At 52.6% G+C, this 57,671-nt stretch carries 46 protein-coding genes (1 of these 46 running past the window's edge); 24 read left to right on the plus strand and 22 right to left on the minus strand.

All coding sequences use genetic code 11. The features are described from left to right. Positions 1 to 380 precede the first annotated feature (380 nt). The 6 genes from PMI41_RS11205 to PMI41_RS11230 all read right to left on the minus strand — a co-directional run bounded on the left by PMI41_RS11205 (position 381) and on the right by PMI41_RS11230 (position 7,544). The gene (locus PMI41_RS11205) at positions 381 to 2,537 is read right to left on the minus strand and encodes a TonB-dependent siderophore receptor (RefSeq protein WP_008124779.1); all 2,157 of its coding nucleotides are present in this window, start codon (positions 2,535 to 2,537) and stop codon (positions 381 to 383) included. A gap of 313 nt (positions 2,538 to 2,850) precedes the next feature. After that, entirely contained in the window at positions 2,851 to 3,774 is a 924-nt protein-coding gene (locus PMI41_RS11210) for a MurR/RpiR family transcriptional regulator (RefSeq protein ID WP_008124780.1), read from the minus strand. Positions 3,775 to 3,806: 32 nt separating this feature from the next. Next, positions 3,807 to 4,628 (minus strand): ABC transporter ATP-binding protein, encoded by an 822-nt coding sequence (locus PMI41_RS11215; protein ID WP_008124781.1) that lies wholly within the window; start codon positions 4,626 to 4,628, stop codon positions 3,807 to 3,809. Then, complete coding sequence (locus PMI41_RS11220) at positions 4,621 to 5,640, minus strand: iron chelate uptake ABC transporter family permease subunit (protein ID WP_008124782.1); 1,020 nt, start codon at positions 5,638 to 5,640, stop codon at positions 4,621 to 4,623. Before PMI41_RS11220 ends, PMI41_RS11215 begins: the two co-directional genes overlap by 8 nt. Next, positions 5,637 to 6,572 (minus strand): iron ABC transporter permease, encoded by a 936-nt coding sequence (locus tag PMI41_RS11225; RefSeq protein WP_244423931.1) that lies wholly within the window; start codon positions 6,570 to 6,572, stop codon positions 5,637 to 5,639. The genes PMI41_RS11220 and PMI41_RS11225 overlap by 4 nt, the downstream gene beginning before the upstream one ends. Before the next feature lie 93 nt (positions 6,573 to 6,665). Beyond that, the gene (locus tag PMI41_RS11230; protein WP_157179374.1) at positions 6,666 to 7,544 is read right to left on the minus strand and encodes an ABC transporter substrate-binding protein; all 879 of its coding nucleotides are present in this window, start codon (positions 7,542 to 7,544) and stop codon (positions 6,666 to 6,668) included. A gap of 777 nt (positions 7,545 to 8,321) precedes the next feature. On the opposite strand from PMI41_RS11230, the gene PMI41_RS24235 reads away from it, so the two are divergent. From PMI41_RS24235 to PMI41_RS11265, 7 genes are all read left to right on the plus strand, one after another. Continuing rightward, positions 8,322 to 14,171, plus strand: coding sequence for a putative Ig domain-containing protein (locus tag PMI41_RS24235; RefSeq protein WP_162130120.1), 5,850 nt, complete (start codon positions 8,322 to 8,324; stop codon positions 14,169 to 14,171). Positions 14,172 to 14,479: 308 nt separating this feature from the next. Continuing rightward, positions 14,480 to 15,454, plus strand: coding sequence for a TRAP transporter substrate-binding protein (locus tag PMI41_RS11240; protein ID WP_008124788.1), 975 nt, complete (start codon positions 14,480 to 14,482; stop codon positions 15,452 to 15,454). Between the two features lie 75 nt (positions 15,455 to 15,529). Beyond that, positions 15,530 to 16,120, plus strand: coding sequence for a TRAP transporter small permease (locus tag PMI41_RS11245; RefSeq protein WP_008124790.1), 591 nt, complete (start codon positions 15,530 to 15,532; stop codon positions 16,118 to 16,120). 2 nt (positions 16,121 to 16,122) lie between these two features. Then, a complete protein-coding gene (locus PMI41_RS11250) occupies positions 16,123 to 17,403 on the plus strand; it encodes a TRAP transporter large permease (protein ID WP_008124792.1) in 1,281 nt (426 codons plus the stop codon). Between the two features lie 13 nt (positions 17,404 to 17,416). Further along, on the plus strand, positions 17,417 to 18,181 hold the full coding sequence (locus PMI41_RS11255; protein ID WP_008124794.1) for a FadR/GntR family transcriptional regulator: 765 nt from the start codon (positions 17,417 to 17,419) through the stop codon (positions 18,179 to 18,181). 27 nt (positions 18,182 to 18,208) lie between these two features. Continuing rightward, positions 18,209 to 19,060, plus strand: coding sequence for a 5-dehydro-4-deoxy-D-glucuronate isomerase (gene kduI / locus PMI41_RS11260; protein WP_008124798.1), 852 nt, complete (start codon positions 18,209 to 18,211; stop codon positions 19,058 to 19,060). Beyond that, positions 19,057 to 19,404 (plus strand): cupin domain-containing protein, encoded by a 348-nt coding sequence (locus tag PMI41_RS11265; RefSeq protein ID WP_008124800.1) that lies wholly within the window; start codon positions 19,057 to 19,059, stop codon positions 19,402 to 19,404. The genes kduI and PMI41_RS11265 overlap by 4 nt, the downstream gene beginning before the upstream one ends. 1 nt (position 19,405) lies before the next feature. On the opposite strand, the gene PMI41_RS11270 is transcribed toward PMI41_RS11265, so the two are convergent. The 6 genes from PMI41_RS11270 to PMI41_RS11295 form a co-directional block, all read right to left on the minus strand. Then, on the minus strand, positions 19,406 to 20,776 hold the full coding sequence (locus tag PMI41_RS11270; RefSeq protein ID WP_008124801.1) for an FAD-binding oxidoreductase: 1,371 nt from the start codon (positions 20,774 to 20,776) through the stop codon (positions 19,406 to 19,408). Continuing rightward, entirely contained in the window at positions 20,773 to 21,585 is an 813-nt protein-coding gene (locus PMI41_RS11275) for an ABC transporter permease (protein WP_008124803.1), read from the minus strand. Before PMI41_RS11275 ends, PMI41_RS11270 begins: the two co-directional genes overlap by 4 nt. A 4-nt stretch (positions 21,586 to 21,589) precedes the next feature. After that, the gene (locus tag PMI41_RS11280) at positions 21,590 to 22,420 is read right to left on the minus strand and encodes an ABC transporter permease (RefSeq protein ID WP_008124806.1); all 831 of its coding nucleotides are present in this window, start codon (positions 22,418 to 22,420) and stop codon (positions 21,590 to 21,592) included. Between the two features lie 64 nt (positions 22,421 to 22,484). Continuing rightward, a complete protein-coding gene (locus PMI41_RS11285; protein ID WP_008124809.1) occupies positions 22,485 to 23,600 on the minus strand; it encodes an ABC transporter substrate-binding protein in 1,116 nt (371 codons plus the stop codon). 45 nt (positions 23,601 to 23,645) lie between these two features. Then, positions 23,646 to 24,752, minus strand: coding sequence for an ABC transporter ATP-binding protein (locus PMI41_RS11290; RefSeq protein WP_008124811.1), 1,107 nt, complete (start codon positions 24,750 to 24,752; stop codon positions 23,646 to 23,648). A 129-nt stretch (positions 24,753 to 24,881) separates the two neighbouring features. After that, a complete protein-coding gene (locus PMI41_RS11295) occupies positions 24,882 to 25,772 on the minus strand; it encodes a LysR substrate-binding domain-containing protein (protein WP_008124812.1) in 891 nt (296 codons plus the stop codon). A gap of 106 nt (positions 25,773 to 25,878) precedes the next feature. On the opposite strand from PMI41_RS11295, the gene PMI41_RS11300 reads away from it, so the two are divergent. Together PMI41_RS11300 and PMI41_RS11305 are read left to right on the plus strand one after the other, a co-directional pair. Then, a complete protein-coding gene (locus PMI41_RS11300) occupies positions 25,879 to 27,465 on the plus strand; it encodes a hypothetical protein (protein ID WP_008124813.1) in 1,587 nt (528 codons plus the stop codon). Positions 27,466 to 27,478: 13 nt separating this feature from the next. Then, positions 27,479 to 28,414 carry a dimethylarginine dimethylaminohydrolase family protein gene (locus PMI41_RS11305; protein ID WP_008124814.1) on the plus strand — a complete coding sequence of 312 codons (936 nt, stop codon included), beginning with the start codon at positions 27,479 to 27,481 and terminating at the stop codon, positions 28,412 to 28,414. A gap of 2 nt (positions 28,415 to 28,416) precedes the next feature. Here the strand turns inward: PMI41_RS11305 and PMI41_RS11310 are convergent, their stop codons facing one another. Then, positions 28,417 to 29,166 carry a helix-turn-helix transcriptional regulator gene (locus PMI41_RS11310; RefSeq protein ID WP_008124815.1) on the minus strand — a complete coding sequence of 250 codons (750 nt, stop codon included), beginning with the start codon at positions 29,164 to 29,166 and terminating at the stop codon, positions 28,417 to 28,419. A 99-nt stretch (positions 29,167 to 29,265) separates the two neighbouring features. Here PMI41_RS11310 and PMI41_RS11315 point away from each other — a divergent pair, with 99 nt between their 5' ends. The 3 genes from PMI41_RS11315 to PMI41_RS11325 all read left to right on the plus strand — a co-directional run bounded on the left by PMI41_RS11315 (position 29,266) and on the right by PMI41_RS11325 (position 33,257). Further along, positions 29,266 to 29,676 (plus strand): nuclear transport factor 2 family protein, encoded by a 411-nt coding sequence (locus PMI41_RS11315; protein ID WP_008124816.1) that lies wholly within the window; start codon positions 29,266 to 29,268, stop codon positions 29,674 to 29,676. A gap of 121 nt (positions 29,677 to 29,797) precedes the next feature. Next, positions 29,798 to 31,519: a cation:proton antiporter gene (locus PMI41_RS11320; RefSeq protein WP_008124817.1), complete on the plus strand. Its 1,722-nt coding sequence runs from the start codon at positions 29,798 to 29,800 to the stop codon at positions 31,517 to 31,519. A gap of 145 nt (positions 31,520 to 31,664) precedes the next feature. Beyond that, positions 31,665 to 33,257, plus strand: coding sequence for an ABC-F family ATP-binding cassette domain-containing protein (locus tag PMI41_RS11325; protein WP_008124819.1), 1,593 nt, complete (start codon positions 31,665 to 31,667; stop codon positions 33,255 to 33,257). A gap of 5 nt (positions 33,258 to 33,262) precedes the next feature. On the opposite strand, the gene PMI41_RS11330 is transcribed toward PMI41_RS11325, so the two are convergent. From PMI41_RS11330 to PMI41_RS11340, 3 genes are read right to left on the minus strand one after another with little or no spacing between them, the layout of a single operon-like run. Beyond that, a complete protein-coding gene (locus tag PMI41_RS11330) occupies positions 33,263 to 34,483 on the minus strand; it encodes a TIGR03862 family flavoprotein (protein ID WP_086003521.1) in 1,221 nt (406 codons plus the stop codon). A 27-nt stretch (positions 34,484 to 34,510) separates the two neighbouring features. Continuing rightward, a complete protein-coding gene (locus tag PMI41_RS11335) occupies positions 34,511 to 36,118 on the minus strand; it encodes an acyl-CoA synthetase (protein ID WP_008124822.1) in 1,608 nt (535 codons plus the stop codon). Next, on the minus strand, positions 36,118 to 36,981 hold the full coding sequence (locus PMI41_RS11340; protein WP_008124825.1) for an IclR family transcriptional regulator: 864 nt from the start codon (positions 36,979 to 36,981) through the stop codon (positions 36,118 to 36,120). The genes PMI41_RS11335 and PMI41_RS11340 overlap by 1 nt, the downstream gene beginning before the upstream one ends. Positions 36,982 to 37,198: 217 nt before the next feature. Here PMI41_RS11340 and PMI41_RS11345 point away from each other — a divergent pair, with 217 nt between their 5' ends. The 4 genes from PMI41_RS11345 to PMI41_RS11360 are packed head-to-tail and all read left to right on the plus strand — an operon-like array spanning position 37,199 to position 41,789. Next, positions 37,199 to 38,215 (plus strand): TRAP transporter substrate-binding protein, encoded by a 1,017-nt coding sequence (locus tag PMI41_RS11345; RefSeq protein ID WP_008124826.1) that lies wholly within the window; start codon positions 37,199 to 37,201, stop codon positions 38,213 to 38,215. Between the two features lie 16 nt (positions 38,216 to 38,231). Next, on the plus strand, positions 38,232 to 40,133 hold the full coding sequence (locus PMI41_RS11350) for a TRAP transporter large permease subunit (protein WP_008124828.1): 1,902 nt from the start codon (positions 38,232 to 38,234) through the stop codon (positions 40,131 to 40,133). Next, entirely contained in the window at positions 40,133 to 40,936 is an 804-nt protein-coding gene (locus tag PMI41_RS11355) for an SDR family oxidoreductase (RefSeq protein WP_008124829.1), read from the plus strand. Before PMI41_RS11350 ends, PMI41_RS11355 begins: the two co-directional genes overlap by 1 nt. Continuing rightward, positions 40,929 to 41,789 carry a DUF296 domain-containing protein gene (locus PMI41_RS11360; protein ID WP_040854636.1) on the plus strand — a complete coding sequence of 287 codons (861 nt, stop codon included), beginning with the start codon at positions 40,929 to 40,931 and terminating at the stop codon, positions 41,787 to 41,789. The genes PMI41_RS11355 and PMI41_RS11360 overlap by 8 nt, the downstream gene beginning before the upstream one ends. A 2-nt stretch (positions 41,790 to 41,791) precedes the next feature. On the opposite strand, the gene kdgD is transcribed toward PMI41_RS11360, so the two are convergent. Continuing rightward, complete coding sequence (gene kdgD, locus PMI41_RS11365; RefSeq protein ID WP_008124833.1) at positions 41,792 to 42,706, minus strand: 5-dehydro-4-deoxyglucarate dehydratase; 915 nt, start codon at positions 42,704 to 42,706, stop codon at positions 41,792 to 41,794. A 101-nt stretch (positions 42,707 to 42,807) separates the two neighbouring features. Next, entirely contained in the window at positions 42,808 to 43,533 is a 726-nt protein-coding gene (locus tag PMI41_RS11370; protein WP_008124834.1) for a FadR/GntR family transcriptional regulator, read from the minus strand. A 298-nt stretch (positions 43,534 to 43,831) separates the two neighbouring features. On the opposite strand from PMI41_RS11370, the gene PMI41_RS11375 reads away from it, so the two are divergent. From PMI41_RS11375 to PMI41_RS11405, 7 genes are read left to right on the plus strand one after another with little or no spacing between them, the layout of a single operon-like run. Beyond that, entirely contained in the window at positions 43,832 to 45,436 is a 1,605-nt protein-coding gene (locus PMI41_RS11375; protein WP_008124836.1) for an ABC transporter substrate-binding protein, read from the plus strand. A gap of 29 nt (positions 45,437 to 45,465) precedes the next feature. Further along, on the plus strand, positions 45,466 to 46,515 hold the full coding sequence (locus PMI41_RS11380) for an ABC transporter permease (RefSeq protein WP_040854637.1): 1,050 nt from the start codon (positions 45,466 to 45,468) through the stop codon (positions 46,513 to 46,515). Then, on the plus strand, positions 46,512 to 47,420 hold the full coding sequence (locus tag PMI41_RS11385; protein WP_008124840.1) for an ABC transporter permease: 909 nt from the start codon (positions 46,512 to 46,514) through the stop codon (positions 47,418 to 47,420). Before PMI41_RS11380 ends, PMI41_RS11385 begins: the two co-directional genes overlap by 4 nt. A gap of 4 nt (positions 47,421 to 47,424) precedes the next feature. Then, on the plus strand, positions 47,425 to 48,255 hold the full coding sequence (locus PMI41_RS11390; protein WP_008124841.1) for an ABC transporter ATP-binding protein: 831 nt from the start codon (positions 47,425 to 47,427) through the stop codon (positions 48,253 to 48,255). 4 nt (positions 48,256 to 48,259) lie between these two features. Then, positions 48,260 to 49,048, plus strand: coding sequence for an ABC transporter ATP-binding protein (locus PMI41_RS11395; protein WP_008124844.1), 789 nt, complete (start codon positions 48,260 to 48,262; stop codon positions 49,046 to 49,048). A 12-nt stretch (positions 49,049 to 49,060) separates the two neighbouring features. Next, a complete protein-coding gene (locus PMI41_RS11400; RefSeq protein ID WP_008124846.1) occupies positions 49,061 to 50,038 on the plus strand; it encodes a mannonate dehydratase in 978 nt (325 codons plus the stop codon). Positions 50,039 to 50,042: 4 nt separating this feature from the next. Further along, the gene (locus PMI41_RS11405) at positions 50,043 to 50,876 is read left to right on the plus strand and encodes a 5-deoxy-glucuronate isomerase (RefSeq protein WP_008124848.1); all 834 of its coding nucleotides are present in this window, start codon (positions 50,043 to 50,045) and stop codon (positions 50,874 to 50,876) included. A gap of 6 nt (positions 50,877 to 50,882) precedes the next feature. On the opposite strand, the gene PMI41_RS11410 is transcribed toward PMI41_RS11405, so the two are convergent. From PMI41_RS11410 to PMI41_RS11425, 4 genes are read right to left on the minus strand one after another with little or no spacing between them, the layout of a single operon-like run. Further along, positions 50,883 to 53,003: an HlyD family efflux transporter periplasmic adaptor subunit gene (locus PMI41_RS11410; RefSeq protein ID WP_008124850.1), complete on the minus strand. Its 2,121-nt coding sequence runs from the start codon at positions 53,001 to 53,003 to the stop codon at positions 50,883 to 50,885. Further along, positions 53,000 to 54,388, minus strand: a complete 1,389-nt coding sequence (locus PMI41_RS11415) for an HlyD family efflux transporter periplasmic adaptor subunit (protein WP_008124852.1) — start codon at positions 54,386 to 54,388, stop codon at positions 53,000 to 53,002. Before PMI41_RS11415 ends, PMI41_RS11410 begins: the two co-directional genes overlap by 4 nt. Beyond that, entirely contained in the window at positions 54,381 to 55,208 is an 828-nt protein-coding gene (locus PMI41_RS11420) for an efflux RND transporter periplasmic adaptor subunit (RefSeq protein WP_008124855.1), read from the minus strand. The genes PMI41_RS11415 and PMI41_RS11420 overlap by 8 nt, the downstream gene beginning before the upstream one ends. Beyond that, complete coding sequence (locus PMI41_RS11425) at positions 55,208 to 56,671, minus strand: TolC family protein (protein ID WP_157179375.1); 1,464 nt, start codon at positions 56,669 to 56,671, stop codon at positions 55,208 to 55,210. The genes PMI41_RS11420 and PMI41_RS11425 overlap by 1 nt, the downstream gene beginning before the upstream one ends. A gap of 334 nt (positions 56,672 to 57,005) precedes the next feature. Between PMI41_RS11425 and PMI41_RS25045 the strand changes: the two genes are divergently transcribed. Next, positions 57,006 to 57,671 carry the 5' portion of an Ig-like domain-containing protein gene (locus PMI41_RS25045; protein WP_008124858.1) on the plus strand. The gene runs 15,888 nt beyond the window's last position, so the window shows 666 of its 16,554 coding nt (coding positions 1-666); it begins with the start codon at positions 57,006 to 57,008; its stop codon lies beyond the right edge, outside the window.

The raw sequence follows: 57,671 nt of genomic DNA on the forward strand, positions 1-57,671 counted from the left end.
TGAACAGCCATGCTATTTCTCCCAAACTAGTTGCAATATAGCGCACCAGATAAAGACAATAATGACACCCTTATCTGGCTGTCAGGAAGTCTAGAGCAATATTTTGCCGTGAGACAACTCGCCAAGGGCAATAATTTCGGATGGCAAAGTATGTTCTTCCGCTAGCGAAGCATGGATGTTGCAGCGTGAATGCTCGACAAGTAGACGGCTAATCTGAATACTTCGCGTTCGTTGGCCGATCAAGATTTGCTTAACTGTGTGTTATTGGGTGCCAGTTGACGGGACAACTTCTGTTGCAACAAGGCGATCCTGGGTGTTCTCACAACACGGTAAATGATCAGGGAAAGAGTTGCGGGAGAACTGCTCTCCCGCTTTCGAAGCTAGAATGCCAGCGAAGCCTGCAAGTAGAACGTCCGTGGCTGACCGACAAATTTGCCGCCATTATTGTCTGTCGAACGCGTAAAGTATTGTTTATCGAACAGATTCTTTACGCCGAATGCAAACTTGAAGTTGTTCTTGTCTTTTTCTGCATCATAGCCGAGACGAAGATTGACCGTGGCATATCCGGGAATGTCGCCGAGGCGGCCGGTGGCGTCTTCGTCTGTAACATACTTGGCTCCCTCGTCAGGCGACCCGGGAGAACGCTGCTTTGATTGCGCGAAAACGTCGGCATTGAATACCCAGTTCTCATATTGATAGCGCGCGCCAATCGAACCGACATGCCGGGAGTAGAAGGGGAGATCCCTGCCAGTGAAAGCTCCTGCCTGAAAGGTGGCTTCCGTATAGGCATAAGTTGCGGAGACAGAGAGGCCATCCAAAGCCGGTGTAAGTCCACCTAGATCATAACGTGCTGCTGCTTCAACACCCCGATGACGGGTCGCTCCCAGATCGGTCCAGATGCCCTCTCCCACGATTGATCGTGTTAGAAGCAGTTCCTTGTCGAAGTCGATGTTGAACAATGTAAGTTCACCGCTCCAGTCGTCTCCTTTGAAATGCGTGCCTATTTCATAGGTTTTTGCCGTCTCGGGATGTAGTCCCTTGGTGGTTGACGCAAGCTGGCTATATTGTTGCGGACCAAATGAAACGCCAGCATTTGCAAACACAGACCACTGATCGTTGAGGCGATAAAGAACAGAGAGTGTCGGCAAAAGCTCCTTGGCGTCTACTTCAGGGTTAAGTGTGCTGGTCACCGCGCCTGCACTGAGATTGGTAATATCATTATGCGTGGTGATGAATTCGTAACGCACGCCCGGAGTTACGGTCCAATTTCCATAATCGATCTTGTCATCAATATAGAGGGCATGAGCGACGGTGCCGCCCTCACTTGTCTGATAAATGTTGGAAGGCGCTTCCTCGGGATCAAAGTCTGAGTTCGGATCGTAATAGCGTGTACGAGAGGCAGTTTCGGAACTCGTCTCTTTCAGGTACCGGTAACCAATACTTACCTCCTGAACGACTGATCCGCTATCAAACAGGCGTGAGTAACGCGGCTCAATCGCAAACGTAGTATAGCTGCGCGGGGCTGCTGTCAGCCGGCGCAAACCGGCATTGGCTCCGGACCCTTCCTGTTCTATATGGCTGCCGCGAAACGAGTCCGTGTAATAGGTCAGCAGTTCAAAATTGTTGACGCCATCATTGTGGGTGTATTTGAGAGAGATATCGCTGCGCCTGCCGGTAAACTCGTCGTAAGAGCGGGTGGATTGAAACGGGTCATCATTATACTGCTCGGCAGTCAAACCGCCGGGCATGCGTCCCGATCCCTCAAAATGATGGAGTGAAAGTGCCAATTCATCCGTATCGGAAATTGCATATTTTCCCTTGAACATGATGTCGTCAATGTCGGTTTTGTCATTGCTTGAGCGGTAACCATCGCCGTGGGTTCCTGAATAAAGCAATGCCCCTCCAAACCCGTCAGCATTGGTTCCTCCGATGAAGACATTCGGAGTGGATTTCACATTGCTTCCATGACTGGAAATCTGGCTGCCCACGGACGCTTCAGCCGTGAACTCATCCGGAATATCGCGGGTTACGAAATTGATGATACCGCCGACATTCTGCGGTCCGTAGCGCACCGAACCTGCACCACGCACGACATCGACGCTCTGAATGTTTCCCAGCGATAGCGGTGCAAGCGAAAGCTGCGGTTGACCATAGGGGGCATAAGCAAGAGGAATTCCATCCATCAGGATTGTGGAACGCGGAGACAGTCGGGCAGTCAGTCCCCGGACGCCGACATTGAGTGAAACGTCACTGCCGCCTGTGCCATTACTGTCCTGTACTTGCACACCGGGAATTTGCCGCAGCACTTCACGGATATCGCTCGCCCCTTTTTCTTCAAACTGTTTACGTTCGACAATGCTGCGCGCACCCGGATGCTCAAGTACCTTCTCATCGCTTGGCTTTGATAACCAGTTGCCAGTGATCGTAATGGGGTCAAGAACTATCGAAGTGCCGGTGTCAGTCGCCTCCTGTGCAATGGAAGGGGAGCCGAGCAGGACAATGGCGAGAGTTGCGGCTGAGCGATAATAGGGAAGCATGGGAATCTCCGGGACATGAAAAGAGCGCACATGCCGATGCAAAGGGCATGGCCCAAGCTTCGGACGCGGCTTGAAATAAAGCTGGAAAAGGGGAGGGTTTGGCTATCTACCCGGTGCTGAAGATCAGACCTGTTAAACTTCCGGCTAATAAAGTGAAGCGCAGGTCATCCGGTTTTATGAATTGTGCTTGAGCGCGAGCCATGCATGAAACCTTCGACAGAACTGATAATGCAATGCCGCCGACCCCCGGCAGCAAACTGTCGTGTTCATTACATTATTGTTGTGCTTATTTCAACAAATATAACTATTGAACTCATGTTTTGTTTGGACGCACCAGATTGCCGCGCAATCGCGCCAGTTTTTCCCGACTTACGAGCGCACGTTGCTGATGCTGCACGGCAATACAATAGGCGAGTATGTCGCCAATGACGATTGCGCCAAGACTCCAGCTCGCGAGCCCGGAGGCCGCACCAATGCTTGCAAGGACGGCAGAAACGTCGGCCTTGTGAATTTCGCAAAGCCTCATGCCACATACTAGAATGATATGGCTTCCGGTCTCGCGCGCATGTTTGATCAAGGCGCCCAGTTCTGGCAGATCGGATGCCGCATGGAACACGATGACCACATCTGTGGCACGTAAATCTATCAGCTCGTTGGCCAACGCAAATCCCGTTGTGCGAGAACATCTGGTGCGCAGGCCAACTCTGCTTAATGAGATTGCGCAGTGCTTTGCTTCCACTTCGGAGGTTCCGAAACCAAAGCACCAAACCTGGTCGGCATTCTCAAGAATCGTGACTGATTTTTCCAGCTCAACCGCGTCCAGCTTCTCTTGTGTAGAACTCAGGATTTCGTGGGCTGTCGTAAATATCTGCCCCGTGACCTTCTTGAATTCCGACCCGGTGGCCTTGAAACGGTGAGCCAGCCGTTCGGTCGTTGGGGCGGCCGTGGCCATCGCGCGGCTGCAAAGCCGCTTCAGTTCCGGGAGGCCTGTGAAGCCCAGGCGGCGTGCCGTGCGGATAACCGTTGCATCGCTGGTTCCCGTTTCAAATGCGATCTGTTCGGCGCTGCGAAAAATCAGCTCATCCAGCGGGAGCGCGATAAAATAGTCGGCGATTACCAATTCTGATCGGCTCAGCTGGGTTCTATATGTGTCGTAGCGCTCCTGTAGAAGGGCTGAACTCCGGGCCGTGTTTTCCAAGGTCTGCTGTATACTGTTGGTGTGTCGTTTCTCAGCCATCGCCAAAGTCTACCTGCGCTATCAGTTTGGGTTCAGGCGGTCATGGACACCCATGTTCGCTCTACCTTGAGTGGCAGACATAATGGGGTTCCGTCAACCGGATGGCGAATGACGGCGGCTTCTATACCGAAGACATCTTTGATCAGCCCCGGTGTCAGCAAATCAGCGGGAGAGCCAACGGCGTAAATACCGCCATTGGATACCGCGATGATCTCATGGGCAAATTGGGCCGCCTGATTGAGATCATGGACGACCATGACGATGGTTCTTTTCTCGTTGCGGTTCAACTCGCTGAGCAGATTGAGAATATCTATCTGGTGCGCAATATCGAGGTAGGTTGTCGGTTCGTCCAGCAATAGAATCGGTGTTTCCTGAACAAGCGCCATCGCAATCCAGGCGCGTTGCCGCTGTCCCCCGGATAACAGATGCAGGGGCCGTTCGGAAAGCTCTAAAAGATGGGTCGCAGCAAGCGCGCGATCGACAATATCGTCATCTTTTGTTTGCGAGAAACTCAATATGCTCCTGTGGGGATGTCTGCCAAAGCGGCATAGTTCCCGGACAGTCAGTCCGTCCGGTGAGATCGGGTTTTGCGGGAGAAGCGCCATTATTTTTGCGGTCAGGCGTCTTGGGTTGCTGGCAATGGATTTGCCGTCAAGAATAACAGAGCCGCTGATCGGGTCTGCTATTCGTCCCAAAGTCCGTAACAAGGTGGATTTGCCGCTGCCATTTGAGCCGATCAACGCTGTAATCTTCCCGTCCGGTATGGTCAGGTTTACCTGTGAGAGAACAGACTTGGCTTCGTAGCCTACAGAGAGATTATCGGTTGAAAGCCGATGGGTTTCGGTTTTATCCATTCGAACGAGCCTCACGATATAACAGATAAAGCAGATAAGGCCCGCCAACTACGGCCGATACTATGCCGGCAGGGATTTCATTTGGCAGTGCAATCAGCCTACCGACAAGATCAGCCAGAGAAAGCAGCAATGCACCCACGAGTGCCGATGTTGGCAACAGGTATCGTGCGCGCTGGCTGACAAATGCTTTGGCGATCTGGGGGGCAATAAGGCCGAGAAACCCCACGCTTCCAACACTGGCAACGGCCCCCGCCACCAAAGCGACGGCCACTATGACAAGACATGCTCGTGCCCAGCGTGGATTGATCCCCAGACTTGAAAGATTGTCATCGCCAAAACCCGTCAGATCCAGCAGATTGCTTATGAGCACAACGATTGGAAGGCATACCAAAAGCCAAAGAGCCAACCATAATACGTCATGACCGGAAGTGCCGAAAACGGTCCCGGCAAGCCATAGCATGGCTTGATCGGATTTCGCAGGATAGCTCACCATCAGGAAGTGAGTAATGGCTTGCGCGAGTGCGCCCAGTGCCACACCGACCAAAGCTATGGTTGTAACACTTCCCCCCAATCTTTGTCCGATTGCCAAAAGCAGAAAAAGAGCAAGTGTGCTGCCAATAGCAATGCCAGCGGGAATTGCCCAGATCGACCATGCAGGTGGCAGGAGTATAACTGCAGCAAGTGCTCCGAGGCCAGCACCTTTGGTGATGCCAATGACATCTGGAGATGCAATGGGATTGCGCAGCGCATTTTGCAGGAGTGCTCCGGACAGGGCAAAGGCTGCACCGGCCATTATTGAAACAAGCACGCGAGGTGCACGGTATTCCAGAACTATGAATGCGTTTTTTCCGCCGCCAAGTGCTGTCATAACTTCGCTTATGGAAAGCGGTACTGCACCAAGGGTCATTCCCAGCAAAGACAGAAACAGCAAAGCCGAAAGCAGCGCTGCCCATACGACAAATACATTCTTTCGTGTGGCTGGTTCAGTAATTTTATGGGGCAAGCTGGTCATCGAACACGCTTTCGTGCGGCAATGATCAGAAATGCCGGGGCACCGAGTAAAGCGGTTAATATTCCAACAGGGAGTTCCGCCGGGTAAGCGAAGACGCGCCCGGCCAGATCAGCGCTGCAGAGCAAAAGCGCGCCGCCCAAAGCGCTCAGAATGAGCAATGCTCGCTGATCTTCGCCAGCAAAAAACCGCACAATATGCGGTACGATCAAACCGACGAATCCGATTGGCCCGGCTACGGCCACTGCAGGGCAAGCCAGAATTAAAATCAGCGCGCAGGTAAGTGCAGCAACGTTCTTGGGATACTGGCCGAGCGACTGGCTTGTAATCCGGTCCAGCGCCAGAACGCCGATGTAGCGCGCGGCAAGAATTGCTCCGATACCGCCAATGACCGTGAAAGGCAGGATGATGAAAACCTTGGGCCATTGTGCAGTGCTGACTGAACCAACAAGCCAGAAAATGATATCCTGTGTGGAATTATCTGCGATCAGTACACCCTGAATGAGAGCCGATAGAACCAATTGGATCGTGATGCCTGAAAGCGCAATTTTCATATTGTTCGCTTTACCATCGAGCGATAGAGCCCACATGATAAAGCCAACAATTGATGCTCCAATGAAAGCAGGGATGACATTGCCGAGCGCCCCGAACGGCGGGAAAACCATGGCGAGAAAGACAATTCCTACCGAAGCTCCCGCATTGATGCCAAAAGTCTGAGGTGAGGCGAGGGGATTTCGGGTGAGCGTCTGTATAAGCACACCGGCCATTGCGAGATTTACCCCTACAAGCGCAGCCAAAGAGGCACGTGGCATTCGCACGTTGAAGATCAACGCTTCGTCGACCGAGCCGTCCCGGTTGAACAGCAGGGAGAGCGCGCGTCCGATAGACATGCCTGTAGACCCGGCTGCCAGACTTGCCAGAAATGCAAGAGCCAAGAGACCAGCCAAAATCAACAGGAGAATTATCCGTCTCCAGCGGAATGGCCGGGCTATTGCTGAATTCGCCGCTTGGTGGTCTCGCAGCATCGGCTACTTTGCGTATAGATTATCAACAACGTCGCGGGCAATAATCATTGCGGTACGCAATCCCCGAAAGCGCGTATACTGGTTACGATCTACCTCAAATACCTTGCCATTGCGCACCGCAGATATATTCAACCAGACCGGGTTTGTACGCCATTGATCGAGCAGGGTGCCTTCGGCATCAGTGGCGATGAACAGCACATCCGGATTGATTGAAGCCAGGCGTTCCAGACCAACGCCTCCTTCGAGGGGTTTGCTGGAAATCAGGGCTGGTTTCAACCCCATGGCGGTGAAGACCGAACCGCTGAAGGATGATGATGTATGGAGGGTCAGTACATCGGGTGTAACGACCGCCAGCAGGAAGCTACGCTTTTCGTCGACAGGAACCTTTTTTGCAAGTTCTGCAATAGCGGCTTCATGGTCTTTGATTACTTTCTCACCGGTCGCTTTGATGCCGAGAGCATCGGCGATCGTGATCAGAGAGTTCTTTATATCGCTATACCCGCCCTCCCAACTGTTCAAGACGACGGTTGGAGCAATGGATCCAAGCTGATCATATATGTTCGAATGCCTCAACTCATCAGCGACAATCAGATCAGGTGCGATACTGCTGACGAGTTCGAGGTTGGGCTCAAGCCGCGTGCCGACAGATTTGTATTCGATTTTCTTGCCAAGCAATTGGTTGATACGTTTTGGTTGATTGTCATCCGCGATGCCGGCGGGCACCACACCAAGAGCATCCAGTGCTTCAACAAAAGAATATTCCAGCGCGATGATATTCTTGGGGTTACCCGTAATTGTCGTGGAACCCAGTTGATGAACGATGGCTCGCTGATCGGGGGAAGTGTCCTGTGCATATGCACTGCTGCCAGCGGATATCATCATGCATATAAGAAGTTTGGTGTTCAGTTTTCGAGCTGTAACTAAGCCAAGCCGCAATATGCTGGGTGTTCTGTTTCGAAAGACGTCAGAAAAAATGAACTTTTGAAAACAACGCATGTGCTAATCCACTGGTGCTGCCATAACTGACTGGCACGTTGAGGCGATGTTGTGGTCATTACAAGAATGTTGTTGTTATTTCAATTAATATAACTGAAAAAATCATATTATCTCCAGATCCATTGCCAGCCCTTGAGGTCTTGTGATCCAGCGGCGGGAATCGCTTGGAACGACATTGACGGGCACTAAGTGCTTTTGAGTCAGTATAGAGAATATCTTGGTAGCTGTGGATAAATGTACATGTTTATAAAAAATAATTTGCATAGCTATTTTAATATGTATTTGTACAATTTGTTTATTTAATAATTATACAAATATAAATCAAAATAAACAGAAAAAATATTAATTATATAGATGCCAATGGTTCAATGTAGGCGTATTGAGGTGGTAAATGTCGTACTGTGTACAAACTATCAGTTAAAATTACTATGTTTTATCTAGATCGCGTTTAGGGTTTAAACTGTTGTTCACGCTTGATTGCAACTAGTAATAGAAAATACTTGAGTATTTTGGAATGTAAAGTAAGGATAAGTGCTCTACCGAACAGGTAGATATACGATTCTGGGTGGGGATCGTTTGAGGCGGGGCATGGGGACTATGAAGAAACTGTCAGCTTTATGCGGCCGGAACAGCTATGTTCCGACCAATTTTTTTGTATTTTGCTTGAGCCTTGTTTTGCTGGCTTTTGCTGGTCTGCTGACTGCAAATCCTGCATCAGCGCAGAACTGTGGTCCTCACAATATTTCAGTGGTGCATGGCGGCTCTGTACAGTTGAATGCCGGTGGTTGCGACCCGTTTGGATTGAACAATCCTTCCGTTACCACGCCCCCTGCCCATGGAACAGTCGTAGTCCTGAATATCGACTCTGGTCTGATAGAGTATTCGCATAATGGTGGTTCGGACGTAGCGACATCTGATAGCTTTGTGCTTGCGGGAGCTTCCGGTCAGTCCATTCCGGTGAATGTAACAATCGGCCCTGCTTCCACTATGACCATTTCACCCGGCGCGCTGGGTTCCATGCGAATTGCGGTTTCATATAGTCAGAATCTCTCGGCAAGCGGTGGTGTCGCGCCTTACACCTTTGCCGTGGTGTCGGGAAATATTCCCGGATTGTCACTTACCCCGTCGGGCACGATATCAGGTACTCCAACAGCACGTGGTCCGCACACGTTGGTTGTGGGAGTTACAGACAATACGGGAGCGACGGCGCAGAAGTCATACGGCGTCACTGTTGATAATCCTATCATGACGACATCCCCGCTCAATCCAACCTTGGCTGTCGGAGTGGCAAGCACTGCATCCTTTACGACAACCGGCGGTATAGCGCCCTACACATATAACGTTAATACCGGTACCTTGCCGCCCGGTATAACACTTGCCGCTAATGGCAGCTTGACCGGCACGCCGACTTCGGCTGGGACATATGTTTTTGATATTGTCGCCCGAGAAAGCAGCACGAGCTCAATTTGTAATTGTCCGTACTTCAAAGTGGATACGGTCACGGTCACGGTAGCCGCAGCACCAACGATCATTGTAAGCCCGACCACATTGCCAAGTCCCATGGTTGGAGTAGCCTATAACCGAACGATAACAGCTACTGGTGGCACCGCTCCCTATTCTTTTTCTGTTTCTGCCGGAGCTCTGCCTGCCGGTTTGGTCATCAGTTCTGCTGGTATACTAAGTGGCACTCCTACTGCCGGCGGTGGCCATAATTTCACAATTCAAGCGAGGGATGCAAATAACTTCACTGGTACGCGCGCCTACAGCTCTATTGTGGACGCACCAGTAATTCGCATTAACCCGGATACTTTGTCGGATGCGCAAGTGGGTCTCGCTTACAATGAGCAACTTGATGCAGTGGGAGGTACAGCACCGAGAACTCTTGCCGTTACAGCAGGGAATTTGCCGACAGGAATGACACTCTCTCCTGGTGGACTACTATCTGGAACACCGACATCAGCTGGTAATTTTAACTTCACTCTTACTGCAACGGATAGCAGCACTGGTGGGGGGCCATATCGTTATAATCAGAGTTTCTCACTCGTGGTGATTCCTGCGCCGTTAACGCTGCCTGCAACGAGTCTTGCAACGGGAGCAGTGGGAAGTGCTTACTCAGCTTCGATCAATCCTGCGACTGGTGGTGTCAGCCCTTATACATATGTGTTGACTGCGGGAGCATTGCCCGCTGGTATAACATTGAGTGCAACGGGCGGTATAAGCGGTACGCCAACCGCAACGGGTGCCTTCAATTTCACGGTGACCGCGACCGATAGTGCATCTGTAACAGCCACTCAGAATTACACCTTGAATATCAGCGCCCCTACACTGTCGATGACACCGCCTGCCGGAACCTTGTCAATGACCTACGGGCAAGCGTTTGCGCAGAACTTCGTCGCAAGTGGCGGTACTGCTCCTTACACTTATGCTGTGTCCGCAGGTGCCTTGCCCGCGGGTGTGGCTCTCAATGCTTCCACAGGGGCCTTGTCAGGAACGCCAACAGTCACCGGCCTGTTTACCATGTCTATCAGGGCAACGGACAGTTCAACGGGAGCGGGTGCGCCGTTTGCGAGAACCCAAAACTACGTTATCCAAGTGGCGTCTCCAACCATTACAATCGCTCCTGCTACTGTAACTGGCGGACAGGTTGGTGTCGCCTACACCGGTACATTGACAGCTGCTGGAGGTATCGGGGCTTACAGCTTTTCCGTGACTGCTGGCACTTTGCCGGCCGGTATAGCATTGGCTGCCTCCGGCCAGTTGTCGGGCACTCCAACATCTTCCGGTACATTCAACTTTACAGCGAGTGCCACAGACTCCAATGGCCAAACCGGCTCGCGTGCTTATGCATTAGTCGTTGGTGCACCGACCATCACCGTGGCGCCTGCGTCCTTGCCGGATGGAACCGTCGCATCGGCCTATAGCCAGACGGTATCTGCAACGGGCGGCATTGCGCCTTATTCCTTTGCGGTTTCTGCAGGAGCACTTCCTGCCGGGATAACTTTGAATACCTCAACAGGCGTGCTCAGCGGGACACCAACGGGCGAAGTCAACGCGAACTTCAGCATTTCTGCCACAGACAGCAGCGGCGGTGGCGGACCCTTTACCGGAACCCGGTCTTACACTCTGGCAATCAATGCGCCGACAATAAACCTGCCTGCAACGACACTTTCCAATGGCACGGTTGCAACCGCCTACACTGCAACGTTGAATGCCGCGAGCGGAGGCACCGCACCCTATACTTATGCGGTGACAGCTGGTGCACTACCGGCAGGATTGACACTGGCATCGGATGGTACGATTAGCGGTACGCCCACAACGCAGGTAAATGCCAATTTTGCAGTGACAGTAACAGACAACAGTCCTGGACCAGGCCCATATACTGCTGTTCGTGGTTATTCGCTGATCATCGATGCTCCAACGCTTTCACTGCCTGCAACGACACTTTCCAATGGCACGGTTGCAACCGCCTACACTGCAACGTTGAATCCCGCGACTGGAGGAACTGCACCATATACTTATGCCGTCACCGGCGGAGCTTTGCCTGCAGGACTGGTTCTTGCTTCAGATGGTACGATCAGCGGCACACCGACGACGCAGGTAAATGCCAATTTCATTGTAACCGCGACGGATAACAGTCCGACGCCCGGACCCTATACCGCAAGCCGTGCATACACACTCATCATTGATGCGCCGACAATAACACTGCCAGCAACAGTGCTTGCCAATGGCACGGTTACAACCGCCTACACAGCAACTCTCAACGGTGCGACTGGCGGCACAGGCCCATATACCTATGCGGTGACTGCTGGTGCACTACCGGCAGGGCTGGCATTGGCATCGGATGGCACGATCAGCGGCACGCCTACGACGCAGGTAAATGCCAACTTCACAGTCACGGCTACGGATAACAGTCCGACGCCGGGGCCGTATACGGCAAGTCGCGCCTACGCACTTGTCATAGATGCTCCTACACTTGTTTTGCCGGCCACCGTTTTCGCTTCGGGTACCGTCGGGACAGCCTATTCGGCATCGTTGAATCCGGCCAGTGGTGGTACTGCGCCTTACAGCTATGCCATTACGGCAGGAGCCCTGCCGGCGGGACTAACGCTTTCGGCAGCAGGCGCAGTCACTGGTACCCCAACTGCCGTTGAGAGCACAAACTTTACAGTTACTGCAACGGATGCGAGCCCCACACCCGGTCCCTACACGATCAGCCGGGCCTATAGCATCACCACAGTGGATACTGTGCCTGTGGCAAACCCTGCTACCGCTACGGTGGGCTATCAAAGTGGTCCAACTCCGATAGGTCTTAACATAACGGGAGGGACAGCGACTTCCGTCGCAATCTCTACAGCGCCGACATCGGGAACAGCAGTCGCTAGCGGGACGACGATCACATATCAGCCGGCGGCCGGGTTCACCGGGGTTGCAACCTTTGCCTATACGGCTTCAAACGCATCAGGCACTTCCGCTCCGGCAACTGTGACAGTTACGGTGACGGCTGCTCCACCTGTCGCGCAGCCATTGGCGGTCTCCGTTCAATTCAACCAGCCCAGGAGTTTCACGCTCACGGCGACAGGCGCTGGACCTTTGACCTTCGAGCTTCAAACAGCTCCAGCCAATGGTACAATGGTTGTGGGAACAACCGGCAGTTCAACTTATACGCCGAACACCGGTTTCAGCGGTGCTGACAGCGCAACCTACAAGGTTACCGGCGTTGGGGGTGTTGCTACCGCCAATGTGACTTTCACAGTGGCAGGACCAGCCATTATTGCCGAACTTACAGGTCTTTCTCCAAGTACCGGAACGCTTCAGCCTGCATTCTCGCCAGCGGTGGGAAGCTACCGTTTGAAACTGCCCAACACTCAAGAGACAATCTCGCTTGTTCCAACATCGCGGGACATCAACTCCGCGATAACCGTGCAGGGGCGTAGCGTAACGTCAGGTTCGTCAAGCCAAGCCATCAAACTGGCTGTTGGGGAGACGCGTATTGCCGTCATTGTCACCGCGCAGGACGGCTCCACATCCAAGACCTATGAGGTTGTTGCTGAACGGCTTCCTCCTGCTCCGGTCGCTGCATCAAGATCGGTAGAGGTTATCGCCGGTCAGACGGCTCGTGTCGATTTGACAGAGGGCTCAACCGGCGGCCCATTCTCCGCTGCCCGGCTTGTCAGCCTGTCGGACCCTGAAGCGGGAAGTGTGACCATCGAAAAGAACGGAAATCGTTATGAGATGGTATACGCTTCCAAGGTCGCATTTGGCGGTTCGCTGGAAGCAAAATACACGCTGGCAAATGCTTATGGCACATCCAGCCCGGCAACGATAACTTTCGTTGTCATAGCCCGCCCCGATCCGTCGAAAGATCCCGAGGTAATCGGATTGCTCACGGCGCAGGCAGACAGCGCCAAGCGGTTTGCGACCAACCAGATCAGGAACTTCAATTCCAGGCTTGAGCAACTGCACGATGAGGGAGATCGCCGCAGCAACAGCATGGCAGTCCGGCTTGGATTTACCGAGCAGGATGAACCTGACAACATTGACGAGCCATTCGACAATGTTCTCCGCAACGATCCAAACTCGAAATATATGGATCAATCATCCAATGGTGTGCCAGACTTTGCAGCACACTCATTCGCTGAAGAGGAAAGAAAGAACAAAAAAGCCACGCAGCCCGCACCCGACATGAATATGGGCCGCCTTGCAGTGTGGACCGGCGGGTTTGTCAATTTTGGCGAACGCGACAATGATGGCCTGAATCTTGACTATACGACAGTGGGTGTCAGCGCTGGTATGGATTACCGTTTCTCCAAACAGTTCGTGGCAGGCTTCGGTTTCGGATATGGCCGCGATGCGACTGATATAGGTGAAAACGGAACAGAAAGCCGGGCCAATGCCTACAGTGCTGCAGTTTACGGCAGCTATTCTCCGGTCAAGTCGGTATTCATTGATGGTCTCATCGGCGGAAGCTGGCTGGACTTCAACAGTGAGCGCTACATTACATCAACCGGCGAGTTTGCTTCGGGCGATCGTGATGGCACGCAGATATTTGGCTCGCTGACTGCAAGCTATGAACACAGGAATGAAGCATGGCTTGTATCTCCATACGGGCGATTTGACTTCTCCCGTTCATGGCTCGAAGGCTTTACCGAGCGGGGAGGCAATGGCCTTGCCCTGGAATATGGCGAGCAAACTGTTGATACCCTCTCCGGTATTCTTGGTATCCGCTTCGAATACACCATGCCCATGGATTGGGGGGTGCTCAAGCCGGGCCTGCGGGCAGAATACACCCATGACTTCGAAGGTTCGAGCAGGGTCAAGCTTGGCTATGCCGACTTCGGTGGCTTGCCTTACGACGTCGAAACCGAAAGCAGCGGTGATGACTATGTTACATTTGGTGCATCGCTGGATGCTGCGCTCAATTCCGACTGGTCTGCCAACTTTGATTACAGAACCGCGGTCGGAGCCGACGATCAGAACCATGCATTTGGACTGAGGGTCGCAAAACGCTTCTGAGCATAACTGCAGTTTACTTGATATCGGCCAGAGCAAGCTCTGGCCGATATTTTTTGATTTTCGTTCAACCTTTTTTCAAGTCACAACGTCTAGTCATGTCTGTGAAAAATTCATCATACAATAAACAATAATTTGTATATTGACATTATTTATTGCGATCCATATCGATATTGGCTGTGGGAGAGCTGGCAGCGCAGAGCGCTATCGGGGCGGGAGTATCTTCGGGAGGAGAGTTAGGCCACCCCGTTGCCAGTCGAATTTATGCTGACGGGCATATGCCCGTGGATCAAAAAAGGGGAGGACACGACATGTATATTTCCAGACTGACAACCTTAACATTTGTGATTGGATCGCTGCTCGTTGGAGCTGCAAGCGCCGAGACGCAATTGCGATCGGCTGATACACATCCGGACGGGTATCCAACTGTTGAAGCCGTCAAATATATGGGCGAGCTTATCAAGGAACGCACTGCCGGGCGTTATGGCGTGGAGGTTTATCATTCGGCGCAGCTTGGCGAAGAAAAGGATACAATCGAACAGACACAAGCCGGTGTAATCGATTTCAACCGCGTTTCTATGGGACCTTTCAACGGGATTGTTCCGGTTACTCAGGTGCCATCGCTTCCTTATATTTTCCGCTCGACTGACCATATGCGCCATACGATGGATGGACCGGTTGGTGAGGAAATCCTGAAAGCATTCGAGGCACATAATCTCGTCGGTCTGGCGTTTTACGATTCAGGTGCCCGTTCGTTCTACAATACCAAGAAACCCATCACCTCCCTTGAGGATCTGAAAGGTATGAAGTTCCGTGTCATCCAGTCGGATGTCTTCGTGGACATGGTGAATGCGCTGGGAGCGAATGCCACGCCGATGGCTTATGGCGAGGTTTACTCGGCACTGGAGACAGGCGTCATTGATGGGGCGGAGAACAACTGGCCAAGCTTCGAATCGGCCAAGCACTTCGAAGTTGCCAAGTTCTACACACTCGACCAGCACCAGATCGTTCCTGAAGTTCTCGTCATGTCAAAATCGAGTTGGGACAAGCTTACACCGGAAGATCAGGCGATTTTCCGGCAGGCTGCGAAGGATAGCGTCGTCAAGATGCGCGAGCTGTGGGATGCCCGCGAAAAGAAGTCGCGTGAAATTGTTGAGGCGGCAGGTGTGAAGATCAACGAAATCGACAAGAAGCCGCTTATCGATGCAATGAAACCTGTTCATGAGAAGTACCTGTCGACACCTGAGTTGAAAGACGTGGCAGCGCGCATTCAGGCAACAGAATAAGGGGCCTGATGGCATGGAGGTCATTTGGCGCTCCATGCCACTAGACAGACGATGAGCCGGGATGGGGATAGGGCGATGGCCGACATCAATTCGAGGAAAGGCGGACAGCCACTTTCCAAAAGCCGCGAGCGCTTGCTGCGCTGGAGTGCGGTTCTTACAAAGGTAAATCATTATGCGCTCTACCTTGCGGGGTTTGGCCTTGTCCTCATGACGGCGCTGGTGGTCTATCAGGTGTTCTCGCGATTCGTACTCAACTCATCGCCAAGCTGGACAGAAACCAGTGCCATTATGGTGATGAGCTGGTTCATCTTTCTTGGTTCAGCCATTGGCGTGCGTGAAAACTTCCATATGGGTTTTGATGTGCTCCTCTACATACTGCCTAAGGGCAGCAAAGCGGCCCTGCGGACGATTTCAGATGTGATCGTATTGGGATTCGCACTGGGAATGGTCTGGTACGGCTGCAAGCTGGTTGCCCTTACCTGGAACTCGACAATTCCCTCTCTAGGATTACCGGGTGGCTTCGACTATCTGCCACTGGTTGCAGGTGGTCTGCTGATCAGCCTGTTTGCGCTGGAGCGCATAATCCTGCGTTTTGCCGGTGTCAGTGTCGACAAGGAAATCAACCTTGAAGACGTACCTGACATGCCAAGCGTTCAGGAGGCCTAACCATGGATCTATGGATATTATTTGGTGTTTTCACCCTTCTGATGTTCATCGGAACACCGATAGCGTTTTGTCTGGGTGCTGCAAGCTTTGCAACAGTTCTCTATCTTGGCCTCCCGCCCTTGGTTGTATTCCAGCGGCTGAACTCCGGCATGAGTGCCTTTTCCCTGATGGCGATACCGTTTTTCATCTATGCCGGTGATCTGATGGTCCGCGGCGGGATTGCACAGCGGATTGTTTCCTTCGCCGGTTCCCTCGTCGGGCATCTGCGTGGCGGTCTGGGGCAGGTCAACATAATCGCAGCCACCATGTTTGGCGGCATCTCCGGATCTGCGGTCGCTGAAGCCGCAGCTGTTGGCGGATTGATGATCCCGCAAATGAAGGCACGGGGTTACGGTGCAGATTATGCCGTCAATGTAACGTCCATGGCGGCTTTGATAGCCCTGCTTTTGCCGCCGTCACAGAACATGATCATCTATTCCATTGCTGGTGGTGGTAAGATTTCCATCGCTGATCTGTTTACAGCGGGTATCATGCCCGGTCTTCTGCTGGCCGCATCCTTGATGGTAACGGCGTATTTTGTGGCGCGTAAACGCGGATATCCCATTGAGCGGTTTCAGGGTTTTGCACGGGCGGGCCGTCTGGCAGTCATTGCCATACCGGGATTGCTGCTTATAGGCATTATATTCGGCGGTGTTCGCTCGGGTATTTTCACGGCTACGGAAAGCTCCTGTATCGCAGTCGTATACGCTCTGCTGGTCACGGTTTTCGGCTATAAGTCCATGAAGTGGGATGATTTTGTCCATGCAACCATGGGTGCAGTACGCACGACTGCCATGGTGCTGCTGATCATAGGAACTGCCGCCTCGTTCAGCTGGCTGATGGCCTATCTGAAAGTCCCGTTAGCGCTTATCGCCGGGATGAATGCCATTTCGACAGATCCGCTGGTGGTGCTCCTGTTGCTCAATGTCCTTATGCTCCTTTTGGGCACATTCATGGATATGGGGCCGATGATCATTATCTGCACGCCGATTTTCCTGCCAATGGCGACGCATTATGGCGTCGATCCTGTCCATTTCGGCGTCATCCTGATCCTCAATCTGGGTATTGGCTTGAACACACCGCCCGTAGGGACCGTGCAATTCGTGGCCTGTGCCGTAGGCAAGATAACTGTGTGGGAAGCAATGCGCTCCATATGGCCGTTCTACGGTGCTGGAATTGTGGTTCTTGGGCTTGTCACCTATATTCCGGCGATCTCGCTCTGGCTTCCGAGCGTCTTCAAATAGAGGCGGCATCAATATGGACATTGTGACTGATCTGAAGGTTGAGAGAAAGCCCAAGCTTTCCGAAACGGTTGTTGCGGCAATTCGCGAGCAGCTGCAGGCGGGGCTGATTCAGCCTGGCCAGAAGCTGCCCACGGAAGGGCAGTTAACCGAGACCTTCGGCGTTAGTCGTACTGTTATCCGCGAGGCTTTGGCTCAACTCGCCGCTGCAGGGCTGGTCGAACCGCGGCAGGGTGCAGGCGTTTTCGTCATCGAACAACTTTCCACGGCGTTTAGCGCTCTTACTTCCGAGATGGGAACCAAGAATTCGATTGCACTGAACGTGCTTGAGGTGCGGCTTGCGATTGAAATCGAATCTGCCGGCTTGGCTGCCATCCGTCACAATGCAGCGCAGGAAGCAGAAATTCAGGAAGCTTTTTTTGAGTTCGACATGCTGCTGTTGAAGGACCAACCCACCGGGCCGGCTGATCTTGCCTTCCATCGCGCAATAGCCAGCGCCACCAACAATCCCTTTTATGTCGAAATGCTCGATGTTCTCGGGCGGCGTGCGATCCCGTGTGATGTCACTTCACCATGGTCAACAGAGGTAGCGCAATCGGAGGAATATCAACGCGGGTTACAGCGCGAACATCTGGCAATCCTCAACGCGATTTCTGCAGGGGACGCCGAAGCGGCTCGCGTAGCCATGCGCGCCCACCTCACTGCCAGCCAGAGGCGTTACCTTGGACGAATTCAGGCGCGCCACGGTTTTTATGAAGCCGGTTCCATAAAGGAGCCATAGACGAATGAGAGATAGTTTCAGGATACAATGACCCAAGATCATACCGAGTACAGCTCACGTTACGCCATCGATCCGGTAGCAGCTTCCGCAATGGGGACGGATGAACTGCGGCACAATTTTCACATTGGTAATCTGTTCGAGCCGGGCAAGATCAATCTCACCTATACACACTATGACCGCATGATCGTGGGGGGCGCGACGCCTTTTGATGGTGAGCTTAAGCTTGAAGCGATAAAGCCGACGGGTACGAAGAATTTTCTTGATCGCCGTGAGCTTATTATCGTCAATGTAGGCGAAAAAGGCATTGTGATTGCAGGTGGCCAACCTTACGAGCTGGCCGAACGCGACATGCTTTATGTTGGAATGGGGGTTGAGGCGGTAACATTCACATCGTCGAATGGTGATAAACCTGCAAAATTCTATCTGTTGAGCGCACCTGCTCACCATACCTATCCAACCCGGCACATTCGCATCGGAGATGCCAAGCGCGTTGATCTTGGCAGTCAGGCAACATCGAACGAACGGTCGATCTTTCAGTTCATCCACGCGGATGGTGTTAAAACCTGCCAGCTCGTTGTGGGCATGACCCAACTTGCGCAAGGTTCGGTATGGAACACAATGCCGTGTCACGTGCATGACCGCCGCATGGAAGCCTATCTCTATTTCGACCTTCCTGAGACAGCGCGGGTATTCCATTTCATGGGAGAGCCGGACGAAACACGGCATATCGTGATGCGCAATGAAGAAGCTGTGCTGTCACCGGGCTGGTCAATCCATTCGGGATCTGGAACGTCCAACTATGCATTTATCTGGGCGATGGCCGGCGACAATGTCGACTACACAGATGTCGATCCCGTTACCATGGATGATCTGAAATGAGCCATGCAATCGGAAGCGGGTATTTTGTAGCGGCGGAAGATAGCATCTGGGAAAATACCGAGCCGGGTGTGAAGCGACGGATCATAGCCTATCTCGATGAGTTGATGTTGGTCGAGGTGCTGTTCGAAAAGAATGCTGTAGGAAGCCTGCATTCGCACCCGCATGTTCAAGGCAGCTATGTAGCCGAAGGCCGGTTCGAAGTGACGATTGATGGGGTGTCCAAAATACTTGAGCAGGGTGGAAGCTTTATCGTCCCAGGCAATTTGGTGCATGGGGTGAAGGCTCTCGAAAAAGGGCGGTTGATCGATTCGTTCACGCCGCACAGGGCTGAGTTTCTAAAGTAGGTTACACAACTTTGCCGGGATTCATAATTCCGTTCGGGTCAAGCAGGGATTTGATTGAACGCATCAAATTCAGCTTGACCGGATCAACGAGTGTTTCAAGTTCAGCCTTCTTGTCCAATCCAATTCCGTGTTCGGCAGAAAATGATCCGCCAAATTCGCGCAGACCTGAGTAAATCAGAGATTTAACCGCCTGCTTGTCAGGTATTCCGGCAACACCAACATGCAGGTTGCCGTCGCCGAGGTGGCCAAAAGCAAAACCGTATACATCCGGACCTAGAGCTGTGATCCCCTCATCGAATTGTTTCAACCAGTGCTCCAAATGCTGGAGAGGCACGGAAATGTCGAACCAGTGTCCCTGCGGGTAGGCCCGATCAATCACGCTGCTGTCCTCGCGAATATTCCATATCTCTCGACGCTCTTTTTCACTCTGCGCAAGAATGGCATCAAGCACTAAACCTTCGTCAATGGCTTTCGCCAAGGCGCTTTCCAATATGGATTGCGCCGCTGACTGTTCGGCTGCATCAGTCTCAATGATAAGGTAAATTGGGGCTTTCGTGATGGCAGTGAGCGTCGCAGGCCCGAGATTGTCTACCGCTACCATGAAGTATTCATTTGCCATGAACTCTGCGCGTAGCAAATGTAGATTGTGACTGGCCTGCAAACGGTGGAAGAGCGCAATAGCGGCTGTTGCAGATGGACAGGCAACAAGGGCCGTGGCTGTAAATCCGTCCGGTGGAGCCAGCTTCAAAACTGCTCGCGTTATAACACCAAGCGTTCCTTCAGCACCGATGAATAGTTGCTTCAGGTCATATCCTTCATTGGATTTCGATACTTGTGCCATGTCACTCATGATACGCCCATCAGACAGTACCACTTCGAGACCAAGCACACGCTGACGCATGATACCATGGCGGAAAGCTTCCATGCCTCCGGCATTTGTTGAGATCATTCCACCAATTGTGGCGCTGCCGCGGGAAGCAATGTCGATGCCTGTAGAAAGCCTGTGATGTGCCGCTGCCTCCTGTAGCGCATGCAGTGTAACACCGCCCTGCACGATGGCCGTGCCAGCAGATGCAGACAGCGCTTCGATACTGTTCATCAAGGAGAGGGAGAGGATAATTTGCCCGCTTGCAGATATCCCACCACCAACAAGCCCTGTCCTTCCACCATGGGTGACAACCGGTATTTTATGCTCGTTACACAATCGCAGTACAGCGGCGACTTCTGCCGTGGATCGTGGGGCAACCATCAATCCGGCATCAAGATTACGCTCGTCTGAACCCGGATGTATTACGCCAAGGGCATCTCCAACCCTTATACCCCCCGTGCCGACGATTAGTTGGAGTTCAGCAAGAATGCTCTCTTCGATCATTGAGGATCCGTCGCTTTGCGGCGGTCAATGAAGATTCTCAGGGCAAGTATGATTGCAGTGACAAGAATCAGAAGAACCGAGATCGCGGCAATTGCCGGATCAATATTATCTCGAAGTCCCATCCACATAAGCCGGGGGAGGGTGATGGCGTTGACGCTGGTAATGAACAGGGTAACGCCGATCTCCTCCCAGGAAAGCACAAATGAAAGAAGTGCGGCCGTAGCAATGCCAAATTTGATGTTGGGAATGATGACTTTAAAGGCTCGGGTTGTGAGGTTGGCTCCGAGACCACGTGCTGCAAGGTCTATACGCCGGTCGACCTGAAACAGTGCAACGAGAATAAGCACAACTGCAAATGGCGTTGTCATCACGGCATGGGCGAGCGCTACACCCAGCCAGGTGTCATATCCGATCCAGTTGTTAAAGCTCGAAAGGGCGGTCATGAGGAAATAGAGCGTCATCGCCGATACAACTGGAGGAACGATCAGCGGCAACAATACAAAGCCGATAAGCAGAGCTGAGAAGCGCGGCTGAAACATCCAGATCCCAAGTCCGAACATCGTCGCCAGTGCGGTTGCAACAGCACTGGAGAGGATGCCGATACGCAGGCTGAGCAAAATGCTTTGCATCCATGCCGGATTGTCGAGAAGCGCCTGATAATGACGAAGCGACAAGGCACCCGAAGGCATTGAAAGAAAACGGGCGGGGGTAAATGATACCGGTATAACGGCAATGAGCGGCATAAGCAGAAAGATCGCAACGGCGGTTGCCAGGATCAGTAATATGGGGCCGGGGCGGGATGATTGCATCGCTTTAGCCCACCATATGTGCGGGTTTGATGAAACGGCGAAGCAATGCCAGTAAAATTCCGATGAAGAGAACGAGGACAACACTGATTGCGGCACCAAGACCCCAATCCGGGCTCTGGAATATTCGGAGATAAACCAGTTCCGCCACCATGACGCTGCGCCCGCCACCGAGGATTGCAGGCGTTACGAAAAAACCGAGTGCGAATACGAAGACGATGAGCGCAGCTCCGATCAGCCCGCCATAGGTCAGCGGCACAAAGACCGTCCAGAATGTTCTTGTTCTTGACGAACCCATGCCGCGCGCCGCCAGCAGAACACGCTCATCAATGCTTCGCATGGCAGAGGCGATAGGAAATACCGCAAAGGGAATGAGGAAATGCGTCATGCCTATAATAACGCCAAATTCATTGCGCGCCAAAGCCAGTGGCTCACTGATAATACCTGCCGATTGTAACCAGGTATTGATCAGGCCGCGATTGGACAACATTGCCAGCCAACCGAAAGCACGGGTGAGAACAGAAATCCAGAAGGGAACGAGAATACAAAACTCTGCGAGTGCGCGTTGCAGCGAATTACCGCGCACCCAGACGTAGGCGATGGCATAGGCTGTAATCAGCGATGTAGCAGTGACAATCAGGCAAATGCGCAGAGTGCGGATGAAAACGGATTGTACAAGCGGATCGGTAAATACGGCTACATACTGACCAAGTCCGGTTTCCGGCAAAGTGAAACTCCAGCGGACCACGCCAAGAAAAGGCACGACATAGGCAAGCCCCAAAAACAGGAGCAGAGGCGCTAACAACAGGATCTTTCTAGAGGTTGCCGACTTGCTCATTCACCATGCCTTGTTGCGAACTGCAAATTAGCGCGAGGTCACGGGGAACCTCGCGCTATATCACTTATGCCGATATGACTTTCGTATATTCGTCGAACGCCTTGCCGTAGTTCTCGGCATACCATTCCATATCAAGCGGAACCTGCTTCGCCATGTTCGCTGGATCCACGCAATTTATGCGCTTCTTGTCGTCTGGTATCAGTGCATCGGTTGCCGGATTCGCCGGGCCTTGACCCAGCAGATTGAACATTTCAAGTTGGCGCTCGGGTGTCTGGGCGCTGGCGATAAACTTCATCGCATTGTCCTTGCCGCCCGGATTGTTTTTCATAATCGCAAGGGCGCCGGGGGAGATCAGGCCCTGATCCCAAACAAACTTGATTGTGCCGCCCGAGTCCTGTTCGATCAATTGCGCGCGTGTTGACCAGATCAGTGCCATGGATGCTTCACCGTCGATGAGGACTGACTGGCTTTCAGCACCCCCGCCCCAATAGGCCACGACGTTCTCTTTAAATGCCGCAATCTTGTCGTGAGCGCGCTTGAGATCGAGCGGATAAAGTTTTTCAGGAGCGACACCATCACCCATCAAGGCCGCTTCCCACATGGCAGCGCCCCATTTGTACATGGAGCGTTTGCCGGGAAACTTCTTCACGTCAAAGAAATCAGCCATGCCCGTCGGCACCTGATCGCCGAATTTCGAAGAGTCATAGGCAATGATGTACGAAAAGAAATAAGTTGATGCTGCCGTATCCCAGCCAAAACCCGGACGCATCTTGTTCCTGTCAACGATGGAATAATCGATTGGTTCGAGCATGCCTTGTTTGCCGAGTGAAATGCCGGAGAACGGATCAACGTCAAGCAGGTCCCAGCTGGGTTTACCGCTCTTGAACTGGGCAGTTATCGCGCCTTCCGTTGGGCCTGACCCGTCCATCTTGACGGTGACACCACTTTCCTTGGTAAAGGGCTGCCCATAAGCCTTGTCATAGGCCGTCATGGCATCACCGCCCCAGTTGACCAGAACCAGTTCTTTTGCTTGCGCATAGGAGCCGGTGGAGCGAAGAAGGGCAGGGGCACCAGCCAGAAAAATAGCGGCCATCTGTGTAAATCGCCTGCGGCTTATTTCGCCGCTCTCGACCTTGCTGGCGAGTATTTCGAGGCAGTCTTTTTGAAATGCGTTATCCATTTTTGTTTCCCTCTGGATTGTCGTTGTCACATTCCTGAATGCAGCCTAACTCCCATTCGGCAGCAAAAAGCCTTGGTGGACTGGCCACGACACCCACACATCCGTGTCAGGCGGCATCGGCTGTGTTGTCGCTGTTGGCATTGAAACTGCCAGACTTGTGCCCATACGTGTTCGCAAATGATATTTGGTCGAAGCGCCCAGATAGGTAGCACCTTCGACGCGGCAGGTAATGGCATTGCAATTTGCGTCACGACCATCAGTAGTGATTACCATGTGTTCAGGACGCACCGCCGCTACTGCGGCTCTACCTGCGAGTATTGCCGATTTGTTAACAACGATCGTCTGTTCTTCAAACCTGCCGGATGCGCGCTCGCCGTCGAGTTGGACAGTATCCAATGGCAGAAGATTGATCTCACCGAGGAACTCGGCGACAAAGCGGTTTGTTGGCCGTTCATAGACTTCTTGCGGTTTGCCAACCTGCAGCAGCTCGCCATGATTGAAGATGGCTACGCGGGAAGACAGGGCAAGCGCTTCGGATTGATCGTGTGTGACGAAAACGAACGTCGTGCCGGTTTCTTGATGCAGTCTTTTGGCTTCTTCCTGCATCATTTCGCGAAGATTTTTGTCCAGAGCTGAAAAGGGTTCATCCAGCAGCAATACTGAGGGTTCGAATGCCAAGGCGCGGGCAAGAGCGACACGCTGCTGCTGGCCGCCGGAAAGCTTTGCCGGCAGTTTTTTCTCATGGCCAACGAGTCCGACCCGTTCAACCATTTCGCCGACCCTGCGTTTGATATCCGCAGCAGAACGGCGGCGTACCTTGAGAGGAAAAGCAATGTTCTGCTCCACAGTCAGATGCGGGAAGAGGGCATATCCCTGAAACACCATCCCATAGGAACGATCTTCTGCCGGCACGCTGGTAATGTCTTTGCCGTCCATCACCAGCTTGCCTGATGTTGGAGCAAGGAAACCGGCCAGGATCATGAGAAACGTGGTTTTGCCGGACCCTGAGGGTCCCAGAAGGGTTAAAAATTCACCTCGCTTGATATCAAGCGAAAGATCTTTGAGCGCATGAAATGCGCCAAATGACTTGCCAATGGATATAGCCTTTATCTCGGCGGCTTTCGTGTCGCCCAGTTGCATGCCTTGAGGCATTGATTGACCTCTTTCCCCTGCTTTTAAAACGAAGCCTAGGCACAATCTGCGATTACGACAATTGAATTATATTACCCTGACACGTGAATGAAATTCACGCCATCTCAAATTTCAGTCGGATGTGCGTATTCAAGCATTACGGGTTTGTGACAGACGCGATTTCAACCACTCGGTGAACGCAAGCTGTGCCGGATGATCTATTCTGGCATAGTCGGTTACTAGAAAATATGACTTTGGTGATTTGATAGCGAGGTCAAATGGCTGGATAAGCTGACCGCCTCGCATTGCCTTTCTGCAGGTGAGTTTGTCGCCCATGGCGATACCCTGCGCGGTGATGGCTGCAGAGAACACCAGATTCATGTCCGAGAATATGATTCCCCGTTCGGAATCGGGATTGTCAACATTTGCCAAGGCCAGCCAGAGCGTCCAATCTTCGAAATCGACCAAGTGCAGCAGAGGTGCACGCAATATATCCTTGGGCTCGGCCAGTCCGCCCAGTTTGTTGAGAAGAACAGGACTGCACAGTGGGGTGAATTCGATCTCGCAAAGCAGATCCACCGCTCTATTTGGCCAGTTGCCATCACCAAAAGCAATAAACAGGTCAATTCCCGGTGCGGTAACGTCATCGAGTTTCCGTGGTGTCACTATGCGCAGCGAGATATCAGGATACTTTTCCTGAAACTCCGCAATATGGGTGCAAAGCCAAAGCGACGCGAAGCCGGATGTGCAGCTAATGGTCAAGGTTCCGCCAGTGCTGGCGGGACTGTGACGCCCACCAGCATCGTCAATGACAATGAGTGCCTTACGGACATCATTGGCATATTTGCGTCCGCGTGGTGTCAGGATGACGCCTTTGCCATCTCGTTGCAGCAGTTCAAAGCCCAGATCGCGTTCCAGTAAGCGCAACTGGTGACTGACCGCGCTACGCGTTAAATGCAATTCTTCTGCAGAGCGCCAAACACTGCCATGTCTTGCGAAGCTCTCCAGCGCCCGCAGTGCCTGAGTAGAGGGTATCCGCATGCGTAACCTTCAATCTGAGGTGAATAGAATTTGCACGTTTTGAGAAAACATATCACTTTTTCTCTCACCTTCCAGATGATTATCTGGCGGCCGGCGGGAGATAATCGTGGCTACGGCATCATACGCATCAGCACTCAGTTTCATTGACGGACACAAAGCCGATCTTTCAGTATCTGCACGAACAATCTTCGATTTCGGTGAAACTGCCTGGCGGGAATATCAATCCTCGGACTGGTATGTCCGGCGCTTGCGGCAAGAGGGATTTGACGTAGAGGTTGGCTCCGCAGGAATGCCCACCGCCTTTTGCGCGCATTGGACCAATAAAGTCGGGATGACGGGAAAATCACCGACAATTGGCATGTATGCGGAATATGATGCCGTACCGGGCAATTGTCAGGCCGCCGTCACTTGCAAACAGCCACGAGTAGGTCTCAATGAACATGCTGGTGGTCACACTGACCCTCATTCCGGTCTTGGAATATCATCGCTGGGCGGATTGCTGGCTACCAAGGCAGCGATGGAAAAACACGGCATAGCAGGGACGCTGCGTTTTACCGGTGAACCTGCCGAGAAGGTGCGTGGTTCCAAACCCATTCATGCTGCCAAAGGCTATTATGACGGGTTGGATGGAATGATTTCATTCCATCCATTCTACATGCTGCCGCTTTGCAACACGGTGCGATGGGACACGCATTGCGGTGCTGCTTATTCGATGATCTACCGCTTCATCTGTGATCAGCCGGAACTTTGGGGTTTGAGCGATGGCGCTCCCATTCCGCAGTCACATTCTGCTATCCGTGCACCCGGCGCAAATGACGCGCTAATGATGATGTATATGGCGTCAAAAGCCTTGCGTGACTCCATGCTGCCGCATCAGGGAGGTTGGTCTATTAGTGAGGCAATTCTAACGGCTGGCCAAGCTACCGCTGATAATCTGCCCGCTGGACTTGCAGAAATCCAGTACATGATGCGCGTGCCCACCATACCAATGGCTGAGCAGGTTACCGCTGCGTTGGACCGCAATGCTGAACATGCTGCTGCGATGACTGGTTGCAGGGTGGAGCGGCATTGGGTTTGTAAATCAAGGCCGGGGCTTGCAAACCACGCCATGGCCGGGATTACTTGGGATGCGCTCAACATTGTTGGTGCCCCGCATTGGGAAGAGTCTGCAAAAGCAATTGCGCGTGAGATACAAGTCAATGCCGGTATGGCGGCCATGGCAGAACCGTTTCTCGATGAATGCGAGCGGTTGATTTCGCCACAGGAGGCAGAGGCGATATTGCGTCGTGATTTGCCACCATCGCAGATCAATTCCACTTCCGATGATTATACCGACATGACATGGCACGCGCCGACAGTGCGGTTTTACGTGGCGCGCCCTGCGTTGAAAGCGCCGAAGGGCGCAGCTTATCCGGGTTGGGTAATGAATGCGCTTGGCGGGATATCCGAGACGATCGATCCGATGATCAGCTGCGCTGCAAAAACAGTTGCGCTGACAGCCTTACGATTGCTGGAAGATGAAAGCGCCCGGCGCACGGCAAAGGACGAGTTTATTGAACGGACCGGTGGTGGCGTGGGAGGATCCCAATGGATTGCGCCGCTTTGCGATTATGAGCCACCGATCCATTTCCGTTGGCCGGAATACATAACAACAGCGCGTGGCACCGAATGGTGGATACCGAACGCTGTATAATGAGGAGAGAACAATGACCCGTCATGAGAATGGTTTTGATAGCGATGCATTTACGCTGAAACGGCGTAATCCAAATGGCGCGACCAAACCGCTTGCCAATTGGGGATTTCGTAATGAGACTGATCCGCTGACGGACGTATTGCTCGGGTCGCCAGCATTCTTGCGCCATATGGCAACAAGCTCACTTTCGCGCAAACATTTGCGGGAAGCACCCTGTAATATTCAGACTGCACAGGCCCAGCATAAGGAGCTTGTGGCAGCCTATGAACATTTCAATGTCAACATCCATTGGCACGAGCCCGAGCCGGAACTGCCAATGCAGGTTTATTCCCGCGACTCCAGTGTTATGACGCCGTATGGCGCCATCATTACCGCTATGGCGAACTGGTGGCGGCGGGGAGAGAATTACGCGGCGATCCGTACCTATGAGCGGCTTGGGATTCCGATCTACGATATGGTAACAGCCGGTACTTTCGAAGGCGGCGATTTTAATGTCATCGAGGAAGGGTGTGTTCTGATTGGCTGTGGTGGTGCCAGAACACAGGAAGAAGGTGCTCGTCAGGTAGAAGAATGGTTCCGCAAAGAAGGTTGGGAAACGCGACTGGCCTTTATAGACGAATACTATGTCCACATTGACCTCATGGTTGTGCCCATCGCGCCAAAGCTTACAGCTGTATGCCTGGCCTGTACGGAGCCCGGCATCGTCGAGTGGTTGAAGTCCAAAGGCCATGAAATCATTGATGTGCCTTTTCAGGACACGATGAACCTAGGCTGCAATTTCATGTCGCTTGGCAAGGACCGGATTATCGCACCCACCTCAAGCAAGACATTGATCGAAAAATTGAGAGCAACAGGTTTTGAGGTTGCAGCGGTCGATATGAGCGAGATTTCCAAAACCGGTGGCGGGATACATTGCATGGCACAGGCATTGCTGCGGTCTCCGCAGTAGCGCTATCTAAAGTAGCGTCCGGGAGTGATGCCGAATGTTTTGCGAAACATTGAAATGAACGCGCTGACATTGTCATAGCCAAGATCGAAAGCGATGGTTGTGACCGGTATCTTTTCTGAGAGCATTTCAAGGGCACGCATAAGGCGTGCCCGCTGCCGCCATTCCATAAAGCTATATCCTGTTTCTTTGTGAAATCGCCTTGAAAGAGTTCGCGAGGCAATAGCTGCCCACTCTGCCCATTCCTGCATCCGGCGATTATCCTCCGGATTTTTTATCAGCGCATTGGCGATACGGACCAGTCTCTCATCGACAGGCATTGCCAGACTGAATTTCTCCTCTGGAGCATTTATGATTTCGTCAAGAATGACATCTGCTACACGTTTTTCGCGAGGGGACAGGATAGTTTGTTCCCATGACGTCGCACGCTCTGCCGCTGCTTTTAACAGGCCACTTACCCTTATAATGAGTGGCCTGTTCGGAAGATCGGTACAATATGTTTCATGTACATAGACACTCCAGCCTTCAAACGGGCCGTGAGAAAGAAGCTGATGTTCTGTTCGGGGAGGAATCCAAACCGCGTGAACTGCCGGAACGACCCATCTGCCAGTGTCCGCCCCGATCGACAGCAGGCCTGATACCGTTCCCAGTAACTGGCCATGGCTATGGTGATGCCGGTTCAGATTTGGCATGCGGTCAGGCAATGTCCTCACAGCCGAAATAGACGCTTCAGAAGCAAAGTCAGGCTCGTTCATCAGATTGGCCTCAAAACAGTATTCATTGGCATGAATCGCGTAGCGGCGCCGATTTCTATCATGACAGAGTGAGGGAAACTAGTTTAAAGGAACCAAGACATGCCAGGACTATCGAAAGCCGCAATGCAAGGACTGATAGAGAATGCACTGAAAAGCATGCTCGACCCTAACGTCCCTGCCGAACAACTGAGTGAATTTTTCTCTCGCGACTATAGGCAGGATGTAGACGGCACAACGCTGGATTATGACGGATTCATTGCGCATGCAAAGGATCTCAAGAAGTCCATCTCGTCAGGCAAAGCCATTTTTGAAATGATGATGTTCGATGGCGGTAACGTTGCAGACGTTCATATTATAGAGGCAACGAAAACGAACGGTGAGAAAATCAAAGTGAAGGTGATTGCCATTTTTACAATAGGAGATGGTAAGATTACCCGTGTCAACGAGCTGACCCATCTGCTCTCCGGATCTCCGGAAGACAGAAATATGGGATCGCGTACCTCCCATTAGCATGAGTCTGCCAGATTCTGGTTGCATTTAGTGGTAAGCATTCTTATCGAAACCTTTGGCGGGTTTATCAAGCTGCTTTATCGTTTCGCCCATACTTCTAAATACAAATCCAAGGCCTGATGTGCATAGCGAAGTCGCATTGATCTCAACAGTTGCCGTAAGTTTTGTGGCCGCAGCAATCTGCGGCTACCTGGCTGACCGGCTATGGCTGCCTCCACTTGTTGGGTATCTTTTCGCAGGTATCATGCTGGGGCCGTTCACACCCGGCTTCATTGCCGATAGCGGATTGGCAGCACAACTTTCTGAAATGGGCGTTATTCTGCTCATGTTCGGCGTGGGGCTGCATTTCTCGGCATCAGAGCTTCTGGCTGTTCGCAATATTGCCATTCCGGGGGCCATCGTACAAATCCTGTTGGCAGGTCTGCTGGGAATTGGCCTTAGCTCGCTCTTTGGCTGGGGTATAGGAGCTGGTGTTGTTTTCGGATTGAGCCTTTCGGTGGCCAGTACAGTAGTACTCCTCAAAGCACTGGAAGAGCGCAATCTCGTTAACAGTGCCAATGGCCGCGTTGCCGTTGGCTGGCTGATTGTGGAAGATCTCGCCATGGTATTGGCTCTGGTCCTGCTTCCAGCCTTGGCAGAAGTGCTCGGAGCGCAGACGGGTGCAGGCATTGGCGGAACACAACTTGCGTTGAATCTCACCATTACGCTTCTTAAGGTTGCGGCGTTCGCAGTCATGGCGGCATATCTCGGGCCAAAGGTTGTTCCGTGGTTGCTGACATTGATTGCCCGTACAGGATCACGTGAGCTATTTACGCTATCGGTTCTGGCCATCGCACTGGGAATTGCGTTTGGTTCAGCCGAGGTTTTTGGCGTTTCGTTCGCCTTGGGTGCGTTCTTTGCCGGTGTGGTTATGAGTGAGTCCAACCTCAGCCACAGAGCCGCGGCAGATTCATTGCCGCTTCAAAATGCCTTTTCGGTCCTGTTTTTCATATCAGTCGGAATGCTTTTTGACCCATCCATTCTCGTGCGCGAACCCTTGGCAGTGATAGGCGCGCTGCTGGTCATTATTCTTGGAAAATCGATTATCGCATTCGGGATAGTACTGGCTTTGCGTTATCCCGTTGGCATGGGCCTGACTGTGGCAGCGGGACTTGCGCAGATTGGCGAATTTTCGTTCATTCTCGCTGGTCTGGGCGTTTCGTTGAAGTTGCTGCCCAAAGAGGGGCAGGACCTTATTCTGGCTGGCGCGATCCTTTCGATAACCTTGAATCCGATAATCTTTGCTTCCGCCGAAAAGCTGAAAAAGACAGCCTTGGCCAAATGGCCAATCTGGTGTGACCGGCATGGGAAAACGAAGCATGAGCGGCTGGAACGCGAACTTGCGACGATCAGAGCGGCAGGCGAAGAGCGCGACAGGAAGCATGAGCACAAGCTTAAACAGCTCATAGAAACTTTCCCCTTGTTCTCCCAGTTGGACAAGACTTCGCGCGAGGAACTGTTCCTTCTGTTCAGACCAAAATCAGCTGCTCCCGGCGAACGTGTCATCCGCGTAGGTGATCGGGGCGATGGCATGTATTTCATCGTCTCCGGCGCCGTCGAAGTACGGCTGGATAATGCCGATGTTCCGCTGGATGCAGGGGCGTTCTTTGGTGAAATGGCGCTGTTGAGTGGTGGCCGTCGCACAGCGGATGTGGTCGCTATCGATTTTTGCCAGTTTCTCGTATTGGACCGCCGGGATTTCAATATTTTTGCGTCACGTTATCCAGGACTTCGGGCTGCGGTCACCGCCATGGCACGAGAGCGAGCCGAGATGAATACGTCTCGCCAGCAAACAGATCAATAACAGGAATTTGCGACCTGCCGATATGACGTGCCTTGATTTAGCAAAATTCATTGCCTATTTCACGGGTGCACTCAGGAGCTTACGACAATGAAAATCACAACCGGAACTTCATTCGCTTTACCCGCAATGGAATTATCGGTTTGGTATGTCAGCTCATCTCGTTCTGCAAAATATTTCATACACCACGGCTGAAGGCCGCACACTTTTCGAATCCCTCGACCTTAGTCTTGATCGCATGCGAACCGGTCTTGTCGGCCGGAACGGCGCAGGTAAATCCACGCTTCTGAAACTCATCACTGGCGAATATGCGATGCAATCCGGTGCAATCAGCCAAGCTGGCTCTTTGGGTGTCTTGAGGCAGGCAATCCAAGCTTCGGACACCAGAACAATTATCGACGAGCTGGACGCTGCTGGCGCTTATCAAACGATACAGCGAATGATCAGCGGCACTGGTACTCTTGCGGACAGTGCAGAGGCGGATTGGACTCTGGAATCGCGATTGGCGGAGGCATTGGAGCAGGTGGGTTTGCAAGGTTGTGATCCGATGCGGAATCTTTCGACATTGAGTGGTGGGCAAAGAACGCGGGTTTCACTCGCCGCGCTGATCCTGAAAAAACCGGACATCATTCTTCTTGATGAGCCGACCAATAATCTTGATCGTGATGGCCGACAGGCGGTGGTGGACTTTCTTGCCCAGTGGAGAGGCAGCGCATTGGTTGTCAGTCATGACAGGCAGGTGTTGCGCACGATGGATAGGATTGTCGAACTATCGAGCCTTGGGCTGAAGGCTTACGGCGGAAATTGGGATGAATATAAGCAACAAAAAGACAAGGAAGTAGCTGTAGCTGATCATGACCTTGTGGTCGCGCAACGCAACCTCGCCGAACTTGCACGCAAGGCGAGGATTGTTGCAGAACGAAAAGCCAGAAAAGATTCAGCAGGCAAGCGATCGCGTGCCAAAGCTGGTCTAAGCAAACTTATTCTCGACGCCCGCGAGGATCGTGCAGAAAAAACGACTGGGCGCGACAGGCAACTGGCAGATCGGCAACGCCAGAAGGCCGATCTGGAACTGCAATCGGCAATATCCAAAATTGAGCAGATTAAACCAGTTTCATTCGACATTGGCGCATCAAAGGTGCCGCAAGGAAAGACGGTTCTAGCCTTTCAGAATGTTACGGGAGGTCCAGATGAGCAAGCCCCGATAATTCAGCGCTTTTCCTTTACTATTGAGGGTGGGGAACGTGTTGCAGTTACGGGACCGAATGGTTCTGGAAAAACAACACTCCTTCGTCTTGCTATCGGTGAGCTTTGGCCAATAGCGGGTAGAGTTCACAGGTCAGGCCCGTTTGCCATGCTGGATCAGAATGTGAACCTTCTGGACACTGAAGGCACGGTTTTGCAAAGCTTCAAAAGGCTCAACCCGGACAGCACGGACAATGATTGCCGCGCTGCGCTGGCGCGTTTTCTTTTTCGCGCAGATTCTGCTTTGCGGCCTGTGTCGACCCTAAGTGGCGGTGAAATGCTCCGTGCCGGTTTGGCCTGTGTTCTGGGGGGTAATTGGCCTCCTGATTTGCTTATCCTTGATGAGCCCACCAATCATCTTGACCTGATGTCCATCGCAGCAATCGAAACTGCGCTAAATGCCTATGACGGTGCGATACTCACAGTCAGCCATGACGAGGACTTTCTGTCGGAAATTGGTATCGGAAGGCGTATTGCACTCAATGAAGTTGTATGACGGGACTACTGAAGGTGGGAGCGAGTCAACCATGAGATGATGCCGTGGGCCGCTGCCCTGCCGGTAGCAAAACAGGCGGTCAAAAGATATCCGCCGGTCGGTGCTTCCCAATCCAGCATTTCTCCAGCGACGAACAGACCGGGGATTGCCTTCAGCATGTAATTTTCATCAATGCTGTCCCATTCTACACCCCCTGCTGAGGAAATGGCTTCGGCAATGGGACGCGTACTCACCACAGGTATAGACAGGTTCTTGATACTCGTGGCGATTTTTTCAGGACTTGCCAAATCAGTATCGGCTGAAAAGTTTCGCAGCAACGCAAGTTTGACGCCGTCAATACCTGCAGCCTTACGCAGGCGGTTGGAGAAACTTGTCTTGGTGTTTTGCCGTGTCAGGTCGCTCACCAAACGTTGCAATGATCGTCCCGGGGCAAGATCGACAAGGAGGGACGCTTTGCCCGTGGCCGCCAGCTCTTCACGCAGGCTTGCCGCGTGTGCGTACACAAGACTGCCTTCAATCCCATGCCAGGTGATCACAAACTCACCGGGGATCGTACCGGCGTTGGAAGTTGCCGTGACAGCCTTGACAGGTTGGCCTGCAAACCGGTCGCGGAAGACCTCGTCCCAAGCGACATCAAAGCCACAATTAGCTGGCTGTAACACGCTGACATTGACGCCGGCATCTTGCAACCAGACTGTCCAATTGGCATCTGAGCCAAGGCGCGGCCAGCTGGCACCACCAAGCGCCAGCATCGCTACATCGGGCTGTGCTTTGATCTGGCCATCTGGTGTATCAAACAGATAAGCTGTCCCTGAAAATCCAACCCATCGATGACGCGTCCGAACGTTCACTCCCCGGCTTTCCAGCCTTTTCAACCAGGCGCGCAACAAGGGGGACGCCTTCATAGCTTTTGGAAACACACGTCTGGAAGAGCCGACGAAAGTCTGAATGCCCAGCTCCTCGGCCCAGGCACGAACAGCATCCGGCTCGAACCCATCAAGGGCAGGGCGCAGGCGTTCTGAAGCCGCGCCGAAACGGGTTACAAACTGCGTATAATCCTCGGCATGGGTCAGGTTAAGTCCGGATTTTCCAGCAAGCAGAAATTTGCGGCTGAGGGTCGGCATACTGTCATAGACAGTTATCGTGTGACCAGAGAGCGACAGAATTTCCGCAGCTGCCAGCCCGGCGGGCCCACCTCCGATAATCGCGATCTCTTTTATTTGCACCTGCAAGCCTGTCTGCATTTTGAGAAATCAGGCGTCGAGTTCTTTCCGTCTGATGAGTTCGTCCCGTATCAGTTTCTTGGCAATCTTGCCATATGCAGACTTCGGCATTTCCGGCCAGAAGACAAATCGTTTGGGCAGTTTGTATCGCGCCATCTTGTTCCCAAGCCATTCGATGATTGCTGTGCTATCAGGTTTTGCACCGGATCGTGCTACGCAGACGGCCAGCCCGACTTCACCCCATACTGGATCAGGAATGCCAATCACGGCGACCTCGCTAATATCCGGATGTGTAAGTATTTTCTCCTCGATTTCCCGCGGGTAGACATTGGAGCCGCCTGAAATATACATGTCAGATGCTCGGCCCGTGATAAAAAGAAAACCCTCATTATCAAGGTGACCGAGATCACCTGTACGGAACCAACCATTGCGGAAAGCTTTTTCGTTTGCTTCGGGGTTATTGTAATAGCCCGCAAATACGGCGGGACCTATGACGCAGATTTCGCCCGTCTCACCCGGCGCAAGTTCCTTGCCGGTCTCCTCCTGGATGGAGATTTGCATACCTGTCCGTGCATAGCCGCATGTACCAACTTTCAGATTGGAATGATCTTCGCTCGAATGGCATTCTGGGGGCAATACGGTAATGTTTCCGGTTACCTCACCAAGCCCAAAATACTGAACGATGACAGAGCCAAGTGTCTTCAGAGCATGTATCTGGTCAGTTCGATACATGGGAGCACCTGCGTAGATAACATAACGTAGCGATGAGTGATCGTGAGTACTAACGGAGGGGTGTTCTGTCAGAATTTTGAGGATGGTTGGAACCGTGAACATGTTGCTCACCTGCCATTTTTCCACCAGACGCCAAGCTTCTGCCGCATCAAATTTTTCTGTTGGCAGAAGAATGGTTTTTGCACCCCGCGCAACTTGTGTGAGCTGATGAATGCCTGCCCCATGCGACAAGGGAGCGACAACTAGCGATGCATCCGTTTGTGTGGTCCCGGGCATCAGATCGCAGAGATGATTGGTTATGACAAAAGCCATTTGCCCATGGGTTAGTATAGCAGCCTTAGGCCTGCCAGTTGTACCGGAGGTAAAGAAGAACCAGCAGGGATCGTCATGGTTTACGGAAACCAATGGTGTAACCTGGCCGGAGAACTCATCGACCAGCATATCATATTCGTCACCAAACTGGCTGGTGCCAATGCTGATGGTGAATTCAAGGCTCTCGCTTGCTGCAAGGCAAGCGGCTGCATGATCGGGAAAGGCACTCCCGCAAATCATGCCTTTTGCTCCGCTGGCCATGGCAAGATAGGCCACCTCATCGGGCGTTTGCCGGAAATTCGCGGGTACCCATATTGCACCGAGCTTGAAGCAGGCAAACATCGACTCAAACATCTGATTGCAGTTTTGCGATTGAATGAGAATGCGGTCGCCCTTGGTAACTCCGAATTTGATTTGCAGAGCCGCCGCCATGGCATTAACGCGACGGTCTATTTGTGCCCAGGTCCATGTTTTGTCCGCCCAGACAAAGCCAATCTCATTGGAATACCGAAGTGCAGTTTCATGCAGGAAATTGGCGAGGTTCATTACTCGCCTAGTCATGGGAACAATGGATAATCCCGCAGCCTGCGTCATTAATTTGCTCCATCGATACGTGTTCCGGGCCGTACAGGAATAATCGGGCGTTTTAACCGCCCGTTTATTGGCTGGAGGTGTGCCAGCCGCGCTTCGATCTTTTTTGCTTCGACTTGCATAAGGGCTACCAGCTCAACCTGCCGGGCGGCCTGCATGCGGCTATCAATTGCGGCAATACTCAAAGCACCTGCAGGTCGCCTATCGGGATAATGAATTGCAAGTCCTATGGCCCAGGAATTTGCAAGAATTCTGCCGGGATTGAGCGCGAATCCGGCTTCCCGTGTCGTCGCTATATCCAGCCGTATTTGAGATGGAGCCAGATTTGGATATTCCGTCACAAGTACCGAGTGGTTGGCTTCCAGAACGGCTTCGATTTCCTCGTCCTGCAAAGCCGACAGAATGGCCAGAGATCCGGCACCCACACCAAGAGGATGCCGGTACCCCGCCTGTAAAGCGTGAGTGCGAATCTGATAGGTACCTTCCTCGCGATGCAGGCAAACGGACGAGGTTTCTCTTTGGATGGAAAGAAAGCTTGTATCCTCTGTCTTCGCAGACAGTGTCGTAAGGCTATCGCGGGAAATCTGCAGTAGACCGTAGCGGCGCGAGGCGAGGGTTCCAAGAATATAGGCTTCCTCGCCAAGATAGTAGCGACGTGTCAAACTATCCTGCTCAAGCATACCGGAGCGGATCAAGGCAAGCAGCAGGCGGCGCGTTGTCGGTTTGTTTAGACCGCCCTGTTCCACAAGCTCGCTAAGGGTTGCGCCTTGGTCGCCGAAATAGCTGATGAGACTAAGCAGGCTTAGCGCCCTATCCACACTTTGTGCACCGCTAAGACTGGGCGTCGAACTTACGCGCTGTTCCATACTGCACTTCCTCTTTGGTCCATAATATGGATCGATATTTCTTCATATAAGACAATGTCATAAAAAAGATTGCAAGACCGCTGTGTTTGTCTATGATTTTGACGAACACTAGGAGGAGTTGCATTCTATAATATGGATCATAACGTCGGTATGGCAAAGGAGGTTGCTTTATCGGACGGGTCTGCAAGGCTGCAAGAGATACCCCGGGAGGAATTCAATGTATAATCTGTCACGCCGTAAGATGCTGCTGGCCGCTGGTTCAACGCTGGTCGCAAGCCCGTTTATAATGAGACGTCCGGCAATGGCTGCCGAATTCTCTTATAAATATGCCAATAACCTGCCCGTTTCGCATCCAATGAATATCCGTGCCAAGGAAGCGGCGGACAAGATCAAGGAAGAAACGGGCGGACGCTTTGAATTATCGATCTTCCCGTCAAGCCAGCTTGGATCCGATACAGATACGCTAAGTCAGCTGCGTTCCGGTGCGGTTGAGTTTTTCACCCTATCCGGTCTTATTCTTTCGACGCTTGTGCCAGCCGCATCAATCAACGGTATCGGTTTTGCGTTTCCTGACAGTGCAACGGTCTGGAAGGCCATGGATGGCGATCTTGGCGCGTATGTACGTGCGCAGATCGAAAAGTCCAATCTCGTTGCCATGGACAAAATCTGGGACAACGGCTTCCGTCATATTACGTCCAGTACAAAACCGATTGTGACGCCGGATGATCTGAAGAACTTCAAGATCCGCGTGCCGGTCAGCCCCTTGTGGACATCCATGTTCACCGCCTTCCAATCGTCACCCGCCAGCATCAACTTCAATGAAGTTTACTCGTCACTGCAGACGAAAGTGGTAGATGGCCAAGAGAATCCGCTCGCCATCATTTCGACCGCAAAGCTTTATGAGGTTCAGAAGTATTGCTCCTTGACGAGCCATATGTGGGACGGCTTCTGGTTCCTTTCAAATCGCCGGGCCTGGGAAGCACTCCCGGATGATGTAAAGGAAATCGTCTCCAGGAATATCAATGCCGCCGGTTTGGCCGAGCGCGACGACGTGGCCAAGCTGACAGAAACGCTGCAGGCAGATCTCAAAGCCAAAAATCTTGAATTCAACACGCCCGACCCTGCTCCATTCCGCGAGGCATTGCGCAGTGCTGGCTTCTATTCCGAATGGAAGGGCAAGTATGGCGATGAGGCTTGGGGGCTTCTGGAAAAAGTCGTCGGCCAGTTGGCCTGATCGAGGGCCGTAGCGGATGGCCAGCGTAAAAATAACTGAAGGCGCGGTCGCTGCGGGCGAAGAAAGTATTCTTTCCCCCGCGCAACGCGATGACCATTCCTTTCTCTCCAGATGCGATCGGTTCCTTGGTCATCTGGTGGAATATCCGGTGGCCTTTCTCGTGGTGGCAGAAGTTGTCATTCTTTTTGCCGGAATCGTTGCGCGTTATGTTTTACATCGCCCTTTGATTTGGTCGGATGAGTTGGCTTCGATCCTGTTTCTCTGGCTTGCCATGCTGGGTGCTGTGGTTGCTTTCCGTCGCGGCGAACATATGCGTATGACTGCGCTGGTCGGAATGATGAGCCCGGCACGCCGTGCATTTTTTGATGTGGTTGCTGTTGTCGGCGCACTGGCCTTTCTTCTGTTCATTATCTATCCCGCATATGACTACGCGCATGAGGAAACCTATATAACCACACCGGCATTGGAGATTGCCAATGCATGGCGTGCAGCCGCTTTGCCGGTAGGTGCAGCGCTCATGATTGTTTCGTCGCTGATCAAGCTTTCGCAGGTTTCCAATCTACGCAACGTGATCAAGGCTGTCGTTCTTATCGGCGCTATCGCATTTATATTCTGGCTGCTCGGTCCATCGTTGAAAACGCTTGGTAATATCAATTTGCTGATATTCTTCGTCGGCATCGTTGCTGCGCTGGTATTGAGCGGTGTGCCGATTGCCTTCTCGTTCGGGCTGGCAACATTCGGTTATCTGTCTTTGACTACGAATGTTCCGATGCTCGTTGTTGTTGGCCGAATGGATGAGGGGATGTCGCATCTCATTTTGCTGGCTGTCCCCCTTTTCGTTTTCCTTGGCGTTCTTATCGAAATGACCGGCATGGCCCGTGCCATGGTGCAGTTTCTTGCGAGCCTGCTCGGTCACGTTCGCGGTGGTCTGTCCTATGTGCTGATTGGTGCCATGTATCTGGTCTCCGGTATTTCAGGCGCAAAAGCCGCTGATATGGCGGCCGTTGCGCCGGTGCTGTTTCCGGAAATGAAAGCACGTGGTGCAAAACCCGGTGAGCTTGTGGCGCTCCTTTCCGCCACCGGCGCGCAAACCGAAACCGTACCGCCAAGTCTCGTACTGATCACGATAGGTTCAGTGACAGGTGTATCTATCGCCGCATTGTTTACGGGAGGATTGCTGCCCGGCGTAGTCCTCGCAATCATGTTGTGTTTCGTCGTCAGGCATCGCTATCGCAACGAAGACCTTTCCCATGTAACCAAGGCAACCGGCAGGCAGATTGGCCGCGCATTCCTGATCGCATTACCGGCTTTGGCTTTGCCATTCATTATCCGTGCAGCTGTGGTTGAAGGGGTGGCTACGGCAACGGAAGTGTCGACCATCGGAATTGTCTATGCCGTCTTTGCCGGCCTGTTGATCTATAGGCAGTTCGACTGGAAGCGTTTGAAGCCCATGCTTGTAGACACGGCTTCATTGTCAGGTGCCATCCTGTTGATCATTGGTGCGGCAACCGCCATGGCGTGGGCACTGACACAGTCGGGCTTCTCCCGCGACCTCGCAGCCGTCATGAGTGCCTTGCCCGGCGGCCCTGTAACGTTTCTCGCTGTTTCGATTGTGGCCTTCATCATCCTTGGCAGTGTCCTTGAGGGCATTCCGGCTATTGTGCTGTTCGGCCCGCTGCTCTTTCCGATTGCCCAGCAGGTTGGCGTGCATGAAGTCCACTATGCGATGGTGGTTATTCTTGCCATGGGTATCGGTCTTTTTGCGCCTCCGTTCGGTGTTGGCTATTATGCTGCCTGCGCCATTGGACGCGTCAATCCCGATGAGGGAATGAGACCGATCTGGGGTTATCTGGTTGCCTTGATCATTGGCACTATTCTGGTTGCTGCCATCCCTTGGATTTCAACTGGATTTCTTTGATGGCTGACAGACTGAAGAACAAGATCGCAATTGTTTTCGGCGCAGGTTCATCGGGCGAAGGATGGAGCAATGGCAAAGCGGCAGCTGTGGCTTATGCAAGGGAAGGGGCTTTTGTTTTTTGCGCTGACTTGAGTTTTGAGTCTGCCAAAGAAACCGCAGACATCATATCAGGGGATGGGTTGGCTGGTATTGCCATAGCTGCAGACGTCACGGATACCAGTTCCGTGAATGAGGTCGTTGCGACAGCACTCAATCAGCACGGTCGCATCGATATCCTCCATAACAATGTTGGCGTAGTAACGGCTGGCGGGCCAGAGCAGCTTGAAGAAGAAGCTTTCCGGGCATCGCTCGACATCAATGTCGGTTCAGTTTTCCGAACTGCGAAAGCGGTTTTGCCTCATATGGTGAAGAGAAAATCCGGCGTAATCATCAACATATCTTCGCTCGCAGCGATACGTTGGACCGGATATCCATATTTTGCCTATTATACTGCCAAAGGTGCTGTCAATCAGGCTACAGTTGCACTGGCAATGCAATATGCAAAACACGGCATCAGAGCCAATTGCATTATGCCCGGACTTATAGATACGCCACTTATCTACAAGCAGATTTCCGGCAACTATGCTTCAGTGGAAGATATGGTCAACGAAAGAAACCGGCTTGTTCCGATGGGGCATATGGGAACCGCATTTGACGTAGCCAATGCTGCAGTCTTTCTGGCATCTGATGAAGCCCGCTTCATCACCGGAGTTTGCTTGCCGGTGGATGGTGGCCAAAGCTGTTCGGCGGTTGCCGGTGTCTGAACGGCGGCTCTTGCAGCCGGGCCCTGTTGCAGCTCAGCGCTTCGAAAGCTTTGAGGGCAGGGGCCGGCAGTTGGAATTCATGCTTCAACCCGGACTTAGTATCAATGAGGCCATTGCGCGCCCTTTGCTTGCGGCGAACATCCGGACAGCAACGCTGCAAATTGAGGGCGGCGCATTTGCTCCGCTTCATTATCTGATGCCTGCATTGTCGACCGACAGCGTTCACGCCGCCTGGTATAGCGACCAATATTCACCTCCTGATGAAACGCACCTCGAACGTGGCAATGTAACTTTTGGCGAGCGCGATGGTGCCCCTTTCATTCATTGTCATGCAATCTGGAATGAAGCTGATGGAACGCGGAATGCTGGCCATATTCTCCCGTATGAGACGATTGTCAGTCAGCCTGTTCGGGCAATGGCTTGGGGTGTCGATAATATAGCGATGATATCTGAGCCGGATGCGGAAACCGGCTTTACCCTGTTCCATCCAGTGCAGCGAAGCCTTCCGGAAATGGATGTGTCCGGCTCGCGTATGATCTTTGCGCGCGTTGCCCCCAATGAAGATATTCTTGGTGCACTGGAGGCTATATGCCTGAAACACGATATCAAGAAAGCAGTGGTCCGAGGTAGCATCGGCAGCTTGATTGGCGCGCGTTATGAGGACGGCAGCATTGTCGATGATGTCGCAACGGAAGTGTTTGTACTTGAGGGCTTGGTAGACAGCAGTACCATTGCGACCCGTATGAAGATCGCAATGGTGGACACAAGGGGCGCTATCACCCAAGGCCTTATCAAAAGAGGCGAGAATCCTGTCTGCATTACCTTCGAGATATGTCTGGAAGAAACAGTCTGACCTTACGCCTGCGGACCCAGTTTCTCGATAAGGGCTGACAAATCCGCAATGTCATTTGCAGTGCAGTCAGTGAGCGGTGGCCGGACAGGCCCTGCGGAGCGTCCGACTATCGCCGCCCCTGCTTTAACGATGCTTACTGCATAGCCCGACACCCGATTTCGAATAGCGATATAGGGAATGAAAAATTCGCTTAGCAGACGCGAGGTGGTGGCGTGGTCGTTATCACTGACCGCCTTATAGAAGGTGAGGGCAGTTCTAGGAATGAAATTGAACACTGCTGATGAGTAAACGTCGACGCCCATTGCCTTGTAAGCCTCGGCGTAAACCTCGGCAGTCGGCAATCCGCCCAGATAGGAAAAACGGTCGCCGAGTCGCCTGCGGATGGTGACCATGTTTTCAATCTCGCCGACACCATCCTTGAAGCCGATAAGATTGGGACATTTTTCGGCCAACCGCTCCAGTGCATCTGCATTGAGTTTGCAGACATTGCGATTGTACACGATGACTCCGAGGCTGGTTGCAGCGCATACGGCTTCAACGTGGCGCGAGATACCTTCGATGCTGGTCTCGGTAAGATAATGTGGGAGCAACAACAGGCCCGCAGCGCCATTTTTCTCGGCATCCCTCGCCATTTGTGCAGCGATGCGTGTTCCATAAGCTGCAGTTGCAAGAATAGGGAACTCCTTGCCGCATGCGGCAACTGCGGTGCGCACAACGTTCTCATGCTCGGCAGGTGTCAACGAAAACCCTTCGCCGGTTCCGCCCCCGACGAAAAGAGCAGATGCACCATAAGGAGCGAGCCAGGCAAGGCGTTCGGCGTAGGAGGACTGTGCGAAATCACCGTTCTGATCAAAATCGGTGACCGGGAAAGAGAGTAGGCCTGAGCTGATTGTTTTCTTGAGTGTCTCGTAATGCATGGAAAGCCTCATCTGGTATCTGTTGATCCAGTAATTAGCACGAGGTATGTCATCATACAACTACATTGCGCTAATTTTGTATTACTTGCCACTCGAATTGATCAGGATACTTTTTCGGCCTTGGATGCGGTAGCTCTCAAGCGATCGCGGCTGCTACCTAGATGCAGACGCATTGCCGCCCGGGCTCCCTCGACGTCCTGGCCTCTTATAGCTTGATAGATCTGGTCATGTTCCCGATTTACACGTTCGAGATATTGCCGTTGCGGCAGATCATTCATTTTGTGGGTCTGCAAGCGGGTGCGGGGAATAAGCACTTCCCCCAAGTAGTTGAACATGCTAAGGAAATGGCGATTTTTTGTTGCAGAAGCTATTGCACGGTGAAACTCCAGATCGGCCAGAACCGAGCTTTCACCCCGTTCGATAGTCTCATTCATCATGTCCAATGAACTCTTGAGTCGTGCAAGATCATCTTCGTCTCGGCGGACGGCGGCAAGTGCTGCAGCCTCCAATTCAATGGATATGCGCAGTTCCATAACGCTTACGATCTCTTCCAGCAATTCAAGATTGTCTTCCTCAATCCTGAAGGGAGCTGCTGGCACGTCTTTAAGCACAAAAGCGCCGATTCCCTGCTGCGTGTGCACCAGTCCCTTTGCCTTCAGATTAGCGATGGCCTCGCGTACGACTGTCCGGCTTACATTAAACTCGCTTATCATGTCCTGCTCGGTTGGCAGGCGCTCACCCCGGCTGTACTGCCCCGTGCTGATCCGATCAGCGATAGCCTTAACCAATTGAACTGTAAGGGTTTCTCTTTTTCCTATGCTCGACATTTGTGCCTTTCGAGATGATCAGAAGCTGGAGCGCAGGCTTTCTTTATTGCTCTGAGTACACTACCAGAAGCCGCTATCATAAGCGCAATTTGGTAAGGTAAGATATCATATATATTTGGAGTAAAGAATTCTCCAAAGATTTTATGAGGTTAAGCCCATAATTTCGATTGAGGCCAGCGAAAAACACCGCGCTTATGCATTAAAACTTATCAAGAAATGCATCTTCGGGCTTGCCGAGGCAAAATTTCAATACTACGATGTCATACAACATAAGAAGAAGATGACTAGGGAGGTATCTATGTCTCATGTTCGTACCCTGCTTGCTGGCACAGTGGCATTGGCCTCCATGCTGGCAATTAATGTAGCGGCCGCCAAGACGCCGCAAGACCAACTTGTTATCGGCATGAACATGGTGAATCTCACCAGTCTCGATCCACACAATGTGAATTCCTATGAATCTTATCACGTCATCGCGAATCTTTACGATACGTTGGTTCGAAACGACGCCGCGACGCCCGGCAAGGTTTTGCCGCTGCTCGCTAAATCCTGGGCGGTTACGCCGGATGGCACGATTGAATTTACTCTTGACGAAAAGGCGACATTTCAAACCGGGCGCAAGGTTACAGCTGCAGACGTGGCCTATTCCTTTCAACGTGCCGTAAAACTTGGCCTGTTGGGAAAGACCTATTTCACCAATTGGGGTTATACACCCGAGAACGTAGATCAGAAGTTCCGCGCCAAAGACGATGCAACCTTCGTCATGGAGGTGGCTACGCCCGTTGCTCCTTCCTTGAAGTTGGGCGCACTTACCCGTGCATATGGTGCGATTGTCGATAAAGAAGTCATCGCCGAGCACGAAAAAGATGGCGATATGGGACGCGGATGGCTGGCCTCGAATGCGGCTGGTTCAGGCGCATTCTCACTAAATCGCTGGAATCCCAACGATATTGTCGTGCTTAATCGCAATGACGAATATTGGGGCGGTGAGCCGAAGATGAAGCGCGTGCTCGTCAGGCATTTACCCGAGTCGCAGACAGAGCGTTTGCAGCTTGAGAAGGGCGATCTTGATGTTGGCTTTCAGCTCGTTTCCGCGGACATTGATGGTTTGGCAAAAAATCCCGATATTGTCATAGATCGTCTGGTCGGATCTGGTTTTTATTATCTTATCATGAGCACGAAGGACCCGGAATTTGCAAAGCCGGAAGTGCGCAAAGCGCTGCGCTACTGTATCAATTACAAAGACATCAATGATGTCGTGATGAAGAACTACGGAAAAAGTGCGACGACCTTTGTTCCAGCAGACATCCCCGGTTATATCCCCGATATCGGCAATGTTTACGACCCGGCAAAGTGCAAGCAGGATTTGGCCTCTGCCGGTTATGGCGATGGCTTCAGCAAACAGTTGCTTTCGTTGAATTCAACACCCTATGCCGATCTGGCAACGGCTATTCAACAGAACCTCGCAGTGGCCGGTATTAAAGTCGATATTCAGACCGGCAATGGTGACCAAACCTATGGACCGATGCGGGATCGTAAGTTTCAGCTGGGTGTAGGACGTACAGCGTCTTCTGCACAAACCGATGCAGATGGCTGGGTTCGTACTCATGCATATAATCCCGACAACAAGGACGATGCGAACCTTGCCAATCTTCAGGCATGGCGCGCATCCTTTGAATTGCCGGAAGTAAACAGGCTGATAGACGAAGCAGCAGCAATAACCGACAATGAAGAAAAGCGTGTCGAGCTTTACAAGCAGGCACTAAAGCTTTTCGAAGAATCCGGTCCGCCAATCATTCCCATCTCACAACGCGTTGATCCTTATGCCAAGAGCGCACGATTGAAGAATTATGTTGGTGATATTGGCTGGATGACCCGTTGGGATCAGGTCGAGAAGCAGGATTAAGGTCAGGTTAGCGCAGCATGGTCAATCAGATGGAAACAACGGTCCGGACGCCGGTAAAGCGTCCGGGTCTGCGGAAATACCGCCGTTTCAGCGGCTCGGTATTCAGTGTTCTGACGACATTGTTTCTATTGGTTCTTCTCACTTTCGTCATTGGGCGATTGATGCCGGTCGATCCCGTCATTGCGGTGGTCGGACCGGATGCTGATCGAGCGACATACCTCAAGGTCAAGCAGGAGCTTGGTCTTGACCTGCCCATCTTCCAGCAATTCTGGATTTTCTTCAAAAACCTGCTTCATGGAGACTTTGGCAGCACCTTGCTGACAGGTCGCCCGGTGATGGAAGATATTGTCCGCGTCCTGCCGGCGACAATTGAGCTTGCTACGGTCACCATCATTCTTGGTGCAGGTATCGGCATTCCCCTCGGCGTATATGCTGCGGTCAATCGGGGGCGGTTTGCCGACCATGCAGTGAGATTGATTGCGCTGCTCGGCCATTCCACGCCGATTTTCTGGATTGGTATGGTTGGCCTGATGCTGTTCTATGCCAAATTGGGATGGGTTGGCGGGTCTGGTCGAATTGATCTCTTCTACGAAGACATTGTGCCCAGCGTGACAGGTTTCCTCTTGATTGATGCTTTGCTCGCTTGGGACATGGACGTGTTCTGGAGTGCTGTCTCGCACATCATACTTCCAGCTTCCGTGCTCGCTTATGCCTCAATCGCCTATATAAGCCGTATAACGCGCAGCTTCATGCTGGAACAACTCAGTCAGGAATATGTCACAACTGCCCGGGCAAAAGGTGTTCCACGCAATGGTGTGATTTGGCATCACGCTTTCAAGAATATCAGGGTGCAACTCGTCACTGTTGTCGCACTTTCCTATGGCGGCATGCTGGAGGGGGCCGTGCTGATTGAGACAGTGTTCGGCTGGCCGGGCTTTGGACAATATCTCACCAACGCGCTGGTTATCGGCGACATGAATGTGGTGGTTGCATGTACGCTGATCATCGGCTGCGTATTCATCGTGCTCAATGTCATCTCTGATTTGCTGTACAGATTTTTTGATCCGAGGATTCAATGAGTACCCAAAGCAAAGGGCTGACGGCCTGGCTCACGACAGAAGAGCCTGCAAGCGCCACCCATGCGGCCTTTCAAAATGCCTGGCGTGTCTGGTCACGCTTTGCGTCGAATCCGCTTGGTATCGCCGGATTGATTATCATCCTTCTTCTCGTATTCATTGCGATTTTCGTCCCGTGGCTGGCCCCATATTCTCCATTCGAGCAAAACCTCCGGGAAGCGCTTGTGGCACCCAACAGTCAGCATCTGTTTGGCACTGATGAGCTTGGCCGGGATATTCTCAGCCGTATCCTTTGGGGTAGTCGCATTACGCTTTCAATCGTCATGATTGTGAGCGTCATTGTAGCACCGATAGGTCTTCTGGTTGGATGTATCGCCGGATATTATGGTGGTTGGGTAGACACCATTCTGATGCGCATCACTGAGTTGTTCCTCTCCTTTCCAAGTCTGATATTGGCGCTCGCTTTTGTTGCGGCACTCGGGCCAAGTCTCAACAATGCAATTATTGCCATTGCCCTCACGCAATGGCCGCCAATCGCGAGACTCGCCCGCGCGGAATCATTGAATTTGCGCAAGCGCGATCACATCTCGGCAGTGCGTCTTATGGGGGCTTCGAGCATACGGATTATACTGGGCCATATTGCCCCGCTATGCATACCATCCGTGATTGTACGCATAACGCTCAATATGGCCGGTATCATCCTGACGGCTGCAGGTCTCGGCTTTCTTGGTCTTGGTGCACAGCCACCGAGTCCTGAATGGGGCGCTATGGTTTCAACCGGCCGGCGCTTCATGCTTGACAGTTGGTGGGTCGGAACCATTCCGGGCATTTCCATCCTGTTTGTCAGTCTGGCTTTCAACCTTGTCGGTGACGCTTTGCGCGATGCACTCGACCCGAGGCAGGAGTAGAGCCATGAGCGACACGCTCCTTTCCGTTAAAGATCTCCGGATAAGTTTCAATGGCGCTGCCGGGTCGTTTGACGCGGTGCGCGGGGTTTCTTTCGACCTTGGCCGCGAAAAGCTTGGTATTGTAGGAGAATCCGGCTCTGGCAAAAGTATGACGGGGCGCGCCATCATGCGCCTCACGCCACCGTCAGCCATGGTCAAGGCGGAGCACATACAGCTTGGGGATGTCGATATTCTTCATGCATCCGAGAAGACAATGTACGGTATACGGGGTCGCCGCATCGGCCTCATTATGCAGGACCCGAAATACTCACTGAACCCTGTTGTCAGTGTTGGCGAGCAGATCGCTGAAGCTTACCGTATTCACGCGCGGGCAACATCATCGCAGGCACGTGAGAAAGCTGTGGCAATGCTGGGTGCCGTGCAAATACGGGATCCAGAGCGGGTCTATCGCATGTATCCGCATGAAATGTCAGGCGGAATGGGTCAGCGTATCATGATTGCCATGATGCTTGTCTCCGAGCCTGAAATATTGATTGCTGACGAAGCGACATCTGCATTGGACGTCACCGTGCGGCTGGAGATCCTTAATCTGCTGAATGAACTTGTCGAGAAGCGCGGGCTTGGCTTGATCTTCATCAGCCACGATCTCAATCTCGTTCGCCGATTCTGCGACCGAGTGCTGATCATGTATCGCGGCCGGGTGGTTGAAACGCTAAAAGCCAGCGAGCTTGGGCAGGCAACCCATCCCTATACGCGAGGGCTGCTTGAGGCGATGCCGCGCATACACGCGTCACGCAAGCGTTTGCCTATTCTGCAAAGGGATGAAGCATGGTGACAAAATGAGTGGTTCAGTCATCGAAATAGACAATCTGAATGTCACGTTTGGCGAAGGTACAGATGCGCGCCGTGCAGTCGATGGGGTTAGCTTTTCAGTCAATCGCGGCGAAACTTTCGGCCTTGTCGGCGAATCCGGATCGGGCAAGTCAACGATTTTGCGGGCAATCACCGGTCTCGTGCATGGCGACGCAGATACTCTACGGGTTGCCGGTGAAGACATCCGCACGAAACGCGGACGAGAATTTTATCGTAAGGTGCAGATGGTCTTTCAGGATCCTTATGAAGCGCTGCACCCGCGCCACACTGTTTGGCGTCAACTGATGGAACCTGCCAGAATCCAGGCAATTCCGGATGCCGAGGCACGTGGCCATGCAGCACTTGATTCCGTCGGCTTGAGTAGGGCTTTGCTCTGGCGTTATCCCCATCAGCTTTCCGGCGGGCAAAGGCAGCGTGTTGCAATCGCCCGTGCGCTGATGTCCGGGCCAGATATATTGCTTCTGGATGAACCCACATCAGCGCTTGATGTCTCGGTACAGGCCGAAATTCTTAACCTGCTCAGTGATCTGCAGGATGAGCGAGGCCTGACGTACCTAATGGTCAGTCACGATCTCGGCGTTGTTGCCCATATGTGCAAACGCACGGCAGTAATGCAGGCTGGCAAGATCGTTGAGACGCTGGATGTGGAGGCGCTCATTAATGGCGGCACAACACAGGAATACACAAAAAAACTCATCGCAGCGAGCGAAGCTTACGGTGAAGACCCTGCTGAACTTGCCGCAGTACATGCATAACGGGAGTAGAACATGTTTCTAGGCACACAGTTTCGTGCACGGGACGACGATGATTATCGTGTCATGGCGCAGTTGGGTATCGAACATGTTTGTGCGGACCCGGCAGGCAATCCGCATGACTGGACATTGGATATTCTCCAGCGGCATCGCGATCATGTTGAAAGTTTCGGACTTTCAGTGGATATGATTCAACTGCCATTAAGCTCGCGTGTCATAGAGAAGCAGTACAGTCCGGACATTCTTTCTGCCGGCCCTGAACGAGATAGGCAAATTGATTCCATATGCCGCCTGATCGAACGTACGGCGCAGGCGGGAATTCCTGCGGTGAAGTACAATCTCAATATTATTGGCATTCCGCGGACAGAACTTGAAACGGGACGCGGTGGTTCGCGAAATGACGCATTTCGCTGGGACAAAGCTGATCATGACGAGGCACCAACCATTGCGGGCGTTTTGGACGAGGATGAAAATTGGGAGCGGATCGATTACTTTCTTGAACGGGTAATTCCTGTCGCTGAAGCCAACAAGGTGCGCCTGGCCTGCCATCCTCACGATCCATATACCCCGCCGGGCTATCGCGGTGTTACGCGGGTTCTCGGAACTGTCGAAGGCCTCAAGAAGTTTGTGCTGATGCGTGAGAACCCCTATCACGGCCTGAATTTTTGCCAGGGCACAGTAGGTGAAATGCTGGATAATCCAGCCGAGGAAATTTTCGACGTCGTCCGGTGGTTCGGGGAGCGTGGAAAGCTCTTCAACGTTCATTTCCGCAATATTCGTGGGGGAAAACTCTCCTTTATGGAAACTTTTCCGGAAGAGGGTGACATGGATATGTGGCGCTCGCTCAAGACCTATGCCGAAGTTGGCTACAAGTACATGATCATGCCGGACCATGTTCCGCAGATTTCAGGGCGCGATCCGCAAAACACTGCATTTGCCTTCAGCTATGGATACATTGCTGCCTTGCTGCAAGTGCTCAACAGCAAGGTGTAATAACATGTCTGCGAAGATGATCCGTGCTTATGACAATGCCAATGAGCCTTTGCTGGTGGGCGATGATCCTACAAGGCTTATCCATTTCAACCTTGTGAAACTTGTTGCTAACGAGACCTATAGTTACAATTTGTCCGAATTTGAAACCGCTGTTGTCCCGATGTTCGGTAGTTGCCATGTGTTGGTTGATGGCCAGACGTTCGAGCAGGTCGGAAAGCGCGAAAATGTTTGGTCGGGGCAAGCTGACTCGGTCTATGCGGGCCCAGACGCCAGCGTTCAAATCACAGCCGTGACCGATTGCGAGATCGCCATTGCCGGTGGTCGTTGGAATGACAGAATGGAGCCTTTCCGGGTAACGCCGGATGAGGTAGATATGGTCGATGTTGGCTCGAACGAAACGAAATCCCGCCGCCGGATTTTCCACATCCTGGGAAACAAGCAGGCCGATCGCGTTGGACGTCTTCTTGTTAGTGAGCTTTATGCGGACGAGGGCTGTTGGTCAGGATACCCACCTCACAAGCATGATACTGACCAACCGGGAGAGACGGCGCATGAGGAGCTCTATCACTGGCGCTTTGATCCGCCCAGCGGCTTTGGTACCCAATTGTGGTATGAGGAAGGCCAGGAGCCGCATGCTCATGTGACGCGTAACGGCGATACTTTTGCTTTTTCTACCGGGTATCATCCAACAGCAACTTCACCCGGCCACGCCTCCTATATATTCACAATTCTTGTTGGCAAGACACAGCGCTCTCTCGTGCAGAATTTTGAAGAGGTTCATCGGCCTCTTATGGCAAAAATACCGGGTATCGACGCGATGCGTGCGAAGTTCAAATAGGACTGGTCACGCGCCAGACTCTCGAACCAGCACAGTGAGGACACGGCGCCAACCGCGTGCGAGGAGACTCTCTGCCCGCCCGTCAACAAGCAGAATCCCGCTTTGCGTTTGGGTCAGCTCTGGAGCAGCGCCGGTAACATTTGCAGTTACAGCATATTGAGCTGACACCGGCAGGAAGCGGCCCTTTGATGCGGGATGAACCGCGAGCTTGCCGCCAAACTGGGAAGTGAGTTGCGGAACTTCAATCTGTTTTGCGCTGGAGACTGCGAAGCCGCTGAGCGCCACTTCAAGTCTGTTTTGCGTCAAGTCATCGGGAATAAAAAATCCGCTGGCTCCTTCCTCAACACGTGCTCTGTCTTCGCCGCCGATGTATCCGCGGATCACAGCTTTTCCAGGACTCGCCAGATAGGCGAATTGATCTTTACGCGAGACCCATTGTCCGGGAGCAATCTCACCGTTGAGGTCAGCAATCTTGCCATCGAATGGCGCTCGGATGACCAGCTTGGCTTCACGTTCGGTCAATCCGCCGCGTTTGGCAATGAGCCGGTTAAGTTCATTCTCAACGACGTTTTTCTGGGTGAGGTCTTCAGAGCTTGCGCCAATCCGGGCAAGCCGGCGTTTTGCGAGGGCAATTTCAATGTCCGCAAGCTCGCGCTCCTGAACGAGAGCTGGTGAAGCGACAACGAAGAGAATGTCGCCCTTCGCTACAGTCTGGTTGCGTTTTACATTTATCTGCTCAACACGACCGGGTTCTTCGGAATAGAGTCTTACAAAAGTTTCGGGCAGCAGGATTGCTGGCGCTCTTACCTGGGTCGACAGCGGCAATGCCAACAGGACAATGCCCACGGTAGCAATTGCCAGTGTCACGTAAGTCCGTCGGGCTTTAAAAATATCCTCTCGCATGGACCACCATTCTTTCAGTTCAGACCATACGGGGCGGATCATGAAAAACCCTACCTCGACGGCAAACAGCACTATTCCAACAAGCTTGATTGTAAAGTGATAAACAAGGAGCGCGATACCGACATAAAGCAGCAGCCGGTAAATCGTGGTGCATATGGCATATATCGTTACGATGGCATCGAGTCGTGGAGGAAAATACTCAGGCGGAGGATAACCCAATCCGAAAAGGAATTCACGCAGCCGCCAGCGCATATGCCTGAACGCCCGGGGCTGCAGATTTTCGATCCCGAGAAAGTCAGCAAGTATGTAATAGCCATCGAAGCGCATGAACGGGTTGGTATTGATCACAAGGCTAAGCAACCAGCCTACAGCGGCCAGAACGAAAATCGCGCTGCGCAAGGGACCATCTGGAATAAATGCCCAGAGGAACAATGCAAATGCCGCCACGCAAAGCTCGGTAATAACGCCTGCACAATCGATCAGAATTCTGGAACGGCGTGATTTGAGCCGCCAGGCATCGGAAACGTCCGTGTAGAGCAGTGGGATCATCACCATGAAGGCAACGCCCATTGTTGGTATGCGGCATCGATACATATGCGCGACATAGGCATGGCCCAACTCGTGCAAAGATTTTATCACGGCTACGGAAACGAGCGATAGGGCTGCGCCTTCCAGCGAAAACACGTATGGAAAAGTCCGCAGAAACGCGTCCCATTGCCGGGAGACGAGATAAAGACCTGCCAGTCCGACGAGCGCAGCAAATACAAGAAATGCCCGGGTGAACAAGAACGACACATAGGGCCAGGATGCACGAATAAAATTCTGCGGTCGTACGAGCGGTATACGAAAGAACAGGTAATTGTGGATCAGCTGCATAAACAGCGAGTGACGGCGATTTGCGCTTTCATGAAGGCCGCGCCAGCTACCGGAAAGAGGCTGGGCAAGAAAGAAATTGGCGTCAAGCATTCGCATGACAAGGCCGATCTCTTCAACGTCAGTTTGCCTGCCAAACCGCTGCTGCAAAGCGAGGTTCAATCTGTTGAGGGTGGGACTGCGATTCCAGAGCGACAGAAGCTGGAACATTTCATAAGTAATACGAAAAAAACGATTGCGGATCGGATCGAGAACCACCCAGACAGGCGCTCCGGAATAACTCGCCCCGCCGCGGAAAATCTGCAAATCTTCACGCAGCGCCGGTAAGGGCAAATCCGTAGGCGTTGTCATATTCCCAAACGCTGCCGAATCGTCGCGATGGGCCGGCGAAACAGGTAATAGGCCAGCGGCACCTTGTCGCCCGATATCTGGGCAGTACCGCGAATGCCAAGACGCATTGCTTCTGGTGCATCTTCCAATGTGGCGTAGACGCGATAGGCCAAGACATCGCCCTCGATCATCTGGGCCTCAAAGGAAGCTGCTCTAACGGTCGCCCGAATTGGCTGTAGAGGATCACTGTCCAGAAATGCGCGTACAGGCGCTCCGGCTTTAACCGCAATGGCGTCGGCAACAGGAACATCTATACGGATTTGGGTGCGCTGCGGATTGGCTACCTCCATTAAACGCTCTCCGGTGGATACAGGGCGTCCAATCAGATCACGCTTATCGGTATACATGACTACACCGGCTTCCGGTGATGTAACTTGTGTGCGTGCCAGTAAATCGCTGGCGTAGTTGCGTTTGGCAGTTGCCAAAGATAATTCCGTGCCGGCAATTGCCAGATCCCCGCGCAGTTTTGGATCGGCTATTGCACCCTGAGTTACCTGTTTCAGCTTTGCCTGAGCAACGTTGACTTCCTGCTCGGCAACGGAGAGCTCATTGCGCAATGCGGTATCCGACATGCGTAGCAGAAGCTGTCCGGCAGCAACATTTGCATTGGGGTCAACTTCGATCGCTTCGATAACGCCATCGATTGGTGCTGCAACGATCCGTGGTTCAACGGGGACAATTTCCGTAGGAGCCAGTACGGTCAGTGGCACAGGTATGAATCCGGCAATGACGGCTATGGCGACACCGGCAAGCAGAAATGGCTTCAGCCGAAGCCGGCGTTTGAGTTTGCGTGTCCCTGTCAATGCCGACCAGGAATGGCTGTAGGTTTCAGCAAGCCGGGTTACAACAACCAGATCGGTCTGGTTCCAAGGCACTTCACGGGCCAGCAGCATGCCGCCAAAGACATATCCGTCACGTAGTTTCAGCGGAAACCATGCGAGAAACCGATAGGGAAAATTCTTGTGCTCTTCATCATCAGGCGGGCAATAGGCAGGCAGTGTAAACTCACGAATCTCGTGAAGGCCAATATCTGCCTCAAGCGCTGCGACAACACTTTCGATCCAGCGGATTCGCGGTGAGTCCCGTTCAACTTTTCCCATTGCCGAAACGGCTGCAACGCGTTGAGGCTTGCCCTTTCGGGTGAAGACAAAAACCTGACGTGCCCGGCTGAGCTTGGGCGTTTCATTGGCGATCAGAAAGGTCAGTTCCCCTACTGTCTCTGCCTGCCTTGTATCGGCTTCAATCTTGAGAAGGAGATCAAAAGCCTGCTGATTGCGTTGCTCCAGTTTAACCGGGCTGACTGGTTGGAGCTGAACCGGCTCTTGCAAAGGGGCTTTCTCAACCATTGGGAACCGCAAACTTTGCTGGCCCGCTCATTCCGGGCAGAACGCCGGCAGTGTCGCCTGTAAAGCGTGCGGTGATCTTTACCGTCTGGCTGACAGGATCAACGACTGCAGCAACACGTGACACTTCTGCAGGAATTGTCGTCCCGGTTTCTTCAATTGTTACGTTGAATGACGCGCCGGGCTTCAGCCATCTGAGCCACACTCCCGGCACGAGCATATCTATCTCAAGCCCGGTATCACCGACTATCTGCATGAGGGGCGCTGTGCGATCGGGAAATTCATGTGCATGAGCGCGCATTGTTGCAATGCGCCCGTCAAACGGAGCTTTGATCGTGCAACGTGAAAACTTGCTTTGAAATGCCTCCATTTCGGCCGTTGCCTGCTCGATTTTCGCCTTTGCGAGGTCAACCTCAAACTTGCCGACAGCGTTCAATTTTGCCAGACGTGCACTATTGTCGGCCGTCAGCTGCTCGGCACGCAGCACTGCCTGAGCTGACTTCAATTGGGCAGCCAGGTCTCCGCAGTCAAACACAGCCAGAACTTCGCCCTTCTTGAAAGATTGACCTTCCCGAAATGGCAGGGACTCGATCCGTGCGTCTATATCCGTAGAAATCCATGACTCATTGACAGCCCGAACAATTCCCCGGATTGCTCCGCCATTTTCCTGGGCGCCTGCGGTGCCTGAAAGGACGATGCACGTCATGAATGCACAGAGATTCAAGGCGCTCGTCAGCCGGGTTGCGTTGCCAAGGGCCGCCATGACTGTCTCCTTTCCAGATCCTTTGGGACCAAAGGTACAGCCATATTGACCGGTCGTCATTATTTTACTCCGGCAACGACCAAAGTGCCCTTCTCGCCGCGTTCGATCCACATGTCTTTGAGCTGTGCGGAGATTGTACTGACGGGAGCATCAGTGCTGAGGCCTGCGGGGAAGGGATCAAGCCCGAGAGAGGCGTAGACATTGGCATAGGCATTCTGCAGGTCGGCATAGGCCATATCCAGCTTGGCATCGGCCAGGAGCGTATTCATCTCCTCACGAATGAGAATCTGCTCGCTGGTACGCTGCGCGGCGGTTTCGGAGCGGACCTGTGTTAAAAGCCGGTGAGAAACATTGGAAAGCGCCGAGGCTGTGGAATAGGATTTCTGCAGATGTCCATAACGCACGCGGCTGATATGAACCTGTGTCATGACAGCCATGGCGACGGAAAGCGCCCTTGCATCCAGCGCGGCCTTTTGCGCATCCACCTTCTTCATCAAGGCGGGAGTGCTGGTGAGCTTCAAGAGGTTCCAGCTGACCTTGGATCCCCATGAGATCCAGTCATTGGCAGCGATGAACTTGTTGGAGTCATAATTGACGCCCGCATAGATGTTGAAGTTGGGCAGAAGCTCGAGCATTGCTGCATCGACTTCCTTGTCATTGATGCGCATGCGATAGGCAACTTCCCGCATTTCGGGACGATTGCTGGCGGCGATGGCGAAAAGACCATGAAGATCATTGGGCAAGCCAAGCTTGGTGCCGCGCCGCTTGGGCAGGGCCAGGCTGAAATTGCTGCCGGGCTCGACATTCATCAGCGCCGCAAGCTGGCTCTTGGCAACCTTGAGTTCGCCCTCCAGCATTTCGACTTCACGCTTGACCTGGATCAGCTCCCGCTCATAGGTGAGCGCGACCAGCGGCGAGCTTTCCTCACCGGTGGCCAGTTGCTTGGTATCGCGCAGGGCTCTGGACACACGCCCCTCAAGCCCGCGCATGCGGCCAACCAGCCGCTCATAGCTGACAGCCCGCCAATAGGCGGTGCGCACATCCTCGATCACGCGATTGACGATTTTGCGCTTCATCTCCTGCTGGATGAGGGCTTCGTCGGCAGCTTGCTTGGCGCGGACATAGGACAGGCCGAAATCCAGAATGTTCCACGAGAACGTCAGGTCCGACGACAGAATATCGGTGTCGCGGGTGGATGGCGTCGACGAATCAGCATCGTTGCGGCCAGCATACCCCGATGCAGCGACGAGGTTAGGCAACATATTATAGCTTGCCAGTTCAACATTGCGGATTTTGAGCGCCGCTTCCATGATCTCGACTTTAGTGTCGAGATTATATTTCAACGCCCGTGCCATAGCATCATAAAGCGTGATGGATCCCGTTACGGGCTCTTGATTTGCAGTGGCTCTGGCAAGCTTTTCATTGGCGAACATCAAATTCTGTTCTGCAGTAAGCGGGTCCATTTTAACCGCGCAACCCGCAATTAGGACACTTAACGACAGCGCCAATACCTGCTTCTTCATGCCCATCGCACCCCGAAAATCATAATGCAAATCACTTGGACTTGACGTTCAACCTTGACTAGCAATAACCTTTGTTTGCAACTCTTGGCAACTGGTCAAAATAAAAGTTGAGGGATGAAAAGAATTTAACACGCGCTATAGCCCCTTATTGAAAGGGTTTAGCCCGATGTTTCGACATTTCCAACTTTAATATATCAGAGAGCATTTGTACTTTGAACTATAGAAACGTTCTATGCCTAAGTTGTGCGGGGTTTGATTTGCAACCAACCGTTGACCGCCGGACAAAATGCGACAACACTGCAACTAGACTGAATCTCTTTATAGGATGCTTGGAATGAACGAGCGTTTCCGCTTACCGAAGGCCGCCGCAGACAAGAAACAAAGCTTGTCTGCATCCAAGCAATCCGCCGCCCGCTACGCCTCCATGCTGATGGAGTTGGAGCAGCGTATCGCCTTTGACGCCGCCGGTGTTGCCACTGTGGAAAAGGCCAATGAGAAAGCGCCTACGCCTGAAGTTGATGCCCAACATGAGGGAGCGGCGGACAAGTCATCTGCCAAGGATCATTCAGCACTGGTTGAGGCGCTGAACAAGACGGACGTCGCCAAAACGGAAGCGCCCAAAGCTGCTGAGCCCGTTCAGGTCGTCTTCATTGATAGTTCGGTGACGGACTATAAGGATCTGCTGAAAGACATTAAAGGCGACTATAAGACAGTAATCCTGAACAGTTCGACCGACGGCGTGGAACAGATGGCGCAAGTGCTGAAAGGCATGGACAATGTCAGTGCTGTCCACATTTTGTCGCACGGAAACCAAGGCGTTCTCAATCTCGGCATGGGTACGCTGACCGAGCAGACAATGTCGGGACGCTATTCTGATGAACTGCAGAGCATACGCGGGTCACTCACGGATGATGCTGATATTCTGATCTACGGTTGTAATTTTGCTGAAGGGGAGAGTGGCGCTCGCGCAGCTACCCTTATGAGTAATCTTACCGGCGCA

The sequence above is a fragment of the Phyllobacterium sp. YR531 genome (assembly GCF_000282595.1).
Classification (GTDB): Bacteria; Pseudomonadota; Alphaproteobacteria; order Rhizobiales; family Rhizobiaceae; genus Phyllobacterium.

Coding starts and splice junctions, on each gene's coding strand:
- PMI41_RS11205 (WP_008124779.1), bottom strand. CDS start 2,537: ATGCTTCCCTATTATCGCTCAGCCGCAACTCTCGCCATTGTCCTGCTC.
- PMI41_RS11210 (WP_008124780.1), bottom strand. CDS start 3,774: ATGGCTGAGAAACGACACACCAACAGTATACAGCAGACCTTGGAAAAC.
- PMI41_RS11215 (WP_008124781.1), bottom strand. CDS start 4,628: ATGGATAAAACCGAAACCCATCGGCTTTCAACCGATAATCTCTCTGTA.
- PMI41_RS11220 (WP_008124782.1), bottom strand. CDS start 5,640: ATGACCAGCTTGCCCCATAAAATTACTGAACCAGCCACACGAAAGAAT.
- PMI41_RS11230 (WP_157179374.1), bottom strand. CDS start 7,544: ATGATGATATCCGCTGGCAGCAGTGCATATGCACAGGACACTTCCCCC.
- PMI41_RS11240 (WP_008124788.1), top strand. CDS start 14,480: ATGTATATTTCCAGACTGACAACCTTAACATTTGTGATTGGATCGCTG.
- PMI41_RS11245 (WP_008124790.1), top strand. CDS start 15,530: ATGGCCGACATCAATTCGAGGAAAGGCGGACAGCCACTTTCCAAAAGC.
- PMI41_RS11250 (WP_008124792.1), top strand. CDS start 16,123: ATGGATCTATGGATATTATTTGGTGTTTTCACCCTTCTGATGTTCATC.
- PMI41_RS11255 (WP_008124794.1), top strand. CDS start 17,417: ATGGACATTGTGACTGATCTGAAGGTTGAGAGAAAGCCCAAGCTTTCC.
- kduI (WP_008124798.1), top strand. CDS start 18,209: ATGACCCAAGATCATACCGAGTACAGCTCACGTTACGCCATCGATCCG.
- PMI41_RS11265 (WP_008124800.1), top strand. CDS start 19,057: ATGAGCCATGCAATCGGAAGCGGGTATTTTGTAGCGGCGGAAGATAGC.
- PMI41_RS11270 (WP_008124801.1), bottom strand. CDS start 20,776: ATGATCGAAGAGAGCATTCTTGCTGAACTCCAACTAATCGTCGGCACG.
- PMI41_RS11275 (WP_008124803.1), bottom strand. CDS start 21,585: ATGCAATCATCCCGCCCCGGCCCCATATTACTGATCCTGGCAACCGCC.
- PMI41_RS11280 (WP_008124806.1), bottom strand. CDS start 22,420: ATGAGCAAGTCGGCAACCTCTAGAAAGATCCTGTTGTTAGCGCCTCTG.
- PMI41_RS11285 (WP_008124809.1), bottom strand. CDS start 23,600: ATGGATAACGCATTTCAAAAAGACTGCCTCGAAATACTCGCCAGCAAG.
- PMI41_RS11290 (WP_008124811.1), bottom strand. CDS start 24,752: ATGCCTCAAGGCATGCAACTGGGCGACACGAAAGCCGCCGAGATAAAG.
- PMI41_RS11295 (WP_008124812.1), bottom strand. CDS start 25,772: ATGCGGATACCCTCTACTCAGGCACTGCGGGCGCTGGAGAGCTTCGCA.
- PMI41_RS11305 (WP_008124814.1), top strand. CDS start 27,479: ATGACCCGTCATGAGAATGGTTTTGATAGCGATGCATTTACGCTGAAA.
- PMI41_RS11310 (WP_008124815.1), bottom strand. CDS start 29,166: ATGAACGAGCCTGACTTTGCTTCTGAAGCGTCTATTTCGGCTGTGAGG.
- PMI41_RS11315 (WP_008124816.1), top strand. CDS start 29,266: ATGCCAGGACTATCGAAAGCCGCAATGCAAGGACTGATAGAGAATGCA.
- PMI41_RS11325 (WP_008124819.1), top strand. CDS start 31,665: ATGTCAGCTCATCTCGTTCTGCAAAATATTTCATACACCACGGCTGAA.
- PMI41_RS11335 (WP_008124822.1), bottom strand. CDS start 36,118: ATGACGCAGGCTGCGGGATTATCCATTGTTCCCATGACTAGGCGAGTA.
- PMI41_RS11340 (WP_008124825.1), bottom strand. CDS start 36,981: ATGGAACAGCGCGTAAGTTCGACGCCCAGTCTTAGCGGTGCACAAAGT.
- PMI41_RS11345 (WP_008124826.1), top strand. CDS start 37,199: ATGTATAATCTGTCACGCCGTAAGATGCTGCTGGCCGCTGGTTCAACG.
- PMI41_RS11350 (WP_008124828.1), top strand. CDS start 38,232: ATGGCCAGCGTAAAAATAACTGAAGGCGCGGTCGCTGCGGGCGAAGAA.
- PMI41_RS11355 (WP_008124829.1), top strand. CDS start 40,133: ATGGCTGACAGACTGAAGAACAAGATCGCAATTGTTTTCGGCGCAGGT.
- kdgD (WP_008124833.1), bottom strand. CDS start 42,706: ATGCATTACGAGACACTCAAGAAAACAATCAGCTCAGGCCTACTCTCT.
- PMI41_RS11370 (WP_008124834.1), bottom strand. CDS start 43,533: ATGTCGAGCATAGGAAAAAGAGAAACCCTTACAGTTCAATTGGTTAAG.
- PMI41_RS11375 (WP_008124836.1), top strand. CDS start 43,832: ATGTCTCATGTTCGTACCCTGCTTGCTGGCACAGTGGCATTGGCCTCC.
- PMI41_RS11380 (WP_040854637.1), top strand. CDS start 45,466: ATGGAAACAACGGTCCGGACGCCGGTAAAGCGTCCGGGTCTGCGGAAA.
- PMI41_RS11385 (WP_008124840.1), top strand. CDS start 46,512: ATGAGTACCCAAAGCAAAGGGCTGACGGCCTGGCTCACGACAGAAGAG.
- PMI41_RS11390 (WP_008124841.1), top strand. CDS start 47,425: ATGAGCGACACGCTCCTTTCCGTTAAAGATCTCCGGATAAGTTTCAAT.
- PMI41_RS11395 (WP_008124844.1), top strand. CDS start 48,260: ATGAGTGGTTCAGTCATCGAAATAGACAATCTGAATGTCACGTTTGGC.
- PMI41_RS11400 (WP_008124846.1), top strand. CDS start 49,061: ATGTTTCTAGGCACACAGTTTCGTGCACGGGACGACGATGATTATCGT.
- PMI41_RS11405 (WP_008124848.1), top strand. CDS start 50,043: ATGTCTGCGAAGATGATCCGTGCTTATGACAATGCCAATGAGCCTTTG.
- PMI41_RS11410 (WP_008124850.1), bottom strand. CDS start 53,003: ATGACAACGCCTACGGATTTGCCCTTACCGGCGCTGCGTGAAGATTTG.
- PMI41_RS11415 (WP_008124852.1), bottom strand. CDS start 54,388: ATGGTTGAGAAAGCCCCTTTGCAAGAGCCGGTTCAGCTCCAACCAGTC.
- PMI41_RS11420 (WP_008124855.1), bottom strand. CDS start 55,208: ATGACGACCGGTCAATATGGCTGTACCTTTGGTCCCAAAGGATCTGGA.
- PMI41_RS11425 (WP_157179375.1), bottom strand. CDS start 56,671: ATGAAGAAGCAGGTATTGGCGCTGTCGTTAAGTGTCCTAATTGCGGGT.